The 46,880-nt window shown below is 73.0% G+C and carries 44 protein-coding genes and 1 pseudogene (1 of these 45 cut by a window edge); 16 read left to right on the top strand and 29 right to left on the bottom strand.

Features of this window, described 5'->3' with window-relative positions:
- On the bottom strand, nucleotides 1-140 hold the 5' portion of the coding sequence (locus ACWEVP_RS23220) for a response regulator (RefSeq protein ID WP_452064643.1). The gene continues 553 nt to the left of window position 1, outside the view; 140 of the gene's 693 nt are visible here — the first part of the coding sequence; the start codon lies at nucleotides 138-140; the stop codon falls past the left edge of the window.
- 11 nt (nucleotides 141-151) lie between these two features.
- Complete coding sequence (gene eccB, locus ACWEVP_RS23225; RefSeq protein WP_452064644.1) at nucleotides 152-1,573, bottom strand: type VII secretion protein EccB; 1,422 nt, start codon at nucleotides 1,571-1,573, stop codon at nucleotides 152-154.
- A gap of 140 nt (nucleotides 1,574-1,713) precedes the next feature.
- Between eccB and ACWEVP_RS23230 the strand changes: the two genes are divergently transcribed.
- On the top strand, nucleotides 1,714-2,763 hold the full coding sequence (locus tag ACWEVP_RS23230) for a type VII secretion protein EccE (RefSeq protein WP_452064645.1): 1,050 nt from the start codon (nucleotides 1,714-1,716) through the stop codon (nucleotides 2,761-2,763).
- A gap of 177 nt (nucleotides 2,764-2,940) precedes the next feature.
- Nucleotides 2,941-3,489 carry a DUF1062 domain-containing protein gene (locus tag ACWEVP_RS23235; protein ID WP_452064646.1) on the top strand — a complete coding sequence of 183 codons (549 nt, stop codon included), beginning with the start codon at nucleotides 2,941-2,943 and terminating at the stop codon, nucleotides 3,487-3,489.
- Between the two features lie 21 nt (nucleotides 3,490-3,510).
- On the opposite strand, the gene ACWEVP_RS23240 is transcribed toward ACWEVP_RS23235, so the two are convergent.
- From ACWEVP_RS23240 to ACWEVP_RS23270, 7 genes are read right to left on the bottom strand one after another with little or no spacing between them, the layout of a single operon-like run.
- On the bottom strand, nucleotides 3,511-4,098 hold the full coding sequence (locus ACWEVP_RS23240; RefSeq protein ID WP_452064647.1) for a DinB family protein: 588 nt from the start codon (nucleotides 4,096-4,098) through the stop codon (nucleotides 3,511-3,513).
- 14 nt (nucleotides 4,099-4,112) lie between these two features.
- Nucleotides 4,113-5,486, bottom strand: coding sequence for a type VII secretion integral membrane protein EccD (gene eccD, locus ACWEVP_RS23245; protein ID WP_452064648.1), 1,374 nt, complete (start codon nucleotides 5,484-5,486; stop codon nucleotides 4,113-4,115).
- Nucleotides 5,486-5,806, bottom strand: a complete 321-nt coding sequence (locus tag ACWEVP_RS23250) for a YbaB/EbfC family nucleoid-associated protein (RefSeq protein ID WP_364445543.1) — start codon at nucleotides 5,804-5,806, stop codon at nucleotides 5,486-5,488. The genes eccD and ACWEVP_RS23250 overlap by 1 nt, the downstream gene beginning before the upstream one ends.
- The gene (locus tag ACWEVP_RS23255; RefSeq protein ID WP_452064649.1) at nucleotides 5,803-6,273 is read right to left on the bottom strand and encodes a hypothetical protein; all 471 of its coding nucleotides are present in this window, start codon (nucleotides 6,271-6,273) and stop codon (nucleotides 5,803-5,805) included. Before ACWEVP_RS23255 ends, ACWEVP_RS23250 begins: the two co-directional genes overlap by 4 nt.
- Nucleotides 6,273-7,634: a WXG100 family type VII secretion target gene (locus ACWEVP_RS23260; RefSeq protein WP_452064650.1), complete on the bottom strand. Its 1,362-nt coding sequence runs from the start codon at nucleotides 7,632-7,634 to the stop codon at nucleotides 6,273-6,275. The genes ACWEVP_RS23255 and ACWEVP_RS23260 overlap by 1 nt, the downstream gene beginning before the upstream one ends.
- Nucleotides 7,635-7,636: 2 nt before the next feature.
- Complete coding sequence (locus ACWEVP_RS23265; protein WP_452064651.1) at nucleotides 7,637-8,689, bottom strand: hypothetical protein; 1,053 nt, start codon at nucleotides 8,687-8,689, stop codon at nucleotides 7,637-7,639.
- Between the two features lie 30 nt (nucleotides 8,690-8,719).
- On the bottom strand, nucleotides 8,720-9,496 hold the full coding sequence (locus ACWEVP_RS23270) for a WXG100 family type VII secretion target (protein WP_452064652.1): 777 nt from the start codon (nucleotides 9,494-9,496) through the stop codon (nucleotides 8,720-8,722).
- A 143-nt stretch (nucleotides 9,497-9,639) separates the two neighbouring features.
- Here ACWEVP_RS23270 and eccCa point away from each other — a divergent pair, with 143 nt between their 5' ends.
- Nucleotides 9,640-13,566, top strand: coding sequence for a type VII secretion protein EccCa (gene eccCa / locus ACWEVP_RS23275; protein ID WP_452064653.1), 3,927 nt, complete (start codon nucleotides 9,640-9,642; stop codon nucleotides 13,564-13,566).
- Here eccCa and ACWEVP_RS23280 read toward each other — a convergent pair.
- On the bottom strand, nucleotides 13,563-14,036 hold the full coding sequence (locus ACWEVP_RS23280) for a hypothetical protein (protein ID WP_452064654.1): 474 nt from the start codon (nucleotides 14,034-14,036) through the stop codon (nucleotides 13,563-13,565). The two genes, eccCa and ACWEVP_RS23280, sit on opposite strands and share 4 nt — an antisense overlap.
- 179 nt (nucleotides 14,037-14,215) lie before the next feature.
- Between ACWEVP_RS23280 and ACWEVP_RS23285 the strand changes: the two genes are divergently transcribed.
- The 3 genes from ACWEVP_RS23285 to ACWEVP_RS23295 are packed head-to-tail and all read left to right on the top strand — an operon-like array spanning nucleotide 14,216 to nucleotide 15,895.
- Nucleotides 14,216-14,914, top strand: a complete 699-nt coding sequence (locus tag ACWEVP_RS23285) for a S1 family peptidase (RefSeq protein WP_452064655.1) — start codon at nucleotides 14,216-14,218, stop codon at nucleotides 14,912-14,914.
- Nucleotides 14,915-14,969: 55 nt separating this feature from the next.
- On the top strand, nucleotides 14,970-15,413 hold the full coding sequence (locus tag ACWEVP_RS23290; RefSeq protein WP_452064656.1) for a YdeI/OmpD-associated family protein: 444 nt from the start codon (nucleotides 14,970-14,972) through the stop codon (nucleotides 15,411-15,413).
- Nucleotides 15,410-15,895: a nucleotidyltransferase domain-containing protein gene (locus tag ACWEVP_RS23295; protein ID WP_452064657.1), complete on the top strand. Its 486-nt coding sequence runs from the start codon at nucleotides 15,410-15,412 to the stop codon at nucleotides 15,893-15,895. Before ACWEVP_RS23290 ends, ACWEVP_RS23295 begins: the two co-directional genes overlap by 4 nt.
- Here the strand turns inward: ACWEVP_RS23295 and ACWEVP_RS23300 are convergent.
- Complete coding sequence (locus tag ACWEVP_RS23300) at nucleotides 15,892-17,322, bottom strand: AMP-binding protein (RefSeq protein ID WP_452064658.1); 1,431 nt, start codon at nucleotides 17,320-17,322, stop codon at nucleotides 15,892-15,894. The two genes, ACWEVP_RS23295 and ACWEVP_RS23300, sit on opposite strands and share 4 nt — an antisense overlap.
- 254 nt (nucleotides 17,323-17,576) lie before the next feature.
- Between ACWEVP_RS23300 and ACWEVP_RS23305 the strand changes: the two genes are divergently transcribed.
- The 6 genes from ACWEVP_RS23305 (at nucleotide 17,577) to ACWEVP_RS23330 (ending at nucleotide 21,770) form a co-directional block, all read left to right on the top strand.
- Complete coding sequence (locus ACWEVP_RS23305; RefSeq protein ID WP_285454274.1) at nucleotides 17,577-17,921, top strand: WXG100 family type VII secretion target; 345 nt, start codon at nucleotides 17,577-17,579, stop codon at nucleotides 17,919-17,921.
- A gap of 18 nt (nucleotides 17,922-17,939) precedes the next feature.
- Nucleotides 17,940-18,242, top strand: a complete 303-nt coding sequence (locus ACWEVP_RS23310; RefSeq protein WP_020644701.1) for a hypothetical protein — start codon at nucleotides 17,940-17,942, stop codon at nucleotides 18,240-18,242.
- Between the two features lie 100 nt (nucleotides 18,243-18,342).
- The gene (locus tag ACWEVP_RS23315) at nucleotides 18,343-18,729 is read left to right on the top strand and encodes a hypothetical protein (RefSeq protein WP_452064659.1); all 387 of its coding nucleotides are present in this window, start codon (nucleotides 18,343-18,345) and stop codon (nucleotides 18,727-18,729) included.
- Nucleotides 18,726-20,036, top strand: a complete 1,311-nt coding sequence (locus ACWEVP_RS23320) for a WXG100 family type VII secretion target (protein ID WP_452064660.1) — start codon at nucleotides 18,726-18,728, stop codon at nucleotides 20,034-20,036. Before ACWEVP_RS23315 ends, ACWEVP_RS23320 begins: the two co-directional genes overlap by 4 nt.
- Before the next feature lie 25 nt (nucleotides 20,037-20,061).
- On the top strand, nucleotides 20,062-21,402 hold the full coding sequence (locus tag ACWEVP_RS23325) for an alpha/beta hydrolase (RefSeq protein WP_452064661.1): 1,341 nt from the start codon (nucleotides 20,062-20,064) through the stop codon (nucleotides 21,400-21,402).
- Complete coding sequence (locus ACWEVP_RS23330; protein WP_452064662.1) at nucleotides 21,399-21,770, top strand: hypothetical protein; 372 nt, start codon at nucleotides 21,399-21,401, stop codon at nucleotides 21,768-21,770. Before ACWEVP_RS23325 ends, ACWEVP_RS23330 begins: the two co-directional genes overlap by 4 nt.
- Nucleotides 21,771-21,945: 175 nt before the next feature.
- Here ACWEVP_RS23330 and ACWEVP_RS23335 read toward each other — a convergent pair whose 3' ends face one another.
- From ACWEVP_RS23335 to nadA, 4 genes are all read right to left on the bottom strand, one after another.
- A complete protein-coding gene (locus ACWEVP_RS23335) occupies nucleotides 21,946-23,106 on the bottom strand; it encodes a S8 family serine peptidase (protein ID WP_452064663.1) in 1,161 nt (386 codons plus the stop codon).
- A 73-nt stretch (nucleotides 23,107-23,179) separates the two neighbouring features.
- On the bottom strand, nucleotides 23,180-24,073 hold the full coding sequence (nadC, locus tag ACWEVP_RS23340) for a carboxylating nicotinate-nucleotide diphosphorylase (protein ID WP_452064664.1): 894 nt from the start codon (nucleotides 24,071-24,073) through the stop codon (nucleotides 23,180-23,182).
- Nucleotides 24,070-25,713 carry an L-aspartate oxidase gene (locus tag ACWEVP_RS23345; protein ID WP_452064665.1) on the bottom strand — a complete coding sequence of 548 codons (1,644 nt, stop codon included), beginning with the start codon at nucleotides 25,711-25,713 and terminating at the stop codon, nucleotides 24,070-24,072. The genes nadC and ACWEVP_RS23345 overlap by 4 nt, the downstream gene beginning before the upstream one ends.
- Complete coding sequence (gene nadA / locus ACWEVP_RS23350; RefSeq protein WP_452064666.1) at nucleotides 25,710-26,720, bottom strand: quinolinate synthase NadA; 1,011 nt, start codon at nucleotides 26,718-26,720, stop codon at nucleotides 25,710-25,712. Before nadA ends, ACWEVP_RS23345 begins: the two co-directional genes overlap by 4 nt.
- A 112-nt stretch (nucleotides 26,721-26,832) precedes the next feature.
- Between nadA and ACWEVP_RS23355 the strand changes: the two genes are divergently transcribed.
- The gene (locus tag ACWEVP_RS23355) at nucleotides 26,833-27,465 is read left to right on the top strand and encodes an NUDIX hydrolase (protein ID WP_452064667.1); all 633 of its coding nucleotides are present in this window, start codon (nucleotides 26,833-26,835) and stop codon (nucleotides 27,463-27,465) included.
- Nucleotides 27,466-27,505: 40 nt separating this feature from the next.
- Nucleotides 27,506-28,222 (top strand): LON peptidase substrate-binding domain-containing protein, encoded by a 717-nt coding sequence (locus ACWEVP_RS23360; RefSeq protein ID WP_452064668.1) that lies wholly within the window; start codon nucleotides 27,506-27,508, stop codon nucleotides 28,220-28,222.
- A 1-nt stretch (nucleotide 28,223) separates the two neighbouring features.
- Here ACWEVP_RS23360 and ACWEVP_RS23365 read toward each other — a convergent pair.
- From ACWEVP_RS23365 to ACWEVP_RS23410, 10 genes and pseudogenes are all read right to left on the bottom strand, one after another.
- A pseudogene (locus tag ACWEVP_RS23365) lies at nucleotides 28,224-29,249 on the bottom strand (M48 family metallopeptidase).
- Between the two features lie 47 nt (nucleotides 29,250-29,296).
- A complete protein-coding gene (locus ACWEVP_RS23370) occupies nucleotides 29,297-29,893 on the bottom strand; it encodes a DUF2567 domain-containing protein (protein ID WP_452064669.1) in 597 nt (198 codons plus the stop codon).
- 83 nt (nucleotides 29,894-29,976) lie between these two features.
- Nucleotides 29,977-30,183, bottom strand: coding sequence for a biotin synthase auxiliary protein BsaP (bsaP, locus tag ACWEVP_RS23375; protein WP_364445502.1), 207 nt, complete (start codon nucleotides 30,181-30,183; stop codon nucleotides 29,977-29,979).
- Entirely contained in the window at nucleotides 30,170-31,183 is a 1,014-nt protein-coding gene (gene bioB, locus ACWEVP_RS23380; protein ID WP_452064670.1) for a biotin synthase BioB, read from the bottom strand. The genes bsaP and bioB overlap by 14 nt, the downstream gene beginning before the upstream one ends.
- A 72-nt stretch (nucleotides 31,184-31,255) precedes the next feature.
- Nucleotides 31,256-31,975 (bottom strand): dethiobiotin synthase, encoded by a 720-nt coding sequence (gene bioD / locus ACWEVP_RS23385; protein ID WP_452064696.1) that lies wholly within the window; start codon nucleotides 31,973-31,975, stop codon nucleotides 31,256-31,258.
- 133 nt (nucleotides 31,976-32,108) lie between these two features.
- A complete protein-coding gene (locus tag ACWEVP_RS23390; protein ID WP_452064671.1) occupies nucleotides 32,109-34,286 on the bottom strand; it encodes a SulP family inorganic anion transporter in 2,178 nt (725 codons plus the stop codon).
- Between the two features lie 159 nt (nucleotides 34,287-34,445).
- A complete protein-coding gene (locus tag ACWEVP_RS23395; protein WP_452064672.1) occupies nucleotides 34,446-36,677 on the bottom strand; it encodes a bifunctional SulP family inorganic anion transporter/carbonic anhydrase in 2,232 nt (743 codons plus the stop codon).
- 218 nt (nucleotides 36,678-36,895) lie between these two features.
- Nucleotides 36,896-38,176: an adenosylmethionine--8-amino-7-oxononanoate transaminase gene (locus tag ACWEVP_RS23400; RefSeq protein WP_452064673.1), complete on the bottom strand. Its 1,281-nt coding sequence runs from the start codon at nucleotides 38,174-38,176 to the stop codon at nucleotides 36,896-36,898.
- A gap of 17 nt (nucleotides 38,177-38,193) precedes the next feature.
- On the bottom strand, nucleotides 38,194-39,396 hold the full coding sequence (locus ACWEVP_RS23405) for a cytochrome P450 family protein (RefSeq protein ID WP_452064674.1): 1,203 nt from the start codon (nucleotides 39,394-39,396) through the stop codon (nucleotides 38,194-38,196).
- A gap of 19 nt (nucleotides 39,397-39,415) precedes the next feature.
- Nucleotides 39,416-39,829 carry an SRPBCC family protein gene (locus ACWEVP_RS23410; protein WP_452064675.1) on the bottom strand — a complete coding sequence of 138 codons (414 nt, stop codon included), beginning with the start codon at nucleotides 39,827-39,829 and terminating at the stop codon, nucleotides 39,416-39,418.
- Between the two features lie 64 nt (nucleotides 39,830-39,893).
- Between ACWEVP_RS23410 and ACWEVP_RS23415 the strand changes: the two genes are divergently transcribed.
- The gene (locus ACWEVP_RS23415) at nucleotides 39,894-40,517 is read left to right on the top strand and encodes a uridine kinase (RefSeq protein ID WP_452064676.1); all 624 of its coding nucleotides are present in this window, start codon (nucleotides 39,894-39,896) and stop codon (nucleotides 40,515-40,517) included.
- Here the strand turns inward: ACWEVP_RS23415 and ACWEVP_RS23420 are convergent.
- The 4 genes from ACWEVP_RS23420 to ACWEVP_RS23435 all read right to left on the bottom strand — a co-directional run bounded on the left by ACWEVP_RS23420 (nucleotide 40,514) and on the right by ACWEVP_RS23435 (nucleotide 44,936).
- A complete protein-coding gene (locus ACWEVP_RS23420) occupies nucleotides 40,514-41,671 on the bottom strand; it encodes a glycosyltransferase family 4 protein (protein WP_452064677.1) in 1,158 nt (385 codons plus the stop codon). The genes ACWEVP_RS23415 and ACWEVP_RS23420 overlap by 4 nt on opposite strands.
- A 78-nt stretch (nucleotides 41,672-41,749) precedes the next feature.
- The gene (locus ACWEVP_RS23425) at nucleotides 41,750-42,802 is read right to left on the bottom strand and encodes a C40 family peptidase (RefSeq protein WP_452064678.1); all 1,053 of its coding nucleotides are present in this window, start codon (nucleotides 42,800-42,802) and stop codon (nucleotides 41,750-41,752) included.
- A gap of 425 nt (nucleotides 42,803-43,227) precedes the next feature.
- Nucleotides 43,228-43,479, bottom strand: a complete 252-nt coding sequence (locus ACWEVP_RS23430; protein WP_452064679.1) for a hypothetical protein — start codon at nucleotides 43,477-43,479, stop codon at nucleotides 43,228-43,230.
- Between the two features lie 68 nt (nucleotides 43,480-43,547).
- Nucleotides 43,548-44,936, bottom strand: a complete 1,389-nt coding sequence (locus ACWEVP_RS23435; RefSeq protein WP_452064680.1) for an NYN domain-containing protein — start codon at nucleotides 44,934-44,936, stop codon at nucleotides 43,548-43,550.
- A 202-nt stretch (nucleotides 44,937-45,138) separates the two neighbouring features.
- Here ACWEVP_RS23435 and ACWEVP_RS23440 point away from each other — a divergent pair, with 202 nt between their 5' ends.
- Nucleotides 45,139-46,842: a DEDD exonuclease domain-containing protein gene (locus tag ACWEVP_RS23440; protein WP_452064681.1), complete on the top strand. Its 1,704-nt coding sequence runs from the start codon at nucleotides 45,139-45,141 to the stop codon at nucleotides 46,840-46,842.
- The last annotated feature ends 38 nt before the right edge of the window (nucleotides 46,843-46,880 follow it).

The raw sequence follows: 46,880 nt of genomic DNA on the forward strand, positions 1-46,880 counted from the left end.
TCCACCACCGCGCCGAGTTCGACGAACTCGGCTTCGGCCAGCACCCGCTCCACGGAGACGCGGTACAACGGGTGGTCCTCGATGACCGCGACGCGGACCCGCCCTTGGCCCACTTCGCCGGTCGAACGCTCTTCTGTCATTTGCACGACTTTCACCCCGTTCCACCCGACGGAGCCGGCTGCCCGGCCGTGGCCGGGTCCAGCGCGGGGCCCGTCGGCACCAATGCCAGCAAACTACCTGCGACCGGTGACTTCGCCACGCTTCCGTAGCCGAGCGAGGCCAATGCCTGCGCGTTCACCACCGGGTACTTCCGGCCCGTATCAGTCACCAAATACGTGGTGGCCGAGCCGGATTCGACGACGACGGCTCCCCCCGACGGGGGAACGAACACCTCGTCCGCCACCCGTGCTTCGGTCCTCGTGGCGACCTGGATTGCCTTGGCACCAGGGGAAAGCGGGAATTCGGCCGAAACGAGCAACCGGCTGCCCTGAACGCACAACGCGACCGAGCCGCCGGTGATCGGCGCCTTGCCGGGAATGCGGTCCGGGAAGGCCGCGGGGTCGGCGCCGCCGGCCCGGGGCGCGGCGACCTTCGGCACGGCGGCGACGTCGGCCGCGCGAACCTCGACGGGCTTCGGCGTCCCTTCGTAGGCGGCCGCGTTGGCCTCGGTGGTGACCAGCAGGCTCGCCTCGGTCTGCCCGACCGGTTCGAGCCCGTCGCGGCGCACGAGGTAGTACGACGTCGCGGAGCCGGGCGCGGCCATCGCGTCCACGACGGCGAGGACTTCGCCGACACGGGTGTCGCGGCCGCCCACCGTGGGGCCGCGGTCGCCGGCGCCGCCGACGGGCAGCGCGGTCAGGTCCCGGCCGGCCGGGACGGTGTCGATCCACCGCGCGGACACCGCGATCGTCGGGTAGCTGTCGAACTGCAGCGCGGTCGCGGCCTCGTCGGAGAGCTTGTAGCGGCGGCCGCCGGCGAGCAGGAACCGGTCGCCCCACGGCAGCCGGACGATCACGCCCTGGTCGCGCGGCAGCTCGACGCCGGACGCGGGCGCGGCGAGCAGGACGGCGGTGCGCGGCTCGGCCGAGGCGGGCGCGTCCTGGGTGGTGCGGCTGCAGCTCGTCCACGGCGTCGTGACGAGCGCGCTCGCGGCGGGCAGCGAGTCGGGGGCGCCCGGGATGCCGATCTGGGTGCCGCGGCCGGCCTTGCCGAGGTTCTCCGGGGAGACGGACACGGTCGCGTCGCCGGCGCCACCGGCCAGCAGGCGGGCGGAGGCGTAGTTGAGCACCGGGTGCAGCACGCCGTCGGCACCGAGCACGAACCGCGCGCCCGTGCCCTCCTCGACGATCACCTTGCCGCCGGCCAGCCAGTCCTTGCCGCCGGAGGGGTTGAGCAGGCCGATGATGCCGAAGACGGCGGTGACCAGCAGGGCGGCGACGAGCCCCAGCACGGTGCCGAGGACGAGCCGGCGGCTGGGCGAGACGGGGTGGTTGGCGTCGGCCGCGACGAGTGCGGAGACGAGCCTGCGCCGGAGGAACTGGTACGCCTGGATCTGGTCCCGCTGCGTCCACACGCTGATTGGCCCCCGGCTGTGTGTCGTCCTCCCGAGCGCCCGACGTTAGGCACCCGGACAAGGCAAGGGGAGGGTAATTTTTACGCCCACGCGGCATCTGGGGAGACAGTAGCGTCGGGGACCCGGGGAAAGGGGAGCCCGTGTCCGTCGAAACCGCCGGCGCCGTGCGCCCGGCACCGCCGCGGCCCGCGTCCACGCCGCTGCCCTGGCTGCTGCCGGTCCGGCCATTGCAGGCCGCGCTGTGGGAGATCGCCGGGATCGCCGTGCTGCTCGCGTGGCTGGTCGACGGCGTCTCGCAGCCCGTGCGGATCGGCGTGAGCGCGGCGGCCGGGCTGCTGGTGCTGCTGACGTCGGTGCGGTTCGCCGGACGGCACCTGGCCGGCTGGGCGCTGACCTGGACGGCGTTCCGGCTGCGACGCCACGACACGCGCCACGAGAGCCCCGATCCGCTGCTGCACGTCGCCGGGCCGGTGAAGGTGCGCCAGCATGTCGACCGCGCGGGCAACCGCTTCGGCGTCGCCGAGGTCGACGGCGGCTGGAGCGCGCTGGTCCGGCTGACGCAGGGGCCGGGCGCGCCGGGACCGCTGGTGGACGCCCTGCACGAGGCGTACCGGCGCACGGACGTGCCCTTGGCGTCGGCCCAGCTGCTGACGTGGGCCATCCCGCGCGGCGAGCAGGTGCTGCGCGTCCGCTGGCTGGCCGTCCGCTACCGGCCGGACCTGGCCCCGGTCGCGGCGCTGGCCCGCGGCGGTGGCGACCTCGGCGCGTTGCGGAGCACGGCGTCGGCGGCGCTGAGCCTGATGGGCGCGCTGGCCGAGGCGGGTTACCAGAGCACCGTGCTGGAGGCCGGTGAGCTGGCGAAGGAGCTTCGCGTGGCGCTGGGCGTCCAAGGGGCGCCCGGTGGCGAGCCCGACCGGTGGCGGTCGTGGACGTGGGGTGGCGGGGCCCAGATGTGCTTCCGGCCGCGGTCGGCCCGGGTGCTGGACTTTTCGGTGCCGGGAGCGGCTTTCACGGCGACGTCGTACACGCTCACCCGGACGCCGGGCGGGCGTGAGAAGGCCGAAGTGACGATCCGGGTGGGTGCCCGGCCGGGTGCGCCGGTGCCGGCGCCGGGGATCCCGGTGGTCCCGCTGCACGGGCGGCACGGCGCCGCGGTCCGCCAGACCCTCCCCCTCGCGCTGGATGCCTGAAAAATCGGTTTCACGGCGCGGTCCCGCGCCGTTATCTTGCGTCTGACCGAGTCGCCGAGTCCGGGACGTGCCGTTGTACATCGCGTGAGAACACCCGAGCGCTTGACCGTCGCGTGACGCCGCTGTGCGTCACGCCGCCTTCTGCTGCGGAATTCTCACGGGAACCGGTGTACTTCTGTGCTCTCCCATTGGTTTGTCCTGCCCACCCGCCTGCCGCTCGTCCGCCGCCGCTGCCACGAGTGCGCGTCGGGAACCTTCCGGACGACCGGCAAGTTCCGGGTCAACGCCCACCACAAGCTGATCGACGCCTGGCTCCTCGCGCTCTGCACTTCTTGCGGGGACACCGTCAAGCTCACGGTCTTCGAGCGGACGAACGTCCGCTCGGTGTGCCCCGAGCTGCTGGATCGCTTGCACCACAACGATCCCGGCCTGGCCGCCGAGCTGCTGCGAGACGCGGCTCTGCTGCGCCGCAACCGCGTCGCCCTCGATTGGGAAGGCGCTTGGCGCCTCGACACCGGCGGAACGGACCACCTCGACCGCGAGGTGATCGACGTGTCGGTCCGCTTCGCCGCACCGATCCCGATCCGGCCGGTGCGGCTCGTCGCGGAAGGGTGCGCACTGCCGCGCACCGAAGTCGAAAGGCTGCTGGCGGAAGGGAAACTCGTGTCGGCGGTCCGGTTGGACAGCCGGCTCTCGGCCGATTTCACCTTCACGCTCAAACGCTGAGCACGGGCCCGCGCGGCCTCGCTACGACCCGGCCGCGCGGGCCACCCGCTCCAGCTTCTCGCGGTACTCCGCCCACTTGTCCGCGTCCTGCTCGGGCAGGTTCGACGCGTCGGCCCGCAGGCCGGCACCGCCGTCGACGAGTTCACGGACGATGTCGGCGTGGCCGGCGTGCCGGTTGATCTCGGCGATCACGTGCACCAGCACCCGGTGCAGCGTCGTCTCGCGGCGCTCCGGCGGCCACCACGGGACCTCGCCGACCGCCTCCAGCGGGTTCGCCTCGATGGTCTCGTCCGCGAACGCCCAGACGCGCCGGTAGAGCCCGACGATGTCGTCGCGGGACTCGTCCTCGGCCGCCCAGAAGTCGACGTTGGGCTCGTCGTCCATGGCCTCGTACCACGGGGGCGGCTCCGGGAACTTCCGGCCGAAGGTGTCGCCGAAGTACCCGAGCTCGACCCCGGCCGGGTGCTTGACGAGGCCGAGCAGGTTGGTCCCGGTGGGCGTCATCGGCCGGCGCAGGTCGTACTCGGAAAGGCCGTCGAGCTTCCACACCAGCGCCTCGCGCGCCGTCTGCAGGTACCGGCGCAGATCGTCCTTGGGGTCGGAGGTCATGCGACGAAGCTATCCTAGCCGCGGACGGCCTCGTACACCCCCGCGATCATGCCGACGAACGGCACCAGCGACAGCAGCACCAGGAACTCCGACACGTCCAGCAGCCGCGACCAGTACGGCGACCGCAGCCCGCGCGCCACCCGCGTCGCGTACACCAGGCACACCACCGCCGCCAGGATCACCGTGCCGCCGGCCGCGAACACCACCGTGCGGTCGCCCGAGGCGACCAGCCACACCCCCGCGGACACCAGCGACAGCACGCCGAAACCGACCAGGACCAGGCGTTGGACGCGGCCCGCGTACGACCTCGACCGCAGGATCCACGCCACGCCCAGCACCCCGGCCAGCCCCGCTTCCCAAGGCCCACCCGTGGAAAGCACGACCGAAGAAGCCAGCACCACCACACCGAGGCCCACCAGCAACCCCGTCAGCACCGCCTGCGCGCGGGAGGTGCGGCCGATCATCTCCGTGCCCAGCGACGGCTGCTCGTCCGCGCGGAACGCCTCCATGTCGTCCGGGACGCGCGGAAGCGGCAGCCGGGCCAGGCGCAGCGCCAGCATCGGGGCCACCGCCGCCAGCGCCGTCGCCAGCACCGCGACCACGGACGCCGCCGACAACGGGGAAACGCCCGCCAGCAGCACCACGCCCGTCGTCACCGCGCCGAAGCCCGCCGACGACGTGATCGCCACGAACCACGGCAACCGGTCGGCCACCGAGACCGCCGCCAGGACGCCGTACACCGTGACCGCCGCCAGTCCCGCGGCCAGCGGACCCGCTGACAGCGAGAACAGCGGGTGGGGCGGCAGGATCGCCATCCCGGCCAGCAACGCGACCCCGACTCCCGCGACCGCACCCGCGGCACCGGCCTCGGCGTCGCCGTAGGCCCGGCTCAGCGCGCCACCGCCCAGCAACAGCACCAGGGCCAGCAGCCCGGTCCCGATCGGGGCGAGGACGCTGCCGGACGCCGCGGCCTGCACCAGGAGGCCACCGGCCAGCAGCAGCACGACCGCCGCCACGAGACCGGACCGCCGCGCGACCGACGGGCTCCAGCCACCGGAGGAGTCGGCGACGCTGGCGATCGAGTCGATGACGTCGTCGAACAGCAGCGGACCCCGCGGGCGTTCCCGCGGGGTCAGGTGCAGCACTTCGCCGTCGCGGATCTGGGCGGCCGCGACGCTCAGGCCCAAGGCCAGCGGCGCACCACCCAGCCGGGACAGCACCCAGCCCGGGTGTTCGGCCGACGCCTGCCCGGACGCCCCGGCCAGCCGCACGAGCTGCGGCACCAGCTCGGCGAAGGTCGACTGCTGCGGCAGGGCGACGTCGACGCGGGCCCGCGGGGTCACCACCGTGACCCGCCGGGTCGTCCCCGTGAGAGCGGCGGTGGTCATCAGACGTTCTTGGCGGCCGCGATGACCGGGGCGAACTTGGCGTTCGACGCCTCGGCGAGCTTCTGCAGACCGGCGTTCACCGCCTCCAGCACGATCTCCGAGAGGTTGCGGGCGTCGTACTCGCGGATCGCGCGGGGGTCGATGTCGATCGAGGTGAAGCGCCCGTCGCCGCGGAGGGTGACGGTGACCTCGTTCTGCCGCGAGTGCGCCTTGACCTCCATCGCCTCGACCGTGCGCTGGATCCGCTGGACCTCTTCGGTCTGCTTGCGCACCTGAGCGAGCAGCTCGTCCATGTCCGGCACCGCGTACGGATCGGTCACTGTTGCGTCCCTTCGTGCTGGCGGACGTGGACGCTGCCCACGAACCGCTGGAAACCGGGTGAGAGCCGCCGCGCGGTCGCGGGCGCGGCCGTGCAGGCGAGCTCGAGCACCAGCCGCTCCTCCGGCGTGGCGCCGGGGACCGTCAGGTGCACCTGGGTCTGGATCAGTTCGTCGCCTTCGCCGGTGCGCAGGCGCAGCAGCTGCATGACGCCGGGTGCGGCCGGGGCGCCGACGTCCCGGCGGCTCAGCACTTCGAGGCCGGCCAGCGTCAGCGAAAGCCGTTCGACGGCTTCGGCGGCGATGTCGTCGATCGACGCGTCGTCCGGCCGCTGCTGGACGCTCACGGTGATGTTCGGAACGAACTCGCCCGGTGCGGCGTCGTGCACGGCGACGAACACCGCACCGGAGTCACCCGGGTCGACGGCGGTCCAGCCGTCCGGGATGACGAAGTCGAGGGGAAGCGTCATCACAGCCCCACGTACGAAACGGCGTCGTCCCAAGCGGATCCGACGGCGTCGGCCGCGTCGGAGGCCGCGTGGCTGACCGCGTCGACGGCGGCGCCGCCGTACTCGCCGATGGTGTGGCCGAGCTTCGGCAGGTCGATGTCGATCTTCGCGCCGACCCCGGCGCCGAGGCCGAGCGCCGCGCCCGCCTTGAAGTTGACCTTGAGGTGCCCGGCGTCGTAGGTGGCCTGGGCGTCGAGCTGCGCGCCGATGCCGTACTGCAGGGTGCCGTTCGCGCCGACGCCGATGCCCGCGACGTCCGCGGCGACCTCGCCCTCGATCTTGCCGCCGGCGAAGACGTTCGCGTGCGCGCCCACGCCGTGCGCGCCGATCGTGCCGGACGCGCTCGCCTCGCCGCCGGCGAAGACCGTGCCCTTGGCGTGCGCCGAGGCGGGTCCCCAGTCGCCCTTGAGCTCGGCCTCTTCCTTCAGGGCGGCCAGCTCGGTGTGCCCGGACGCGCCGACGTCCCAGCCCTTCGACGTGATCTTGCCGTCGTACTCCGGGGTGAAGCCGTCCTGCTCGTGCTTGAACTTGTAGTACGTGATCTCGGTGTTGCGGCCGAGCTTGTCCTTGACGGTCTCCGGCTTCGGCTGCCCGAACGGTGTGTCCGCCTTCTTCGGCGCGCGGGTGCCTTCGAGGCCGTCCCAGGTGAGCTTCTTCCAGCCCGAGTTCTTGAACCACGACGGCGCGCCGCGCGGCCGTTTGCGCCCGTCGAGCGTGCTGCCGTTGAGCCAGCCCAGCGGGCCCCAGGTCTTCTTGCCCAGCTTGTACTCCAGCCGCTGGGTGCCCTCCGGCGGGAACAGCTCGGCGAGGGCCTCGGAGAACTCGTCGACGACCTGGCGGGCGGCCTGCACGCTCTGCTCGCCGAGCTGCCGCGCGGCCTGGATGAACGCGCCGACCGAGCCGGAGTTCACCGCGCGGGCCTGTGCGGTCAGCTGCTGGGCGTACTGGTCGAACTGGGCGATGATCGAGTCGACGGCGGCCTTCGCGGACTGGACCAGCTGCGCCGCCGTCGCGAGCCGCTTCGCCTGGTCGTCGAGTTTGGTGGCCGCCTCGGTGAGTTCTTCGCCGAGCTTGCCCGTCGCCGTCGCGAACGCGGTGTAGGCGTCGCCGTCCCAGTCCGCGTGCAACGCCTTCGCGGAGTCGCCGACTTCGCGGGCCTTGCCCGAGACCGTCGAGGCCTGGGTGGCGACCCGCTGCGACGCGGCGCTCAGCGCCCCCGGGTCGCCGGTGACCCGTCTCTGACACTCGACCAGGACGCGCCGGTACCCGGACAGCACGGAGCTGACCACCCCCGACGCGTCGACGACCCCCGAGGACCACACGGCTAGTTCCCGGCGGCGTCGTAGCCGACGTGCTGGCTGAAGTGCTTGCCGTTGTAGTCCAGGTCGATGTCGAGGTCGAAGTCCTGGCCGCCCGGAGCCTCCACAGTGGACTCACCGGTGGTGAGGTTGGTGTGGATGACGACCTCGTCGGCGCTGTGCACCGGAGCCGGTGCGGGCGCGGGCTGGGTGATCGGCGCCGGCTGGGTCGGCACGGTCGCGCCGTGCTGCGCCGGGTCGACGGCGATCCAGCTGTTCGCCGGGTTCAGCGGGGTGCCGTTGCCGGAGACCGGCACGCCCGGAGAGCTGGAACCGCCGCCGGTGGCGAGCGCGGGCGGGGTGTAGTCGGTGAACGAAGGCTGCTGCGGGATCCCCCCGCCGCTCCCGCCCGCCACCGCCTGCTGCCCCGACGGGCTCGCCACCGGCGACGGGGCCTGGGGCGCCGTGACCGGGGTGTTCCCGATCGACGGCGTCGTCGCGCCCGCACTGCCGGAGTCGTGGTGGAAGAGCTTCTCGATCTGGCCGATGACCTGCGCGAGCTGGGTGATCTGCTGGGCGAGGTCGACGGCGCCCAGCGCCTTGAGCAGCGCGCCGATCGCGGTGATGAACGCCCGCAGCGACGCGCTCGTCGCGGTCGACAAAGCGACCGCCGCGCCGTAGGTCCACCAGTTCGACATCAGCGCGGCGACCGTCGGGTTCACCGCCGAGACCACCGCGCGGTAGGCCTCCTGTGCGGTCTTGATCAGCGTGCCGGAGACGCCGAGCAGCTCGGCGCCCTTCTGGACGACGTTGATGATCTTCGTGAGCTGGTCGAGGGAGTCGGAGATCTTCTTCAGCGCCGACTCGCTCGCCGCGCCGGACCAGATCTTGCCGAGCTGGTCGGCGGCCTTCGTCAGCTCGTTGTACATGCTGAGGAACTGCTCGGCCTTGCGGACGAGGTCGGCCACGTGCTTCGCGATCTGCTCGGGCTGGCCCGTGACGATCTGCGGCAGGATGGTGATCGGCCCGCCCGAGGACGCGGTCGCGTCCATCGCGCTGGAGTTCGGGAAAGTCAGCATCGGACCTCACAGAGATTCAAGGACGGACGATCAGGCGACGACGGACGCGGGCCGGTACACGCTGACCTTGGCCAGTCCGCTGATGCGGGCGTCGAGGAGCCCGTGGTTGTAGAGGCGGCCGCCGTCGCCGGCGACGCCGATGACCGGCTGGCGGTCGGAGAACAGCAGCGGCTCCACGACCACGACGTCCCCGCTGTGCACGCCGCCGGGGACGTCGGAGAAGGTGCGCGCGGTGCCGGCGTAGACCTCGATCAGCCCGACGCGCGCCTGGTTGTCGGCGTCGCCGGCCAGCCAGTCGTTGAAGTCGGCGACCCCGTGGAAGCGGGTGTCGGTGATCGGGTGGTCGCCGAGCCGCCCGAGCCGCGCGTCCCCCAGGTAGCGCAGCACGTTCCCGACCGACGACGGCTCGCCGTGGGCGCCCGCGCTGTCGTTGATCGCCAGGGTGGCGAGCTCCGAGGCGTGCGGGCTCCCCCAGATCGACGACGTCGGAGCCGTCGAGCCGTCGTGGCCGCCGCCGTAGCCGGCCGCGGTGGCCTCGTCGGCCGCCTGGTAGGCGTCGGCGCTGGCCTTGACCAGGCCGTTGATCTGCTGCAGCAGCTGCAGGAGCGTGCGGACGGCGGTGACCTGGCTGGAGTGCAGGGCGGCGTTCGCGGCGGCGACGGCGCTGCCGAAGCCCGCGAACGACAGCGGCTGCACGACCAGGCGTTCGAGGTCGGACACCGCGTTGATGCCGTGGGCGATGATGCCTCCGACATTGCCGACGGAGGAGCGCATCGCCTCGGGCTCAGCCCGGTACTCGCCGGCCATGGCTCTCCTTCCGCGGGTGGCTGCTCGGCAGAGCGTAGGTTCGGCCCCGGAAGCGGGCGGACGGCAAAAGTACCCACCGCGCGGTGTCGGCGAGTGGCCAAAATACCGGTCAGAGCCATCCCGATCCGCTGGAGCATTGCTACATGAGCCTCTCGCCCGAGCGCCCGACCGAGATCGTGCTGCAGTCGCCGCCGATGCTCCCGAAGAGCTCGTCCGGCGGCATGGTGCAGCTGATGATGTTCCTGCCGATGATGCTCGGCATGGGCGCGATGTCGTTCGTCTACATCGGACGCGACGGCGGGGTGATGACCTGGATCTTCGGCGCCCTGTTCATCTGCGCCATGGGCGGCATGGTCGTGATGTCGCTGGGCCGCGGCGGGATGGCCAAGAAGGCGCAGATCAACGACGAGCGCCGGGACTACCAGCGGTACCTGTCCGGGCTGCGCAGCCAGGTCCGGGACATCGCCGACGGCCAGCGCGCGGCGATGGTCGCCGTCCAGCCCGACCCCGCCGACCTGTGGGCCTACGTCGAGACCGGCAAGCTGTGGGACCGGCGGCGCACCGACGGCCAGTTCGCGCAGGTCCGCGCGGGCACCGGCCCGCAGCGGCTCGCGACGCCGCTGAAGGCGCCGCAGACCGTGCCGCTGGAGGACCTCGACCCGGTATCCTCCACCAGCCTGAAGCACTTCATCCGCACCTACTCGACGGTCGACGGCCTGCCGGTGGCGCTGTCGCTGCGCTCGTTCGCTGCGGTCACCGTGGCCGGGCGGCGGCCGGACGTGCTCGGCCTGACGCGGGCGCTGCTGTGCCAGCTCGTCACCTTCCACTCCCCCGCCGACCTGCGCGTCGCGCTGTGCGTCTCGGCGGACCGGCAGCACGACTGGGAATGGGCGAAGTGGCTGCCGCACGCGACGGCGGCCGGCGCGACCGACGCCGTCGGGTCCCGGCGCCTGGCGGCCGACTCGGCGGCCGGGCTGGCCGAGCTGCTCGGCGCCGACCTCGGCGAACGCCCCGCGTTCAGCCGCCGCGCGGCGGCCGAGCTCGACCTGCCGCACCTGATCGTCGTCGTCGACGGCGGCAACGCCCACGGCGAGACCCGGCTGATCGGCGAGGACGGCAGGCTCGGCGTCACGGTCCTCGAGATCGGGCAGGAGCACCCGCGGACGTTTTCGACCGAGCGGCTGCTGAGCCTGCACACCGCACCCGACTCCCTCGGCATGGTCGTCGGCGACGCCACCGAGCAGCGGCTCGGGTTCCTCGGCCGCCCGGACGTCCTCGACCGCGGCGCCGCCGAAGCGCTGGCCCGCATGCTGACGCCGTTGCACACCCCGGCCGCGGTCGTCGGCGAGAAGCCGATGTCGTCGACGTTCGGGCTGGCCGGGCTGCTCGGCATCGGCGACCCGCGCGACACCGACACGACCGTGACGTGGGCCCCGCGCGCGGCGCGCGACCGGCTGCGGATCCCGCTGGGCGTCAACCCCGAGGGCCGTCCGGTGGAGCTGGACCTCAAGGAGTCGGCCGAGGGCGGCATGGGCCCGCACGGCCTGGTCATCGGCGCGACCGGGTCCGGCAAGAGCGAGCTGCTGCGGACGCTGGTGACCGCGCTGGCGGTGATGCACTCGTCGGAGACGCTGAACCTGGCGCTGATCGACTTCAAGGGCGGCGCGACGTTCGCCGGGATGACCGGCCTGCCGCACACCTGCGCCGTCATCACCAACCTGTCCGACGACCTCGCGCTGGTCGACCGCATGGCGGACGCGTTGAACGGCGAGCTGCTGCGCCGCCAGGAACTCCTGCACGCGGCGGGGAACTACGCGTCGGTGCGCGACTACGAGAAGGCGCGGGCGGACGGCGCGCCGCTCGAGCCGCTGCCGTCGCTGCTGGTCATCATCGACGAGTTCTCCGAGCTGCTGTCCGCGCGGCCCGAGTTCATCGACCTGTTCGTCGCGATCGGCCGGCTCGGGCGGTCCCTGGGCATCCACCTCCTGCTGGCGTCGCAGCGCTTGGAAGAGGGCCGGCTGCGCGGGCTCGATTCCCACCTGTCGTACCGGATCGGCCTGCGGACGTTCTCCGCCGCCGAAAGCCGGGCGGTGCTGGGGGTCGCCGACGCCTACCACCTGCCGCCGGTGCCGGGGTCGGCGTACCTGAAGGCCGACACCGACTCGCTGATCCGCCTCAAGGCGGCGTACGTCTCCGGGGAACTGCCGCCGCGCAGCACGGTCGTGCGCGAGGACGGGCAGGAGCTCGGCGTCTTGCCGTTCTCGCTGGCGCCGGTGGAGATCCCGGTGACGACGGAAGTCGAAGACGCGCCCAAGGCCGACGGCACCGGCGAGACGATCATCCACGCGATGCTCTCGCGGCTGGAGGGCCGCGGGCCGGCCGCGCACCAGATCTGGCTGCCGCCGCTGAACGAGCCCCCGACGCTGGAGCAGCTCCTGCCGCCGCTGGGCGAGGACGCCGCGCGCGGCCTGTGCCCGCTCGGCTGGGGCGGCAACGGCAAGCTGACGATCCCGGTCGCGCTGGTGGACAAGCCGTTCGAGCAGCGCCGGGACATGCTGTGGGCCGACTTCTCCGGCGCGGGCGGCCACGCGCTGATCGTCGGCGCGCCGCAGAGCGGCAAGTCGACGCTGATGAAGGACATCGCGGGCATGCTCGCGCTGACCCACACCCCGGCCGAGGTGCAGCTGTTCATCCTCGACATGGGCGGCGGCGCGCTGGCCCCGATCGCCGGGCTGCCGCACACGTCCGGCTACGCCACCCGCCGCGACGCGCAGCGCTGCCGCCGGGTCGTCGCCGAGCTGACCACGTTGCTGGAACAGCGCGAGGAGTACTTCTCCGCGCACGGGATCGAGTCGATCACGACGTTCCGCCAGCGGCGCGCGGAGTTCGCCGAAAGCACCGACGGCCGCGAGTTCGGCGACGTGTTCCTGTTCGTGGACAACTGGACCACGATCCGGCAGGAGTACGAGCAGCTGGAGGAGCAGATCACCGGGCTGGCCGCGCGCGGGCTCGGGTTCGGCATCCACGTGATCGTCTCGCTCAACCAGTGGATCGGCGTCCGCGCCCAGCTGCGCGACGCGATCGGCACGCGGTTCGAGCTGCGCCTGGGCGATCCGATGGACTCCTCGATCGACCGCAAGGTCGCGGTCAACGTCCCCGCCGACCGGCCCGGCCGCGGCATCACGGCGGAGAAGCTGCACTTCCTGGCCGCGCTGCCCCGCATCGACGGCGACCAGCGCCCGGAGACGATCGGCGCGGGCGGCGTCGACCTCGTGCGCCGGATTTCGGACGCGTGGAAGGGCCCGCGCGCGCCGCAGGTCCGGCTGCTGCCGCCCGAGGTGCCGCTGGACGGGTTGCCCGCGGCCCCCGGCAAGCAGGTCACGCTGGGCATCGCGGAATCGACGTTGCGCCCGGTGCACCTGGACTTCGCGGCGGACCCGCACTTCGTGGCCTTCGGCGACGTCGAGTCGGGCAAGAGTTCGCTGCTGCGCGCGATCGCCCACGGCATCACGGCGAAGTACAGCCCCGACGAGGCGGCGATCATCGTCGCGGACTACCGCCGCGGCCTGCTGGGCGCGGTGTCGGAGCCGCACCTGCTGGGGTACGCGGGGGCCGAGGGCAAGCTGACGGAACTGATCACCGAGTGCGCCACCGCGATGCGCAACCGGTTGCCCGGTCCTTCGGTGACGCCGGAGCAGCTGCGCAACCGCTCGTGGTGGCGCGGGCCGGAGCTGTTCGTCCTGGTGGACGACTACGAGCTGGTGGCGACGGTCGGGCGGAACCCGTTGCAGCCGTTGCTGGAGTTCCTGCCGCAGGCGCGGGACATCGGGCTGCACGTGATCATCGTGCGCGGGTCCGGTGGCGCGGGCCGCGCGTTGTTCGAGCCGGTCCTGCAGCGGCTGCGGGAGCTGGGCTCGCCGGGGTTGATCATGTCGGGGACGAAGGACGAAGGGGCGTTGCTGGCGGACGTCAAGCCGTCACCGCAGCCGCCGGGCCGGGGAACGCTGGTCTCCCGCCGGCACGGCACGGGGCTGGTCCAGGTGGCGTGGACCAAGCCGGCGGAGTCCTAGCCGACGGGCGCGGTCAGCTCGACCGAGAACCGGTAGTAGCAGACCGCTTGGTGCTTGCTGCTCTGGAGGTACGGCGTCATGACCTGCACGCGCGCATCGGAAACCGGGTGGGCGGCGGCGGTGCAGCGATCCAGCGTCGGCTGGTAAGGCGCGTCCGCCCCCTCCGGGAGCGGGAGCACGGCGAACGCCTGCGCGGTGTGCGGATCGGTGCAGGACCGCAGCAGCACGTCGACCTCGCCCGTGCCCGTCGGGGACCAGAAGCACTGGCCCGCGGTGACGTCGAGCCCGTGCGCCGTGCCCTCGGGCAGTTGCTCGGGTCGATTGGCGGCCCGGTTGACGAGTACGGCGGCGACCAGGAACACCGCGAAGGTGACGAGCCCTGCGGCCACGCGACGGCCGACCGATGGGCGGGCGCGACGGCGTTCCTCGCGCATCAGCTCGTCGAACAGCTCGGGATCGTGCTCGGTCATGGTTCCCCCTCGCGCGGGAACTCTAGTAGCCGCCGACGCGGACAAGATCGCCGGTCGACGTCGGCAAGTTACCGACTTCGGTAGGTACCTGAGAACCTCCCACAAACCTACTTTTGTGCTCGTCGCCCGGTTTCGGGGCCGACATCCGGATCACCTTGGCGAAGGGCATTTTCATGCGAATGTCGAGGGTCGTTGCCGCGGTGGGTGCCGCCACCGCGGCGCTGAGCCTGGTCTCAGCAGGGGTCGCGGACGCCCAGCAGGACATCATCGGCGGGAGCACCGTCTCCTCCGCGCCGTGGGGCGCCCAGATCTACTGGAACAACGTCACCACCTACGGCGGCTTCGAGTGCTCGGGCACGATCATCGCCCCGCAGTGGGTGCTCACCGCCCGCCACTGCCTGAACTCGCCGGGCATGCACGTCAAGGTCGGCAACGTGGCGCTCCAGCAGGGCACAAACGCCAACGTCGACCAGCAGAAGGCCTCGCCCAACGGCGACATCGCCCTGCTGCACCTGACGACCGCGGTGACCACGACGTACATGAAGCTCGGCACCGGGAACCCGCCCACCGGGTCGACCAACCAGATCTACGGCTGGGGCCGCACCGAGGGCACCAGCCCGCCCTCGAGCACCCTCAAGACCGCCAACGTCCGCGTGACGGGCCTCAGCTCGGACGCGTTCGGCGGCACGGCGATCGCCAGCCAGGGCATCAACGGCTCGGCGTGGCACGGCGACTCGGGCGGCCCGCAGCTCTCCAACGGCCTCCAGGTCGGGGTGTGCTCCACCGGCAGCAACTCCGGTTCGAACACCCAGGGCACGCAGAACTACGCGAGCATCGCGTCGAGCCGCAGCTGGATCCGCACCACGACCGGCGTCTGACGCACCCGTGCCGGCCTCCCCGCGCGGGAGGCCGGCACGCGGCATACTCGCGGGCATGGAGTTCCGCACGCAGGTCCTGCTCGGCGGCAAGACGGCGACCGGGCTGCCGGTGCCCGACGCCGTCGTCGAGGCGCTCGGTGCCGGCAAGAAACCCGCGGTGACCGTGACGCTCGGCGGGCACACCTACCGGACGACGGTCGCGAGCCGCGGCGGGCAGTTCCTGGTCCCGCTCAGCGCGGAGAACCGCGGGAAAGCCGGTGTGGCCGCCGGCGACGAGGTCGACGTCGAGATCGCCCTGGACACCGCTCCGCGCGAGCTGGAGATCCCCGCGGACCTCGAGGAAGCGCTTGCCGCCGACGACACCGCGCGGGCCCGGTTCGAAAGCCTGTCCTACAGCGCGAAGCAGCGGTTCGTGCTGCCGATCGGGCAGGCGAAGACGGCCGAGACCCGGCAGCGGCGCGTCGCCAAGGTGATCACCGACCTGCGCGCGGGCAAGTGACCGACGCCGCCACCGTCCTGCGCGTCCTCGACGCCGTGCGCCCGGCGCAGGTGTGGCTGGCGGGCGGCTGGGGCATCGACGCCCTGCTCGGCCACCGGACCCGCGAGCACCGCGACCTCGACCTGCTCCACCGCCGGGAGCAGGAAGACGCCGTCGTCGCGGCGCTGGCCGCCCTCGGCTACCGCGAGACGCTGGATCTGCGCCCGGTCCGGTTCGCCCTCTCCGACGGGGCGAGCGAACTCGACCTGCACCCGCTGGTGTTCGCCGAAGACGGGTCCGCCGTCCAGGCCGCCGACGACCAGGGCGCGACCTTCCCCTACCCCGCGGACTGCTTCGTCACCGGGCGGATCCTCGGCGTCCCGGTGCCGTGCATTTCGGTGGCCCAGCAGGTCTTCTTCCACCAGGGCTACCCGCCGCGGCCGCACGACCTCGCGGACATGCGGCACCTCCGCGAGGCCTTCGGCGTCGAAACGCACTTCTAGTCCACAATGGACCTGCGCAGCGCGGCCTTGTCGGGCTTCCCGGAAGGCGCGACGGGAACCGCGCCCACGAAGCTGAACCGCGCCGGCACCGCCGCCTCCCCCAGCTCCGCCGCGACCGCCTTGCACACCGCCCCGAGGTCCGGCTCGCGGCCCGGGACCGGCACCACGAACGCGTGCGCCGCCTCGCCCGTCACCGGGTCCGGCACCGCCACGACGTAGGCCTGGTCGACGTCCGGGTGCGCGGCGATCGCCCGCTCGATCGGGCCGGTGTAGTGGATGACGGCGTTGACGATCACGACGTCCCGGGCGCGCCCGGACAGGTGCAGGTACCCGGCCTCGTCCAGGAACCCGAGGTCCTGGGTGCGCACCCAGCCGTCGCGCAGCACCTCCGCCGTCGTCGCGGGATCGCGCCAGTACCCCGCGAACGCCGAAGGCGTCCGCACCCAGATCTCGCCGTCGCGGCTCTCGATCTCCACCGTGTCGCACGCCTTGCCGACCGACCCGAGGCCCTCGCCGGCCGGGCAGATCGTCAGCATCCCGGTCTCGGTCTGGCCGTAGGCGTGGTGCATCGCGGGCCCGATCCGCTCGGCCGCTTCGGCGAGCTGGTGCGGCGGCACCGGCGAGCCCGCCACGATCAGGACCCGCAGCGAGCTCAGGTCGACGTCCTCTTCGCGCAGCACCTCGAGCACCTGGTGCAGGCGTGGCACGGTCATCAGCGCCGCGGTGATCCGCAGCCGCGGCAGCACCCACGGGAAGTCCGGCAGCTCCTCCGGGACCACCGCCGTCCCGCCGGCGAGCAGGCACACCCCCAGCTGCTCCAGCATCACCGCGCTGGTGAGCGTGCCGAACAGCAGGTACCGGCCGAACCCGGCGCCGAGCCGTTCGTGGGCCGAGCCGGGCACCGGCGGCCGCCACACCCGGCCTTCGGTCAGCGCGCGGTAGCTGTAGGCGACGCCCTTCGGCACGCCGGTGCTGCCGCTGGTGAACACGACCGTCGCGACGTCGTCCGGCCGCCCCTGCGGCACCGGTTCTTCGTACCCGGCGAGCAGTTCGGGCCCGACGCGCAGGATCGGCACGCCGGCCACGGCGCCCAGCAGCTCCGGCGACTCGGACGCGGCGTCGACGACCAGCGCGCCGACGTCGCCGAGGACGTGCTGCAGCTGCGGCACGGGCAGGCCGGGCCGCACCCCGACGACCCGGCAGCCCAGCACGTGCGCGGCGACGATCGCGGCGAACCCCTCCGGCGTGACGGCGGTGGCGATGCCGACGCCGTCGCCCGGCCCCAGCCCGGCCGCCCGCAGGCCCGCGGTGAACCGGCCGACCAGCTCCCGCAGCTCCGCGCGCGACGTGACGCGGGAGCCGTGTTCGAACGCGGGAACGTCCGGGGCGCGCCCCAGCTCGTCCAGCAGTGCCTGCGGGTGGACCATCTCGACCGCCTTTCGCCCGGGTGCCCCGGTCTACCGGGCGGATCTCAGAATTTCGGCAGAATCGCGCTGACCAGCGCTTTCTCGCGTCCACCAACGCAGACACGAGGCCCGGGCACCCCCTGTGGGTAATAGTGCCGTCACCACGACCGGCAGTTGTGCCGTTTGACCACACAGGCCTCTTTTCTAGCGTGACTTTCACACCGCGCGGACCACCGCGCCAGGGGAAACCGCTTCAGGAAGGAGGTGGCCCGTCGATGTCCAGTCCGGGATTCCAGGCAGATTCCGCTGCCATGACGCGCGCCGTCCAGGGTTTCGAGGAAACCGCGACGAACGCCAAGTCCACGATGGCCAGCTTGGAGTCCGAGCTGACCGAGGCGCTGCGCAACTACAAGGGTGACCAGGCCGTGGCGTTCTGGGACCTCCAGCGGCGGCTCCAGGAGAAGATGTCCGTGGCCGTGAAGGAGCTCGACACCATGTCGCAGCTCGTCCACACCAGCCACCAGAACTACGGCCGCGGCGACGCCGACGTCCACCAGAGCTTCCAGGGGGTCGGCAACTCCCTCGAGGGCTCGGGCGTGATCCCCCGCCTCAACCCCTGACCCGAGAGGACGCCCACCATGGCCGACGTCGTCGAAATCAATTTCGCCGCGCTGCAGCACAGCTCGGCTTCCCTGGCCGCCAAGGCCAAGGCGCTCACCTCGCAGCTGGAGCAGCTGCACCAGAACCTGCAGCCGATCACCGCGACCTGGTACGCCTCCGGCAGCTCCGCCGGTGACGCGGCCCGCCAGTCGGAGACCCGCCTGCGCCAGGCCACCGCGGACATCGTCGCCATCATCGCGCAGTTCGGCGGCAAGGTCGGCGAGGCCCACGACCTCCAGCAGTCGCTGGAGAACCGCAACCAGGGGCTGTTCGCGGGCTGACCCGCGCCCAGACGTCGGTCGGCCGGTGCGGGAAACCCCCCGCTCGCACCGGCCGACCGGCTTTCCCCATGTCAGCCGTCGCGCCAGAGAGCCGGGACCGATGCCAGACCAGTCGTACTACGTCCACCTGGAATCGCTGAAGGACTTCGTGCGGGAGCTGGAAACCCAGATCCACGCGATGTCGAAACCGAACGACTTCCTGCTCACCCTCGGCCAGGAACCGCTGCTGTTCGGCGAGTTCGGCGAAGCCGGGTCGCTCACCGACGCCCACCGCGCGGCCGTGTCGGAGATGCAGGGCCTGCTCGACCAGGTCCGCAGCGCGATCGGGTTCGCCCAGGACGTCACCACCACGGTCGCCGACGGCTACGCCAGCGCCGACCAGGCGGTGGCCGGGGACCTCCACCACTCGGGCGCGGTCACGAACCTGCTCGACCCCGTGCTGGGCCTGCTGGGCCTCGGTGACTCGGACGGGAGCCGCAAGGGATGACGAAGCACAACACCGCGCACACGAACTTCGCCGCCTACAGCCACCAGCAGCTGTACGCGATGCTCCAGGCCGGCGACCCGAACAGCGCGCGGCACGCCGCCGACAAGTGGAAGTCCGCCGCGTTGCACCTGCACGAGCAGGCCCACAACCTCAACGCGGAGCTGACCGAGTTCAAGACCGAGTGGACCGGTGGCGCGGCCGACCAGTACCAGCGGATGATCATCGACCTCGCGAACGGCATCTCCAAGGTGGCGCAGACCGCCGAGGCGATGAACGTGATGCTCGACGACGCCGCCGACGCGCTGGTGAAGGCCAAGAAGGAGATGCCGCCGCCGGTGTCGGTGCCGGACGTCTCCCCCGCCGACGTCGCGCTCGCGGTCAACCCGCCGCTGCTGCCGCCGGACGCCTCCCCGGCCGTCGTCCAGGCCGCGGCGCAGCAGCGCCAGCAGGCCATCGCGAACGTCGAGGCGCAGCAGTCCGCCGCGACCGCCGCGGGCAACGCGCAGGCCAGAGCGGTCGCGGTGATGACCGAGCTGGCCGGCGAGTACACCGTGGCCGAAGAGTCGATCCCGGCGTCGCCGAACGCCGTGCAGACGCCCACCGCTCCACCGGCCGGCGGCGGCGCGGGCAGCGCCGGCTCGCCCGGGCTCGTGGGCAACGGCGTCACCGATCCCGGCGTCGTCGTCACCCCGACCGACGGGCACCCGCTGCCCTCGACCGGGACCCCGCAGCAGCCCGGGACGTCCGTGCCGACGTCGAACCCGCTGTTCGGCGACATGTTCACCGCCGGGCTCGCCGCGGCCTCGGCCGCCGCGTTCGGCCGCTTCGGCTCGATCATGCCGAAGGTGCCGTCGTGGGCCAGCGGCAAGGATCCCAAGGACAACAAGGAAGAAGCGCCCGGCACGAAGCTCGGCGGCGGTGGCGCGGGCGTCGAGGGCGGTGCCGGCGGCGGCATCCCGATCGGCGGCGGTGACGCGCCTTCGCTGGGCGGCGCCGGCGGCATTCCCGGTGGTGCCGGCCTCGGCGGCGGTGCCGACGGCCCGGCGGCCCACTCCGGCCTGGCCGGCGACGGCGGCGCGGGCAACGCCCTGTCCGGCCTCGCGGGCGGCGCGGCCGGAGCCGCGGCGGCGTCGGCGGCCAAGGGCGCGATGCCGATGATGCCCATGATGCCGATGGGCATGGGCGGCGGCGGTGACATGGGTTCCGGGCGCCGGATCCCGGCGTGGCTGGTGGAGACCGAGAACGTCTGGGGCCAGTCGGCCCCGGTCGCGCCGCCGGTCATCGGCGAAGAGCCCGAAGCGTACTGACCACTCGACGAAACGGAGGCGGGCCGTGACGGCTGCCGGCTATCGCGTCGCCCCGGCCCGCCTCGACACCGTGGCCGGCGAGTTCGGTTCCCGCGCCGACGCACTGGGCACGGCGCAGCAGGCGGTCGCGGGCGAGAAGGTGCCCGCCGCCGCGTTCGGCCAGGTCGGCGAGTCCGCGGCCGCGGCCAAGACGTTCGAGAAGACCATGACCGAGCTGGGTTCGAAGCTCGAGTCGAGCGTGTCCCGGCTCCGGACGCTCCAAAACGGACTGACCGCGTGCGCGGCGGGCTACCGCCGCACCGACGCGCAGATCGCCGCGATGTACCGGGCCCTGCTGCCCGAGGACCCCTTGCCGAAGGCGGGAAACCCCGCAGGCATCGGCGGTCCGGCCGACACCGGCGCGTGGGCGCGGGCGATCGAGCAGAACCGCGCGAAGGTCGCCGACGCGCTCACCGCCGAACGGTCCCGGCTCGCGTCGCTCACCGACGCCGACGAGATCAAGCGGTCGCAGGCGCGGATTTCGCTGTACGAGGACATCCTCGCGAACAACCGGCAGATCCTGAAGTTCGACCCGGCCGGCAACGGCCGGATCGCCGAGCTGGTCGGGCACATCGAGCCGGGGACGCGCAACGTCGGGCTGTTCGTCCCCGGCGTCAACACGCAGATGTCCAACTTCGACGCCTACGCCGGCCTCGGGCGCAGCCTGGTGGCCGCGGACCCGACCGGCCGCACGGCGATGGTCGTCTGGGCCGACGGCGTGTTCCCGCAGAACCCGGTGGTGCAGGGGCCTTCCGCGAGCTACGCGGAGGCGATGGCGCCGGACCTCAAGAACTTCACCGACGACCTGCGCGGCGAGATCGCGAGCCACGCGGGCTCCGACGTCACGCTGACGGCGATCGGCCACAGCTACGGCGGCGCGACGGTCGGGCTGGCCGAGACGCACGGCCTGGACGTCGACCGCGTGCTGCACGTCGAGTCGGCGGGCATGGGCCACGGCGTGTGGTCGCCGTCGGACCTGCCGGCGAGCCAGGCGGGCGTCCAGCGGTACTCGATGACGGCGCCGCTCGACCCGATCGAGATCGCCCAGGGCAACGCGTGGGGCCTGGAGTGGACCGGCATCGGGCACGGCGCGGACCCCGACAAGTTCCCGGGTGTCACGGAGCTGGAGACCGGGCGGTCCGCTTCCGGGGACCAGCTGTGGGGGCTTTCCTCGCACAGTGACGTGCTGAAGCCGGGTTCGGAGTCGTGGACGAACATCTACCGGGTGATCACGGCCGGGCCGGCCACCCCCGACGGGACGTTCCGGCCGGATGGCATCCTCGAACACGGCGTGGAGTTCCTGAACGACGGAGGGGTGCGGCGATGAGCCCTTCGCACCTGGATGCGCTGGCGGGCGAGCTGACGGACGTGATCGACAGCGTCGCGGAGGCGTTCGGCGCCGAGGCCGAGCGCACGCTGAACGGCGAACTGGACTGCGACCCGACCCAGCCGGGCACCCTGCTGTGCTGGCAGTACGGCGTGCGGCTGGAGAAGGCAGGCGAACCGGAGCGCCGGCTGGCCGAGGTGGTGGTGCCGACGCTGGAGCAGAGCGGGTGGCAGGCGCACGACCGGAGCACCCCGCGCGAGCTGATCGCGCGGTTCAGCCGGGACGGCGCGGATTTCACGGTGCACGTGGCGAGGGCCGGTCACGCGGTGGCGATCATCGGGTCCACGCGCCCGGTCCCGGCTGCCTGACGAGGGCTCGCCGGTTGCGCTTCCGCCCCCACCGCCACCCTCACTACGGCGTGAACCGCGACGCCCGCCAGCTCCGCGCTTCCGGCCCCGCCGGACCGCGGCCACCCTCACCACGGCCTGAACCGCGACACCCGCCAACTCCGCCTTCGCCCCCGCCGCACCACCGCCACCCCCACTACGGCGTGAACCGCGACGCCCGCCAGTTGCGCCTCCGGCCCCGCCGGACCGCGGCCACCGTCACCCCGGCCGCCGCCGCCAACGCCACTCCCGCCAGCGCGATCGTCCCCGCCGGCACGTCCGCTCGGTGGTCCACCGGCGCCGCCGCCGGGATCACCGCCGGCTGCGCGGCCGCCGGCGCCACCGAGCCCGGGCCCGCGACGTCCGCCGGCAGCGTCGAAGACACCGCCGCGTACGCGTCCAGCACTCCCCAGCCCAGCCGCGGGTCGTGGCCGCCCCTCGCCGGGCGGTGGGCCGTCAGCTCCAGCCGCGTCACGACCTGGTCGCCGGTCAGGTCCGGGTGGTACGCCCGGACCAGCGCCGCGACGCCGGCGACGTACGCCGCCGCCAGGCCCGGGTCGGTCACCGGCCAGCGGTGCGCGACCGCGCCGCCCGCCCCGGCCGACGTGCTGACCAGCTCCGCTCCCGGCGCGGCGACGCCGACGTAGTCCCCCGCCTCCGTCTGCACCGGGTCGCCCGCGGGGTTCACCGAGCCGACCGACAGCACGCCGGACGTCGCCGTCGGGTACGTCCGCGCGCCCTGCTGGGTCGCGGCCGCCGCCGAAACGACCACCGCGCCTTCCGACCGCGCTCGCGCGACGACTCCGGACAGCGCCGGGCTGTCGAACGCCGCGGGGACCGCCACCAGGATGACGCCCGCGTGCCGGTCCAGGGCCGTGTCGATCGCGCCGGCCAGCGCGCCCGGGTCGCCGCCGTCGCGGGAAGAGCCGTCGGTGTAGCGGATCGGCAGCAGGTGCGCGCCGGGCGCGACGCCGGCGAACGTCGTCGCTCCGTCCGGTTGCGCGGCGACGATCCCGGCCGCGATCGTGCCGCGGCCGTCGCAGTCCGTTCGCTCGGTGCCATTGCCGCCTTCGAGCTGCCCGGGCGCGAACTGGGTGTTCTGCCCGTCGACGCCGGTGCCGATGACGGCCACCAGCTGCCCTTCGCCCCGGGTCAACGGCCAGAGCCGCGCCGGGTCGACCAATCGCTGTCCCCACGGGACGTCGCCGGTGTAGGTGCCGGACGGGTTCGCGCACTGCGCCTCGGGCGCCGCGGCGGCGGCCACGGGCGATCCGAGCGTCAGCAGGCCCGCGACCGCCACAACCGCCGGTATCCGCACCCGATCCCCCCGCAACGAAAGACGGTGGCGGAAAAGGACTTCCGCCACCGCCAGTTTACCCGGGAAAGGCCCGTCAGCGAAGGTCCATGCCCAGATCCAACGCGGGTGAGGAGTGGGTCAGCCCGCCCACCGACAGATAGTCCACACCGGACTCCGCGTAGGCCCTACCACGGTCGAGGGTGAGGCCACCAGAGGATTCCAGCCGCGTCTTCGGCGAAACCTCGTCGCGGCGCGCCACCGCCTGCCGGCACTCGTCGGGGGTGAAGTTGTCCAGCAGCACCTCGTCCGCCCCGGCGGCCAGCGCCTCCTCCAGCTGGGCAAGGGTGTCGACCTCGACTTCGCACGCCAGTTCCGGCGCGTGCGCGCGGGCCGCTTCCAGCGCCGCGGTCACCGAGCCCGCGGCGACGACGTGGTTGTCCTTGATCAGCACCGCGTCGCCCAGCCCGAGCCGGTGGTTGACCCCGCCGCCGCACCGGACGGCGTACTTCTGCAGCAGCCGCAGCCCCGGCAACGTCTTGCGGGAGTCGCGGATCGCGCAGCCGGTACCGTCCACTTCGGACACCCAGGCGGCGGTCGCGGTGGCGACGCCGGACAGGTGGCACAGCAGGTTCAGCGCCGTCCGCTCGGCGGTCAGCAGCCCGCGCACCGGGCCGCGCAGCACCAGCGCGGGCTCGCCCGCGACCAGCCGCTCGCCGTCTTCGCGCCCGGCCAGCACTTCGTAGCCGTCGCCGAGCACCGTGTCGAACACGGCCAGCGCCACCGGCAGCCCGGCGATGACACCGTCGACGCGCGGGGTCAGCTCGGCCACCGCGGTCGCGTCGGCGGGAACCGTGGACTCCGTGGTCGCGTCGGGCCCGTACCGCAGGTCTTCGCCGAGCGCGGTGGTGACCACCCGCTTGACGTCTTCCCCGTCGAGGCCCGACGCGGCGATGAGGCGCAGGGCCGGTTCGGAGATCGGGAACGTCATGCCACGCCCTCCAAGGGGATCGGGTCGGCCAGCACGGGCTGGCCGGACGGGCTGAGCCGGATGAGCTGGCTGCGCCGCCAGCCCTCGTCCAGTGCCGGGAAGTCGGTCCGCACGTGGCAGCCGCGCGACTCGGTGCGCCGGACGGCCGCGGCGAGCAACGCCTGCGCCACCACGGTGAGCGCCGCGTCCTCCACCGCCGCGTGCGTCCACAAGGGACTGTCCTGGGCGGACAGGTCGAGGACCGAGCCCGCCGCGGCGAGCCCGTCGGCGTCGCGGCCGATCGCCGCGTACCGGCTCATCACGCGCTGCAGCGCGTCCCGCTCGGCGGCCGGCGCGGTGGTCCACGACGGCAGCCGGCCCCGCGCCGGATCGGCCAGCAGCCCGGCCGCGAGGTCCGCCGCGACGGCCTCCGCGACGCGCTGCCCGACGACCAGGCCTTCGAGCAAGCTGTTGGACGCCAGCCGGTTCGCGCCGTGCAGCCCGGTCCGCGCGACCTCGCCCGCGGCGTAGAGCCCGGGCACCGACGAACGCCCGTCCGCGCTGGTCACCACGCCGCCGCACGAGAAGTGCGCCGCCGGCACCACCGGGATCGGGTCCGACGCCGGGTCGAGACCCAGTGCCGCGCACGCCGCGGACACCGTCGGGAACCGCGCCGCGAACCCCGGAACGCCGGTCGCGTCGAGGAAGACGTGGTCGTCGACGCCGCCCGGCGCGGTCGCCATCCGGCGGGTGATCGCCGCCGAGACGACGTCGCGGGGAGCCAGGTCGCCGAGCGGGTGCACGCCCGCCATGACCGGCGCGCCGGCGGCGTCGACCAGCGTCGCGCCCTCGCCGCGCACGGCTTCGGTGACCAACGGGCAGCGTCCCCGCGCGCCCGGGGTGTACAGGACGGTCGGGTGGAACTGGACGAACTCGATGTCCGCCACGGCGGCCCCGGCCCGCAGCGCGAGCGCGATGCCGTCGCCGGTGGCCATCTCCGGGTTCGACGTCGCCTGGTAGAGCTGCCCGATCCCGCCGCTGGCCAGCAGCACGGCCGATGCCCGGACGATGCCCGGTACGCCGTGGTGGTCGAGCACGGTGATGCCCGCGACGCGGCCGCCGGGGGTGCGCAGCGCGTCGACGGCGATGTGGTGCTCCAGCACCGGTACCCGCGCCTGCCCGGCCTGCGCGACCAGGGCGCGTTCGACCTCGGCGCCGGTCGCGTCGCCGCCGGCGTGGATGACGCGGAACGCGCTGTGCCCGCCCTCGCGGGCCCGGGCGAGCAGGCCGTCGCCCGCCGCGTCGAACTTCGCGCCGTCCGCCCGGAGCCGGGCGACCGCGGCCGGGCCGCCGTCGAGAATCGACCGGGCGGCCGCCTCGTCGACCAGCCCGGCACCCGCGGTGAACGTGTCCTGCGCGTGCTTCGCGACCGAGTCGTCGAGGTCGTGCTGGTCCTCCAGGACGACGGCGACGCCGCCCTGGGCCCAGCGCGTGTTGCCGTCCTCGACCGCCGCCTTGGTGACCACCAGCACGTGCAGCCCGAGGGCCTGCGCCCGCAGCGCCGCCGTCAGCCCGGCGACCCCGCTGCCGACGACGACCAGGTCCGCGCGAGCCTCCCAAACCGGAGTTTTCGCCTGTGGGTCATTAACCGGCGTGCTCATTCGCCGCCGCCGGGCTGCCCGATCTCGATCATCCGCTGCACCGAAGCGCGGGCGCGGGCGGCGGTCTCGACGTCGACGTGGACCTCGTCGAGGCCGTCGCGCAGGCACCGCAGCAGCGCCGCCGGCGTGATCATCTTCATGTACCGGCAGGACGCGCGGTCGTTCACGGCGCGGAAGTCGATGTCCGGCGCGGCCTTGCGGAGCTGGTGGATCATGCCGATCTCGGTGGCCACCAGCACCGACTTCGCGCGGGTGTCGCGGGCCTCGTGGACCATGTCGCCGGTCGAGAGGATCTTGACCCGGTCCGGCGCCACGGCGCCCTCGCCCGCCAGGTAGAGCGCCGAGGTCGCGCAGCCGCACTCGGGGTGGATGAACAGGTCGGCGTCCGGGTTCTCGGCCGCGCGCGCGGCCAGCTCGGCGCCGTTGATGCCGGCGTGGACGTGGCACTCCCCGGCCCAGACGTGCATGTTCTCCCGGCCGGTCACGCGCTTGACGTGCGCGCCGAGGAACTGGTCCGGCAGGAAGAGAACCTCCTGGTCGGCGGGGATGGAGGCGACGACGTCGACCGCGTTCGAGGACGTGCAGCAGATGTCGGTCTCGGCCTTCACCTCGGCCGTGGTGTTGACGTAGGAGACGACCACCGCGCCCGGGTGCTCGGCCTTCCAGGCGCGCAGCTCGGCACCGGAAATGGAGTCGGCGAGCGAGCAGCCGGCCCGCGCGTCCGGGATCAGGACGGTCTTCTCCGGGGAGAGGATCTTCGCAGTCTCGGCCATGAAGTGCACGCCGCAGAAGACGATGGTGGACGCGTCGCTGCTCGCCGCGATGCGGCTGAGGGCGAGCGAGTCGCCGGTGTGGTCGGCGATGTCCTGGATCTCCGGCACCTGGTAGTTGTGCGCGAGCAGGACCGCGTCGCGCTGGTTCGCCAGGCGCCGCACCTCCTCGGCCCAGGCCGCGTTCGCCTCCACCCCGCCGTAGGGGGTGAGGTCTTGATCGAGCGTCGAAGTCATGCTGGCCCTCCTGGACCCGTATCCGGTTTTCGCCTTACAATCGAAAACCGTGCGAAGTCATCTTAACACCCAGGCCCCCCTCGCCCACGAGGTTTTGGGAGCGGTCCTCCAAGTGCGCTCGGACACACTGCGGGTCCTGCTCTGGCGCCGCGCGCTGGACCCGCACCTCGGCCGCTGGTCGCTGCCGGGCGGGCGGCTGCGCCCCGACGAGGACGTCGAGACGTCGGTCCGGCGGCAGCTCATGGAGAAGGTCGACGTCCGGCAGCTGAAGCACGTCGAGCAGCTCGCGGTGTTCAGCGACCCGCACCGGGTGCCGGGCCCGCGCGTGGTGGCGACGGCGTTCCTGGCGCTGGTCCCCTCCGACGTCGACCCGGAGGTGCCGGAGGACACCGAGTGGCACGACGTCGCGAAGCTGCCGCGCACGGCGTTCGACCACGAGGCGATCGTGCTGCGCGCCCGCGACCGGCTGCGCTCGAAGCTCTCCTACACCAACCTCGGGTTCGCGCTGGCGCCCGACCAGTTCACGATTTCGGCGTTGCGCGGGCTGTATTCGGCGGCGCTGGGCTACCGCGTCTCGGCGACCAACCTGCAGCGCGTGCTCTCCCGGCGCGGGCTGCTGGTTCCCACTGGTCACACGGCCCCTCCGGGCCGCGCGGGCGGGCGTCCGGCGGCCCTGTTCTCCTTCGCCGGCAAGGGCATGCAGATCACCGATCCGTTCGCGGTGTTCAAGCCGCCGAACCGGTGACCATCCTGCGGCGGCGGCGTTCTCCCCTTACCGTGGACGCGTGACGGAGCCGGAATCGGAAAGCGACGCGACGACGACCTTGCTGCCGTTGTTCCCGTTGCAGACCGTTCTGCTCCCGGGGACCAAGCTGCCGCTGCACATCTTCGAGCCGCGGTACCGCCAGCTGACGGCGGACCTGGTCAGCGGCACCGTGCCCGGGCGCGAGTTCGGCGTGGTGGCGCTGCGCTCGTCGCTGACCCGCGAGGTGCGTGGTCTGGACCAGCTGTACGAGATCGGCTGCAGCACGGTGCTGCGCGAGGCGAAACGCCTGCCGGACGGCCGGTTCGACGTCGTCACGCAGGCGCAGCGCCGGTTCCGCCTGACGGACCTCGACTGCACGTCGGCGCCGTACCTGATCGCGACGGTCGAGTGGGTCGACGACGACCCGGTGGCCCCGTCCGGCGACATGGCCGAACGCCTGGCGGTGGTCGCCCGGGCGGCGCACCAGCGCTACTGCGAAACGGCGTGGCGCAGCGACGACTGGCACGCCCCGGAGGCGGGCACGGACCTGGCCGAGCTGGCCTACCGGCTGGCGGCCGACTGCCTGCTGCCGCTGGAAGACCGTCAGCGGCTGCTGGAGGAACGCCACCCGCTGCGCCGGCTGCGCATCGCGTGCCGCCTGCTGACGCGGGAGGCGGGGTTCCTGGACACCCTCGGCGCGGTGCCGCTGCCGCCGGGCGAGCTCACCGACCTCAGCCGCCCGGCCAGCCTGAACTGAGTCAGCTCGCGGACCCGGTGCCGAACTTGTTCCACACCTTGCCCGCGGTGCCGGCCACCGCCTCACCGACGTCGCTGAACACCTTCGTCAGCGGATCGGCCGAGGAGTTCCACGACTCCTTGTACGACTTCGCGGCCGACCTGAGGTCGTCCTTCCAGTCCGCCGTCGGCGAGTCGTCGTCGCGGCGCGGGTAGTCGCCGGCCAGGATCGCGCGGTACTCCTCCGACGCCGCCCACTTCTGCAGCTGGGCCGCGCGGACCACCGCGAACGGGTGCGACTCCGTCTCGACGAACTTGAGCTTGAGGAAGCTGTCGCGGACGTCCTCGACCGACTCGTATTCGGCCGCCTGCTGCAGGAACGACGGGATGTCGATGCGGGCCGGGTCGATGCCGCCGGCGACCTGGATCTGGGCGCGCAGCGCCGCCGTCGGGTCCTGGCCGCAGAGCAGCCCGGCGCGGTCGCAGGAGAGCTCGGCCTTGCGGAACTACTCGCGCAGCGCCGCGATGATCGCCCGGATGCCGAGCGCGCTCACCGGCGTCCAGGACAGCGACATCTGCAGCGCGATCAGGCGCACCATCATCGTGCGGTAGACGGCGTGCCCGGAGAGCACGTGCCCCATCTCGTGCCCGAGCACGAACCGCAGCGACTCGTGGCTCATCAGCTCGACGAGCCCGGTGCTGACCCGGATGAACGGCTCGTCCATGCCGACCGTCTCCGCGACGATCCTCGGGTCCTGGTAGACGAACACGTTCGGCACCGGCAGGTCGAGCGTCTCGGCGCACTCGTGGCGCAGGCGGTCGAGCTCCGGGTACTGCTTCGGCCCCACGCGGATCGACGAGGCCAGCGCCATCAGCCGCTCGCCGCGCTCGCTGTAGAAACCGGAGATGGCCTTGACGACCTGCGCGAACCCGGGCACGGTGCGCAACGTGGCGAGCGCGCCGCGGTCCACGGGGTGCTCGTAGGCGCGCGGGCTGATGCCCGGGAAGCGGACGGCGTGCCGGCGCGAAACTTCGATGTCTTCGGTCACTGCTGGATCCCCCTGTGGTCGAGGGGGCACAGCTTAGGACAAGATCATCAGCCGAGGCGGCGGCCCAGATCGTCGCGGCCGTTCCAGGTGGCCAGCAGGCTGTAGGCGATGGTCACCCCGAGCGGGCCCGTGAGCAGCACCCACCACGACTCCAGGCGCGGCGCGAGTTCGATCACCGAGCCGAGGGCCGGGGCGGTGGCGATGGCGTAGTGGCTGTTCGCCCAGCCGACGCCGAGCAGAAAGGCCAGCGCGCTCGCGAGGGCGACCCCGAGCACGGCAGCGACAAGGACGACCGGCCCGCGGCGTTCCCGCAGCAGCCAGGTCACGATGCCGACGACGATCCCCAGCCCGAGCGTCATCAGGCCGAAGACGGCGAGGTCGTCGAAGCGGTGCCAGCTCTCCAGCTCGAGGGCGCCCTGGGTGCCGTCGGCGGAGATGATGCGGACGCGCTCGGGCGGCGCGAGGCGGGACCAGGCGAAGGCGAGCGGGAAGCTCAGCAGGCTGAGGGTGCCGAGCACGCTCACGGCGGGCAGCAGGTCGGCCTTGACGACGACCCGCGGCCGCCGTTCCCGGACCAGCACGGGCACCGACCACGGACCGGCCACGGCCGACGGCCGGTGCGCGGGCCCCGACGACTCACTCACCCGGACTCCCTCCTGCTGCGTGCGACTGAGGGTAACCGGTCGGTGCGTGACCGCGGTGAGCCGCCGGGTCGTGTCGCCGCCGGCTAACCGCTCGCGGTCTCGCCGTGGCGGCTGCAGCGGGCCGTCCAGCCCAGCGGGCTCACCTGGACCACCAGCCGCCGGGCGCAGAACGTGCAGTAGCGCGGCGGTTCGAGCGCCGTCCGGGGGTTGTGGCACGCCGGGTGGTCCGCCCCACCCGGCGACTCCTGTCCACAGTGGACACAAAACGCGGGTGCGTCAGAGGCTGTCACTGAGCGCCTTGATGGGCATCTTGAGCTCGTCCAGCATCTCCAGGTCCGCCGAAGCCGGCCGGCCCAGGTTGGTCAGGTAGTTGCCGACGATGATCGCGTTGATGCCGCCGAGCATGCCCTGCTCCGCGCCGAGGTCGCCGAGCGTGAGCTCGCGCCCGCCCGCGAAGCGCAGCATCGTGCGCGGCATCGCGAGCCGGAACGCCGCGACCGTCCGCAGCGCGTCCTTGCCCTCGACGATTTCGTAGTTCTCGTACGGCGTTCCCGGCTGCGGGATGAGGAAGTTCATCGGCACCTCGTGCGGGCTCAGCTCGGCCAGCTGCACCGCGAACTCCGCGCGCTGCTCGACCGTCTCCCCCATGCCGATGATGCCGCCGCAGCAGACCTCCATGCCGGCCTCGGCGACCATGCGCAGCGTGTCCCAGCGCTCTTCCCAGGTGTGCGTGGTGACCACCGACGGGAAGTGCGAACGCGCCGTCTCGAGGTTGTGGTTGTAGCGGTGCACGCCCATCTCGACGAGCTCGTCGACCTGCTCCTGCGTGAGCATGCCGAGGGAGCAGGCGATCTGGATGTCGTTGCCGTCCTCGCGGATGGCTTTCACGCCCTCGCGGACCTGGGAGAGCAGCCGCTTGTCCGGGCCGCGGACGGCGGCGACGATGCAGAACTCCGTCGCGCCGGTCTCGGCGGTCTGCCGGGCGGCCTTGACCAGGTTGGGGATGTCGAGCCACGCCGAGCGCACCGGCGTCGGGAAGCGGCCGGACTGCGAGCAGAAGTGGCAGTCCTCCGGGCAGCCGCCGGTCTTGAGGCTGATGATGCCCTCGACCTCGACCTCGGGTCCGCACCAGCGCATCCGGACGTCGTGCGCGAGCGCGAGCAGGTCGGGCAGCCGGTCGTCGGGCAGCCGGAGCACCTCGAGGACCTCGGCTTCGCCCAGGCCGACGCCGTTTTCGAGGACGTGCTCGCGCGCGTAGGCGAGCAGGTCGGTGTCCGGGACTGCGGTCACGGCGGCTCCTTGGTCGTGGTGGAAACGTCCCTCATCGTGCACGAAGGCACGCCGGGGCGACAGCGACGCAGGTCACTTCCCGGCGGAAGCGCACCCGGCGAACAGCTCGGGGTCGAACTCGCCGCCGAACCACGGCGAGAGCCCGGCCCGCGCGGCGGACAGGAACTCCTCGGACGAGGCGTCCCCGAGCCCGGCGGGCAGCGCGCCGAGCAGCGGCGCCCCGGCGGCGACCGGCAGGTCTTCGAGGTTCGACAGCGCGGCGAGGTCCGGTTCGGCGGGCCACGAGCCGATGATGACCCCGGCGACGGTCAGGCCCCGCTTGGTGGCGACCTCGGCGGTGAGCGCGGTGGCGTTGAGCGTGCCGAGCCCCGCCTCCGCGACGATGATCACGAGCGACCCGAGCGACCAGGCGACGTCGGCGAGGCTGGAGCCGGCCTTGTCGAAGCGCACCAGCAGGCCACCGGCGCCTTCGATGAGGGTGAGGTCGTGCCCGGTGTCGAGGTCGGACGCGGCCCGCGCGATCTCCCCGGGATCGAGCGAGGGAAGGCCACTGCGCCGCGCGGCGGCCTCGGGCGACAGCGGATCGGGGTAGCGCCGCAGTTCCCGGGTGGTGACGTCGCGGCCGGCCAGCCGCCGGACATCGGCGAGATCCCCGGGCTCATCGGGCCCGACCCCGGTCTGCGCGGGTTTCAGGACGGCGACGCGCTGCCCCCCGGCCACCGCCAGGGCGGCGATGGCCGCCGTGGTGATCGTCTTGCCGACCCCGGTCCCGGTCCCCGTCATCACCAGCATGGTCACAGGCCATCAACTTAGTGACCCGCGGCGGGAGCGCGCATCGCGGGCACCGAAAGCCCAGGTCGGGCGCCCGGGTGGCGCCGCTCCGGCCGGCGTGGGCCGGACCCGCCCGGGCCCGGCCCACCCCACCTCAAGACCCCGGCACCACCGCCGCCGCGCCCGCGGGACGGAACGTCCGCTCCGCCGCGTCGAACAAGTACACCTGCGCCGTCCCGACCGCGAAGTACATCCCGGTCAGCTGGACCTTCCCCGCGGACTCGGCAGCCGCCACGGCCGGGTACTCCCGCAGGTGCTCCAGCTGCTGCAGCACGTTGTGCAACGCCAGCCGGTCCCCCTCGCGATCCGGGAGCCCGCCGTCCAAAGTGGCCGATCCGGTCCGGTGCGCGCTCGGTTCCGCGTGCCGCAGCCACACCGACAACGGCCCCGCCGGCGGCCCTTCGGCCAGCGCCGCCATCGCGCCGCAGCCGGAATGGCCGCACACCACGATCTCCTCCACCCCGAGCACCCCGACCGCGTACTCGATCGACGCGTTCATCGACGGGTCCGCCTGGCCGGGCGGCACCAGGTTGCCGATGTTGCGGATGGTGAACAGGTCGCCCGGGCCGCTGGTGGTGATCAGGTTCGGCACGATCCGGGAGTCGCCGCAGGTGATGAACAGCGTGCGGGGGCGCTGGCCGTCGGCGAGGCCGGACAGCGTGTCGCGCAGCAGCGGGGCCGCCCGGCGGTGGAACTCCGTCGCGCCGCGGCGGGTCTGCTGGGCCGGGATGCCTTCCACCGCCTGCCATTCCGACCACGGCGCGAGCCAGCGCGGCACGGCCCGGCTCGCGGCCAGCCGGGACCGCGTCGGCCGCCCGGCCTTGCCTTCGCCGAACCACGGGTGGCCGACCTCGTCGACGTCGACCGTGCCGCCCGCGCGCTCGTGCGCCTGCTGCCAGGTGTGCAGGCTCTCGAACGCGGCGTGGTCGAGGTAGTCGACCACCAGCTCCAGCCGCACCGGCACCCCGGCCGGGATGCCGCCGAGGATCTTCGACAGCCGCGGCACCGACAGGAACGTCAGGACGCCTTCGACGACCACGCGCCAGGCGTCCCCCTCGTGTTCGACGTGGATCCCCGACCACAACGTGCGGCGCAGCATCAGCACCAGCGCCAGCCCGATGCCGGCGAGCACGCCGGTCAGCAGGTCGAACACGACGACGCCGCCGAGGGTGAGCAGGTAGACGGGCAGGTCGCCGTGGGCGAGGACGGTCTTCATGTGCCCGGGGTTGACCAGCTTCGCGCCGACGTGCACCAGCAGCCCGGCCAGCGCCGCCAGCGGGATGCTCTGGATCAGCCCGGCGAGCAGGACGACGAACAGCAGCACCCAGACGCCGTGCAGCACCGCCGACGCCCGGGTCTTCGCGCCGGCCGCCACGTTGGTGGAGCTGCGGACGATGACGCCGGTGACCGGCAGGCCGCCCAGCGCGCCGGAGACCATGTTGGCCGCGCCCTGGCCGACGAGCTCGCGGTCGAGGTGGGCGCGCGGGCCCGTGTGCATGCGGTCGACCGCGACCGCCGAGAGCGGGCTCTCCACGCTGGCGATCAGCGCGATGGTGACGACGGCGAGCGCGAACCCGCCCCAGCCGCCGTCCGGCAGCTGCGGGACGAGGTGGATGTTCAGCAGGTCACCGGGCAGTTCGACGCGGGGCAGCGTCATCCCGGTGACGACGGACAGGACGGTGGCGACGGCGATCGCGGCCAGCGGGCCGGGGACGCGTTGCACGGCCTTCGGCAGCCGCGGCCAGACGAGCAGGATCGCGATGGTGAGCAGGCCGATCAGGGCGGCCGAGTCGTGGTGGGCGACGATCTGACCGGGCAGCTCGGCGATGTTCTCGAGCGCCGAGCTCTGGGCCTTGCCGCCGAGGATGACGTGCAGCTGGCCGAGCACGATCGTGACGCCGATGCCGGCCAGCATGCCGTGCACGATGGCCGGCGAGATGGCCAGCGCGGCGCGGGCGATGCGGCTCAGGCCCAGCAGGATCTGCAGCGCCCCGGCGAGAACGGTGATCGCGCAGGTGACGACCCAGCCGAACGTCTGGATGGTTTCGGCCATGACGACGGTCAGGCCGGCGGCGGGCCCGCTCACCTGGAGCGCGGAGCCGCCGAGCGCGCCGGCGACGATGCCGCCGACGACGGCGGCGACGAGCCCGGCGGCGACCGGCGCGCCCGAAGCGAGGGCGATGCCGAGGGACAGGGGGACAGCAACAAGGAAGACGACCAGTGAGGCCGGCAGGTCGTGGCGGAGCACGGCGAGGGGTCTCATGATCACCATGCAACCGGAAATCGTGTGAAATGTCCGCTATGCACCACTCGATCGGGTGAACAATTGGCCGCGTTTAGCCTCAATGTCACAAATCGGGCAAAGCGTTAACCCGCTCGTCACGAACGACTCGTCCAGACCACCGGACGACCTGGACGAGTCGTTCAGACCTCAGTGCTCCAAGGCACCCGCCGGGACGAACCCGCGCGCCGCGTCGTCCAAAAGGGACACCTGCGCGGCGCCGACGTCGAAGTACATCCCGGTGAGCCGGAGCGCGCCCCGGGCCAGCGCCGCGGCGACCACGGGATAACCGCGCAGGGTTTCCAGCTGCTGCACCACGTTCTGCAGCGCGAGCTGGTCGGCCTCCGCCGCCGGCCGGTCGCCGCCGAGCAGCAACGGCGCTTCGCGCGAACGCCGCCGCAGCGTCGCCTCGCCGTGGCGCAGCCAGCTGCCGAGCTGCACCAGGCCGTCCGGCGCCTGGCCGAGCAGCGCCTTCATCGCGCCGCACCCGGAATGCCCGCACACCACGATCTCGGCGACCCCGAGCACGCCCACGGCGTACTCGATCGCCGCGCCGACCGACGAGTCGTCGCCGTCCGCCGGTGGCACGAGGTTGCCGATGTTCCGCACGGTGAACAGGTCACCCGGCCCGCTGGTGGTGATGAGGTTCGGCACGATCCGCGCGTCGCCGCAGGTGATGAACAGCGTGTGCGGCTGCTGGCCGTGCGCCAGCCCGTCCCACGTCTCGCGCAGCAGCGGCGCCGTCCGGCGCTGGAACTCCGAAGCGCCGCGGCACAGCAACGAACTGGCCGTGCGCTGGGCGGGCAGCACGACGTGCTCGGCCTGCCACTGCGACCACGGCGCGAGCCAGCGCGGGACGACTCGCGCGGCGACGCTGCGGTGCACGGTCGGCGCGCCCGACGTACCGCGTTCGAACCACGGGTGCCCGATCTCGTCGACCGTCACCGGCCCGGCGTGCGCCTGCTGCCAGCCGCGCAGGCAGTCGAACGCGGCGTGGTCGAGGTAGTCGACGAGCAGCTCCAGGGTGACTTCGGCGTGCGGCGGCACTTCGGCGAGCACCCGGGTCAGCCGTGGCACGGACAGGAACGTCAGCGCGCCTTCGATGACGACGCGATGGCGGTCGCCGTCCTTCTCGACGTGAATGCCCGAGAAGATCATCCGCCGCAGCATCAGCGCGAGCGCCAGCAGGATCCCCGCCGCGACGCCGGTGAGCAGGTTGACCGCGACCGCGCCGGCCAGCGTCACGGCGTACACCGGCAGGTCGCCGTGGCGCCGGACCTCCTTGAGCCCGTTGAGGTTCACCAGCTTCGTCCCCACGTACACCAGCAGCGCGGCGAGCGCCGCGAGCGGGATCAGCCGCAGGACGCCGGTGAGCAGCAGGCAGGCGGCGAGGATCCAGCAGCAGTGCAGGATCGCCGACGCGCGGGTGCGCGCCCCGGCCTCGTAGTTGGTCATGCTGCGCACGATGACGCCGGTGACCGGGAACCCGCCGAGCGCGCCGGCGGCGACGTTCGCCGCGCCCTGCCCGACGAGCTCGCGGTCGAGGTCGGTGCGCGGACCGCCGCGCAGCTTGTCCACCGACACCGCGGACAGGAGGCTCTCCAGGCCGGCGATCAGCGCGATGGTGACGGCGGCGACGGCGAAGCTCCCCCAGCCGCCGTCCGGCAGCCGCGGCACGACGTTCAGCGCGGGCAGCCCGGCCGGGAGGTCGACGCGCGGCAGGGACATGCCGGTCAGGACGGACAGCCCGGTGGCCAGCGCGACCGCCGCCAGCGGCGCGGGCACCCGGCGGACGGCCTTGGGCAGCCGCGGCCAGGCCAGCAGCACCGCCAGCGTCACGACGCCGATCAGCACGGCCTGGTCGTGGTGCGCGGCGATCTGCCCCGGCAGCGCCAGGACGTTGGCCAGCGCGGACCCCTGCGCCGTGCCGCCGAGGACGACGTGCAGCTGGCCGAGCACGAGCGTGACGCCGATGCCGGCGAGCAGCCCGTGCACGATGGCCGGCGACACGGCGAGCGCGGCGCGGGCCAGGCGCGTGAGGCCGAAGAGGATCTGGAGCAGGCCCGCGGCGACGGTGATCGCGCAGGTGACGGGCCAGCCGTGGGTGGCGATCGTGTCGGCCAGCACCACGGTGAGGGCGGCGGACGGGCCGCTGACCTGCAGCGGCGATCCGCCGAAGAGGCTCGCGACCAGCCCGCCGACGACGGCGGAGATCAGGCCCGAGAGCAGCGGCGCCCCGGCGGCGAAGGCCACGCCGAGGGACAGGGGGACGGCGACGAGGAAGACGACTATCGACGCGAGGAAATCGTGCTTGAGGTTCTCGAAGGGACGGGAGTTCTTCGGGGGTCCGGTGTCGTGCTCACCGCGAACGATCTCGATCATGGGGGCAGGATCGCCGAAACCGCGCGAAAAGTCCGCTACGCAAGGATTTCTCGCGTTTGCCCCGGTACGGATCGGTTCGGTTCGGCGGACCTTTCAGGCGAAAACCACCGCGGCAACCTCCGCCGATCGCGTGGTGTGGATCGTGCTCCGGCACTCAGCGCGACGGTGAGGGACCTTCGGGTCTGGCTGTGCCCGTGGTCACACCCGATGTGCTGAATTCACGCCTTTTCCGCGACCGCGAGCATCGCGCGGGTGATCACGGCGAGGTCGTCGTCAGTCGAAACGTACGGCGGCATCGCGTAGACGAGGTCCCGGAACGGCCGCAGCCAGGCCCCGTGCCCGGTCACGACCTCGGTGGCCACGGCCAGGTCGACGGGGTGGTCGAGCTGCAGGACGCCGATTCCGCCGAGCACCCGGACGTCCACTACCGAGCCGAGGTCGCGCGCCGGCGCGAGGCCGTCGAGCAGGCCCTTCTCGAGCCGGGTGACGTCGTCGCGCCACGCGCCGCCGGCGAGCAGGCCGAGCGAGGCGTTCGCGACCGCGGAAGCCAGGGGGTTGCCCATGAAGGTGGGCCCGTGCGCCAGGACCGGCAGCGCGCCGCGGGAAATGCCGGCCGCGACCTCCGGCGTGCACAGCGTCGCCGCCATGCTCAGGTAGCCGCCGGTCAGCGCCTTGCCGACGCAGAGCACGTCCGGCGTCACGCCGGCGTGCTCGGCGGCGAAGAGCGCGCCGGTGCGGCCGAAGCCGGTCGCGATCTCGTCGAAGATCAGCAGGACGTCGTGCGCCTCGGTCAGCTCCCGCAGCGCGCGCAGGTAGGCCGGGCTGTGGAAGCGCATGCCGCCCGCGCCCTGCACGACCGGTTCGACGATCACCGCGGCCAGTTCCCCGGCGTGCGCGCCGATCGCGTCGGCCAGGGTGTCCACATAGGACTCCTCCGGCGGCGCGTCGAACCCGGACGGCGGGGCGGGCACGAAGACCTGCTCGGGCAGCACGCCACGCCACAACGAGTGCATGCCGCCGTCGGGGTCGCAGACGCTCATCGGCGTGAAGGTGTCGCCGTGGTAGCCGCCGCGCCAGGTCAGCAGCTTGCGTTTTTCGGGCAGCCCGCGCGAACGCTGGTACTGCAGGCACATCTTCGCGGCGACCTCGACCGACACCGAGCCGGAGTCGCAGAGGAAGACGTGCTCGAGCCCCTCGGGCGTGAGGTCGACGAGGGTCTTGGCGAGGGTGATCGCGGGCTCGTGCGTCAGGCCGCCGAACATGACGTGGCTCATCCGGCCGGCCTGCTCGGCGAGGGCGGCGTCGAGCACCGGGTGGCGGTAGCCGTGGATGGCCGACCACCACGACGACATCCCGTCGACGAGCTCCCGGCCGTCGGCGAGCTTCAGCCGCACGCCGCTCGCCTCGGAGACCAGCAGCGAGGGCACCTTCGCCGGCATCGGCGCGTACGGGTGCCAGACGTGCTGGGCGTCGAGGGCGAGCAGGCCGGCGGGATCCATGAACCGACCCTACGACGTCACCTCAGTCGGACGGGCAGTGCCTCCAAGCCGTGCACCAGGGAGCTGGGCCGGTAGACCAGCTCGTCCGGCTTCGCGTCCAGCGCGAGGCCCGGGAACCGCGCCAGCAGGCCGGCCAGGGCGATCTCGGCCTCCAGCCGGGCCAGCGGCGCGCCGACGCAGTAGTGGATCCCGTGGCCGAACGCGAGGTGCCCGCCCGCGGCGCGCGTGACGTCGAGGCGGTCCGGCTCCGGGAACCGTTCGCCGTCGCGGTTCGCGCCCAGCAGCGAGATCAGCACGAACTCGCCCTCCGGGATGGTCACCTCGCCCGCTTCGACCGGCTCGGCGGTGAACCGCAGCGTCGCCAGGTGGATCGGGCCGTCGAACCGGAGGAACTCCTCGACCGCGCCCGGCATCAGCGACGGGTCGGCGCGCAGCAGGGCGAGCTGCTCCGGCTCCCGCAGCAGCGCCAGGACGCTGTTGGCGATCAGGTTGACCGTGGTCTCGTGCCCGGCGACCAGCAGCAGGAACGCCATCGAGATGAGCTCGTCGCCGGACAGCGAGTCGCCGTCGTCGCTCGCGTGCACCAGGTCCGACAGCAGGTCCTCGGCCGGCTCCGCGCGCTTCTGCTCGACCAGGCCGGTGAGGTAGGTGAGCATGCTCTGCGCCGCGTGCTGCGCGTCTTCCGGCGCCGACGCGCTCAGCAGGGTCTTCGACCAGGCGGAGAACTCATTGCGGTCCTCCGGGGCGACGCCCAGCAGCTCGCAGATCACCGTGATCGGCAGCGGCGCGGCGAACGACGGCAGCAGGTCGGCCCGCTCCTGCCCGGCCAGCGCGTCGAGCAGCTCGGCGGTGATCTCCTCGATCCGCGGCCGCAGCCGGGCGACCGTGCGGCCGGTGAACGCCTTGTTCACCAGCTTGCGCAGCCGCGAGTGGTCCGGCGGGTCGGTGTTGAGCATGTGCCGCCCGAGCGCCTCGCCGAAGCCGCCCTGGTTGGTCGCCCCGGCCGGGAGCTTCGCTTCGAACAGCTCGTACGCGCGCCGGTTGTCCTTGTGCAGCCGCGAATCCGCCAGCAGGGCCCGCGCCTGCGCGAAGTCCGTGACTATGTAGCAGTCCAGGCCGCGCGGCATCCGCGCGCGCCGCACCGGCCCGCCCGCGCGGAGCAGCTCCGCGAACAGGTGTGCGTCCTGCGCGAAGTCCTCGGCCACTTCCACGGTCGTCATCCCGCCCCCATGAGTCCGCTCAGCGCTCGGCGAGTGCCGCCACGACGCGCTCGGTCACGTCCTGCCAGTATGCCCGCTGTTCTTCGCGTTCTTCAGCCCCCGAAAGCCATTCCTGGTGGAACCGCAACGTGGTCTTGGCGCCCGAACCGCTCAGCCGCACCTGCACCGTCGAGTCGTGGTCCCAGTCGCTCGGCCGCCAGGTCAGCCGCACCCGGTCGCCCTCGACGAAGCTGCGGATCTCCCCGACCGTGCCGTTCGCCGTCTCGTACTCCGCCCCCGGCTCCCGCGGCAGCTCCACACCCGGCCCCAGCCAGATCTCGACGCCGTCGCGGCTGACCAGGAAGTCCCACACCGTTCCGGCCGCGTACGGCAAGGTTCGCGAAACCCCGATGTTCCACCCCACATCGGCCGTCTTCCCCACTGAAGAAGTCATGACACCATCCTCCCACCGGGGTACGACAAAACCGGTCCCCGGTACGGGTGCAGGATCGTCACCCGTGCGCTACCGCCCCATTTCCCCCGCCGTCCTGGCCGAAGAGCTGACCGACCGCATCGACGCGCTCACCGGGCGGCGGCGGATCGCGGTCGCCGTCGACGGCGCGGCGGGTGCGACGGAAACCACAGAACTCGCCGACGCCCTGGTCGACCCGCTGCGCCTGCGCGGCCGCGCGGCCCTGCGCGTGTCCGCGCGCGACTTCCTGCGGCCGGCGTCCCTGCGCTTCGAGCACGGCCGCACCGACCCCGACGCCCGCTACACCGACTGGCTGGACGTGGGCGCGCTGCGCCGGGAAGTCCTCGACCCGCTCGGCGAGCACGGGTCGGGCGAGGTCCTGCCGTCGCTGTGGGACGCCGAGCGCGACCGCGCGACCCGCGCCGAGCGCGTGCCGGTGCCCGAGGGCGGGGTCGTGCTCGTGGACGGCGAACTGCTCCTGGGCGCCGGCCTGGCCTTCGACCTGGCCGTGCACCTGTGGCTCTCCCCCGCGGCCCTGCGCCGCCGCGTGCCGGACGCCTGGGCGGTGCCGGCCTACGAGCGCTACGAAGCGGAGGTGGACCCGAGCGCGCTGGCCGACGTCGTCGTGCGCGTCGACGACCCGCGGCACCCGGCGCTCTACACGCCTTAGCGCACGACGGCCACCGGGTCGCCGTCCAGCAGGCCGGCCAGCCGCCCGGCCATCGTGTCCCAGCGCCAGTTCTCCGCCACCCACGCCCGCCCGGCCTCGCCCATCCGCCGCGCCCGCACCGGGTCGGCCAGCAGGCTGGCCAGGGTCTCGGCGAGCTGCTCGGTGTCCCGGCCTTCGACGACGTGCCCGGTGACCTCGTCGAGCACAGCTTCGGGCGCGCCGCCGGAGTTGCCCGCGACCACCGGCAGGCCGGTCGCGGACGCCTCCAGGTAGACGATGCCCAGCCCTTCGACGTCGAGGCCCTTGCCGCGGGTGCGGGCCGGCATGGCGAAGACGTCCCCCGCGGCGTAGTGCGCCGGCAGCTCGGCCCACGGCACGGACCCGGTGAGCACGACGTCGCGTTCCAGGCCCAGCTCGGCGACCAGCCCGGCCAGCGCCGTGCGGTAGGGGCCGCCGCCGACGATCAGCAGCGCGGCGTCCGGGACCCGCTCGCGGATCTTCGGCAGCGCGCGGATCAGCTGGTCCTGCCCCTTGCGCGGGACGAGCCGCGACACGCACACGACGGTCGGGCGGTCGGAAAGGCCGTGCCGCGCCCGGATTTCCGCGCGGCCGCCCGCGTCCGGTTTGTACAGCTCGGTGTCCACTCCGGACGGCAGCAGCTCCAGCCCGGCCATCGGGCCGAACGCGGCCGCGAACCGGCCGCGGGTGTAGCGGCTGACGTAGGTGACGACGTCCACCGTGTCGCCGATGCGCCGCAAGGCCTGCCTGCTCCCGGGGAGCATGGACCAGCCGACTTCGTGGCCGTGCGTGGACGCCACGATCCGCCGCGCACCGGCCTGGCGCAGGGAGTGCCCCAGCAGCGCGAGCGGCGCGGCAGCGCCGAACCAGACGGCTTCGCAGTCCCTCGCGCGCATGATCTGCTTCGCGCGGCGAAGGACGTCCGGCGTGGGCAGCATCAGCGACGTCGGGTGCCGGACGACCTCGAACGGCGCCTCGGCGTCGAACTCCTCGTGCGACCCCGTCCGCGACTCCCACGACGGCGCGTAGACGACCAGGTCGTCCGCCGGCAGCCGGGTGGCGAGGGAGTTCAGGTAGTTCTGGATTCCCCCGGGCCGCGGCGGGAAGTCGTTGGTCACGAGCAGGGTCTTGAGCACGCCCCAGAGGTTAGCGGGGCCGTGCACGGCGAAGGGGCGGCACCGCGTGTGCGGTACCGCCCCTTCGTGGCGCTCGGGTCAGGACGTCGGGCGTCGGGCGCCCGAGTACTGGCTCTGCAGCGGCGAGATCTTCACCACGTCACCCGTGTCGGGCGCGTGGACCATCTTGCCGTCGCCGATGTACATGCCGACGTGCGAAACGGGCGAGTAGAAGAACACGAGGTCGCCCGGCTGCAGCTGGTCCCGCGGCACCGCGGCGCCGAAGGTGGACTGCTCACGGCTCGACCGCGGCAGGGTGAGGCCGGCCTGCTTGTAGGCCCACAGCATCAGGCCCGAGCAGTCGAACGAGTTCGGGCCGGTGTCGCCCCAGCCGTACGGCTTGCCGAGCTTGCTCAGCGCCGCGTCCAGCGCCGTCTGGGCGGCCGCGGTGGGGGCCTTCAGCCCGGTCGGCGAGCCGCCGGTGTCCTTCTGGGACGCCTTGTCGAGCGCGCTCAGGCTCTTGTTGGCCGCCTTGAGCTGCTCGATCTGGTCGTTCAGCGTCTTCTGCTTGGCCTTGATGTCGTCGGTCAGCTTGGCCGCGGCGTCACGGGCGTCCTGCGCGCGCTTCGCGGCGTCGGAGGCCTTGTTCGCGGCGTCGGTGGCCTGCTGGACGGCACCGGTGAGGTTGCCCATCGCGCCGTTCTTCTCGGTCGCGATGACCTCGAGGGCGGAGGAGCGGTCCAGGAAGTCCTGAGTGGACGTGCCGGCCAGCAGCGCGGACAGCTTGTTCAGCTGGACGCCGCTGGTGAACGACGCGCCGGCGAACTTGTCGACCTCGGTCTGGTACTTCTTCTGGTTCTCGGCCGCGACGGCGGCCTGGTCCTTCGCCGCATTGACGTCGCCGGTCGCCTTGTCGAGCTCGCCCTGCTTGGCCTTCAGGTCGTCCTGGGCCTTGAGCAGGTCTTCGTTGAGCTTTTCGGCCTGTGCCGCGAGGTCGCGGTACTGGGCGAGGGCGTCCGAGCCGGTGGGCGGGGCCTGGAGGACGGGGACGGGGGCGGCGGTGGCCGTCGGCTGGGCGATGGTGACGAGGGTGATCACCGAAGCCGCCGCGAGGGCACCTGAAACCACGCGCCTAACTGGATGCGACTGCACGGTCGCGCGGGTCTCCTTTGCGTCTCGGCCGCCGAGGGGACCGGGGCGCGAAGAGGTCGGGGGTTCCTCTTCGCCGCTGTCCCGCACCGGGCGCGAGCCGTCTTCTTCCGCAACAGCTGCGACCGCGGTGGTGGTTCCGGTTCCCAGCTTCCCGACAAAGCTGCGTCCGGCGGCGATCCCGCGTCGCCGCCCTTGTCGGACGGCCGGGGGCCACGAGATCTCGGACAGGTTACGAAAAGACCGCCTGCTCGTCCACCACCTCTCCGGCAAAAACTCTCCGTAGCGCCGCTAAACCCGATCGGACCTGCACGGGAAAAAACATGTGATGGGCGTAACACGCTGGGGTTTCCCGGACGGCCCTTTCGGTCACCGACCGTTCACCTGATCCGATCGACCACTCGGCGCGCCGACACGAAACGGGCGCGTCAGGCGGTCCGCCGGTCCTCGACGAGGCGCAGCCGAGGCACCATCCCGGCGTCGGCGAGCGCGTCCACGGCGCGGCGCTCGTCGGCGTCCCAGACGACCTCCGGCGGCGCGCCGAGCAGGACGCTCACGACGCAGTCGTGGCAGGAGATCCCGCGCACGACGCAGCGGTCGCAGTCGACCACGACGTTCTCGATGTCCGAAACCGAAATGTGTGAGACGTCCACTTCGGACAGCTCAGGGGTGTCGTGCACGGTGTCCTCCTCACGCCGGAACCGACTTGGGGAGCACGGTAGGCGCCACCACCGACAATTTCGGTGGGTCAGACCCGCGAGAGGCGGCTGACCAGCACCGCGGACGGTGTCGGGTGCGCCCCGCGGCCGCGCACGGAGTCCGCCACCGCCCGGTCGGACGTCGCCACCACCATCGGCCGGCCGGCGGGCTCGGCCGCCACGATGTTGCGGATCACGTCGTCGGCGAGCACCCCGCGGTCGGAGAACAGCACCCGGACCCCGCGCGGCACCGAAGCCGGGACCGACAGCACGCCCGCGCCGTCGAACACCACGGTCACCTCGGCCGACGTGCGCGCCGCCAAGGCGGACAGCTGGTGGATCAGCCGGTCGCGCTGGTCGGCCAGCGCCAGCTCGGGGTAACCGGTCTTCGTGACGTTGTAGCCGTCGACGATCAGGTGCACGTTCGGCAGCGCCAGATAGCGGTCCAACGTGGACACGTCGGCGATCTTCCCGCCCTGTCCGGTGCCGGTGCTGGCGCCGCGGACCATGTCGGCGGGCCGCGCCCCGCGTGCGCCGAGGGCCAGCTCGCGGCGCAGGCCGGTGACCGCGCCGTCGATCGTGTCGATGAGCAGCGCCAGCCGCACTTCGTCGGCTTCGCGCGCTTCGCGGGCGGACTGGCGGGCGATGTCGGCGTCCGCGGCCGCGCGTTCGGCGCGGGCGCGTTCGTGGGCGACGCGCTGACGTTCGCGCTCGAGCTGGGCGTTGAGGGCCGCGATCTCCTGCGCGCGGGCACCGGCGCCGCGTTCGGCGTCCGCCGAGGCCGCTTCGGCGGCGTCCTTGGCCTGCCGCAGCTGGACGCCTTGCTCGCGGAGGCGCTTCAGGAGCTTCTCGACTTCACCCTCGCGCTCGCCTCGGACGCTCTCGGCGGCGTTCCTGGCTTCGGCCAGCTCCACGCGCAGCTGCGCGAGTTCGGCTTCGAGCCGCTGGTTGCGGGCCAGCGCGGCGTCGCGTTCGGCGCGCAGGGCGTTTTCCTCGGCGTTCTTGGCGACCAGCCGGACGCGCCCGGCCGCGCCGGACTCCCCCAGCAGCACGGCGGCGGCCGCCGCCGCGACCGAGTCGGCCGCGTTCGGGTCGAGCGCGTCCGTGCGGTGCTCGCGCAGCCACTCGATGACGGCGGTCCGGAACTGCGCCGACTCGCCGAGCGCGGCGAGCAGCGCGGCACCGCCCAGCTTGGCCCGCTTCGCCGGGGCGAACTTGGCCACCGGCCGCAGCTGCCGGGGCACGTCCGTGGCGGGCAGCTTGGCGACGGCGGCGGCCGAGAGCTCGGCGATCCGGTCGCGGACCGGCTCCGGCAGCGCCGGCCAGGTGGCCGGTTCGGGCCGGCCGACGTCCTCCTCAGCCTGCTCCGGGCGCGACGCGACACCCGAGGGACCGGCGGGGTCCCCGGGCGGCTCCGGCACGAGCGGCTGCGGGTGCATTGGTCCAGGGTAGGCCCCGCCCCCACATCGCGCCCCGCGCGGCACACGGAGCGGCGGCGACCGGAAAACGTCGGTGCCCATTCGGGGCTCCGCCACCCGGACCCCCGAAACTGTCGGCGTCCATTCGGGGCTCCGCCCCGGCCGGGGGCTCCGCCACCCGGACCCCCGAAAACTGTCGGTGCTCCCCTCTACTGTCCCGCACATGCGTTCGACCCAGGCTCAGCTCGCGTTCGACGAGCTCGGAACTCCCTTGCGGGAGACGACTTTCGTGGTGTTCGACCTCGAGACGACCGGCGCGGCCCCCGGCCCGTCGGGCATCACGGAGATCGGTGCGGTGAAGGTGCGCGGCGGCGAGGTGCTGGGCGAGTTCGCGACGCTGGTCAACCCGGGGATGGTGATCCCGCCGCAGATCGTCTCCCTGACGGGCATCACCCAGGCGATGGTCTACGACGCCCCGCCGATCGAGGAGGTGCTGCCGGCGTTCCTCGAGTTCATCGGCGGTTCGGTGCTGGTGGCGCACAACTCGGGGTTCGACACGTCCCACATGCGGGCGGCGTGCGAAGGACACGGTTATGCCTGGCCGAAGCTGACGGTGGTCTGCACGGTCCGCCTGGCGCGGCGGGTGGTCCCCCGCGACGAGGTGGGCCGCTACAACCTGACGGCGCTGGCCCTGCTGTTCGGCGCCCGGACCCGGCCGACGCACCGGGCGCTCGACGACGCCCGGGCGACCGTCGACGTGCTGCACGGGCTGCTGGAGCGCGTCGGCAACCTGGGCGTCCATTCGCTCGAGGAACTGATGGGCTACCTGCCCGAGGTCACGGTGGCGCAGCGGGCGAAACGCCACCTGGCGGCGGACCTGCCGTCGGCGCCGGGCGTCTACCTCTTCAAGGGGCCGAAGGAGGAGGTCCTGTACGTCGGCACGGCGAAGGACCTCCGGCGGCGCGTGCGGACGTACTTCACGGGGTCGGAGGGGCGCAGCCGGATCCGCGAGATGGTCGGGCTGGCCGAGCGCGTCGACCACGTCGTGTGCGCGCACGCGCTGGAGGCGGAGGTGCGGGAGCTGCGGCTGATCGCGGCGCACAAGCCCGCGTACAACCGGCGGTCGAAGAACCGGCACCAGGGCTGGTGGATCGGCCTGACGGAGGAGGCGTTCCCGCGGCTGTCGGTGGTCCGCCTGCCGCGGCCGGGCGTGCTGGGGCCGTTCCGCAACCAGGCGGACGCCCGCGCGACGGCGGACACCCTGGCCGGTGCGTCGGGGCTGCGGACGTGCACCCAGCGGATCTCCCCCCGGACGGCGAACGGGACGCCGTGCGTGCTGGCGGAGCTGGGCCGGTGCGGGGCGCCGTGCGCGGGCCGCCAGAGCGTGGAGGCGTACGTCCCGGCGGTGGAGTCGGCGTCGGGCCTGATAGCGGGCCTCGACGGCGGCCCGCTGCACGTGGCGGCGGCCCAGGTGGAGCGCCTGGCGGAGGGGCAGCACTACGAGCAGGCGGCCCGCCACCGCGACGAGCTGGCGGGCCTGATCCGGGCGTTGGGGCGGGCCCACCGCCAGTCGGCGCTGGCGTCGATCGCCGAGCTGATCGCGGCGAGCCCGGACGGAGCGGGCGGCTGGGAGCTGTCGGTGATCCGCTACGGCCGCCTGGCCTCGGCGGGCGTGGCGCGGCGCGGGGTGCCGCCGATGCCGGTGGTGGAGGCGCTGGTGGCCTCGGCGGAGACGGTGCTGCCGGACCCGGGCCCGTTGAACGGGGCACCACCGGAGGAGGTGGGGGTACTGCTGCGCTGGCTGGCCCGGCCGGGGGTGAGGTTGGTCCGGACGACGAGGCCGTGGGCCGAGCCGGCGGCGGTGGCCGGCTGGCGCGGGTGGTTGGACATGGTGTCGAACGCGCACTCGCTGGAGCACGTGGGGTGAGAGATCGGAGAGCGCGGCCGGCCGGGGGCCCCAGAGGC

This window comes from Amycolatopsis sp. NPDC003865, assembly GCF_053605345.1.

Excerpts from the sequence above, each read along its gene's own strand:
- ACWEVP_RS23240 (WP_452064647.1), bottom strand. The coding sequence starts at position 4,098 with ATGACCTCCGACCCCAAGGACGATCTGCGCCGGTACCTGCAGACGGCG.
- eccD (WP_452064648.1), bottom strand. The coding sequence starts at position 5,486 with ATGACCACCGCCGCTCTCACGGGGACGACCCGGCGGGTCACGGTGGTG.
- ACWEVP_RS23255 (WP_452064649.1), bottom strand. The coding sequence starts at position 6,273 with ATGACGCTTCCCCTCGACTTCGTCATCCCGGACGGCTGGACCGCCGTC.
- ACWEVP_RS23265 (WP_452064651.1), bottom strand. The coding sequence starts at position 8,689 with ATGCTGACTTTCCCGAACTCCAGCGCGATGGACGCGACCGCGTCCTCG.
- ACWEVP_RS23270 (WP_452064652.1), bottom strand. The coding sequence starts at position 9,496 with ATGGCCGGCGAGTACCGGGCTGAGCCCGAGGCGATGCGCTCCTCCGTC.
- eccCa (WP_452064653.1), top strand. The coding sequence starts at position 9,640 with ATGAGCCTCTCGCCCGAGCGCCCGACCGAGATCGTGCTGCAGTCGCCG.
- ACWEVP_RS23280 (WP_452064654.1), bottom strand. The coding sequence starts at position 14,036 with ATGACCGAGCACGATCCCGAGCTGTTCGACGAGCTGATGCGCGAGGAA.
- ACWEVP_RS23285 (WP_452064655.1), top strand. The coding sequence starts at position 14,216 with ATGTCGAGGGTCGTTGCCGCGGTGGGTGCCGCCACCGCGGCGCTGAGC.
- ACWEVP_RS23290 (WP_452064656.1), top strand. The coding sequence starts at position 14,970 with ATGGAGTTCCGCACGCAGGTCCTGCTCGGCGGCAAGACGGCGACCGGG.
- ACWEVP_RS23300 (WP_452064658.1), bottom strand. The coding sequence starts at position 17,322 with ATGGTCCACCCGCAGGCACTGCTGGACGAGCTGGGGCGCGCCCCGGAC.
- ACWEVP_RS23305 (WP_285454274.1), top strand. The coding sequence starts at position 17,577 with ATGTCCAGTCCGGGATTCCAGGCAGATTCCGCTGCCATGACGCGCGCC.
- ACWEVP_RS23310 (WP_020644701.1), top strand. The coding sequence starts at position 17,940 with ATGGCCGACGTCGTCGAAATCAATTTCGCCGCGCTGCAGCACAGCTCG.
- ACWEVP_RS23315 (WP_452064659.1), top strand. The coding sequence starts at position 18,343 with ATGCCAGACCAGTCGTACTACGTCCACCTGGAATCGCTGAAGGACTTC.
- ACWEVP_RS23320 (WP_452064660.1), top strand. The coding sequence starts at position 18,726 with ATGACGAAGCACAACACCGCGCACACGAACTTCGCCGCCTACAGCCAC.
- ACWEVP_RS23330 (WP_452064662.1), top strand. The coding sequence starts at position 21,399 with ATGAGCCCTTCGCACCTGGATGCGCTGGCGGGCGAGCTGACGGACGTG.
- nadC (WP_452064664.1), bottom strand. The coding sequence starts at position 24,073 with ATGACGTTCCCGATCTCCGAACCGGCCCTGCGCCTCATCGCCGCGTCG.
- ACWEVP_RS23345 (WP_452064665.1), bottom strand. The coding sequence starts at position 25,713 with ATGAGCACGCCGGTTAATGACCCACAGGCGAAAACTCCGGTTTGGGAG.
- nadA (WP_452064666.1), bottom strand. The coding sequence starts at position 26,720 with ATGACTTCGACGCTCGATCAAGACCTCACCCCCTACGGCGGGGTGGAG.
- bioD (WP_452064696.1), bottom strand. The coding sequence starts at position 31,975 with ATGCTGGTGATGACGGGGACCGGGACCGGGGTCGGCAAGACGATCACC.
- ACWEVP_RS23390 (WP_452064671.1), bottom strand. The coding sequence starts at position 34,286 with ATGGTGATCATGAGACCCCTCGCCGTGCTCCGCCACGACCTGCCGGCC.
- ACWEVP_RS23395 (WP_452064672.1), bottom strand. The coding sequence starts at position 36,677 with ATGATCGAGATCGTTCGCGGTGAGCACGACACCGGACCCCCGAAGAAC.
- ACWEVP_RS23400 (WP_452064673.1), bottom strand. The coding sequence starts at position 38,176 with ATGGATCCCGCCGGCCTGCTCGCCCTCGACGCCCAGCACGTCTGGCAC.
- ACWEVP_RS23405 (WP_452064674.1), bottom strand. The coding sequence starts at position 39,396 with ATGACGACCGTGGAAGTGGCCGAGGACTTCGCGCAGGACGCACACCTG.
- ACWEVP_RS23410 (WP_452064675.1), bottom strand. The coding sequence starts at position 39,829 with ATGACTTCTTCAGTGGGGAAGACGGCCGATGTGGGGTGGAACATCGGG.
- ACWEVP_RS23435 (WP_452064680.1), bottom strand. The coding sequence starts at position 44,936 with ATGCACCCGCAGCCGCTCGTGCCGGAGCCGCCCGGGGACCCCGCCGGT.
- ACWEVP_RS23440 (WP_452064681.1), top strand. The coding sequence starts at position 45,139 with ATGCGTTCGACCCAGGCTCAGCTCGCGTTCGACGAGCTCGGAACTCCC.